Source organism: Streptomyces sp. NPDC050145 (assembly GCF_044460245.1).
In the GTDB taxonomy this organism is placed as follows: domain Bacteria; phylum Actinomycetota; class Actinomycetes; order Streptomycetales; family Streptomycetaceae; genus Streptomyces.
On sequence record NZ_JBITJS010000008.1, the window covers coordinates 337,908 to 394,023 of the forward strand.

Genomic DNA, 56,116 nt, shown 5'->3' on the forward strand with positions numbered 1-56,116 from the left:
CCGGTTCGTCGCCCGCGAGGCGCAGGGCCACGTACGCCTCGACGGTGGCGGACAGGTCGCCGGGCCCGCCGTGGAAGGTGGCCCAGGCGCCGTCCTCGCGCTGCTCGCCGCGGATGAAGAGGGCGGCGGCGTCAGTGGTGGCCTGGTCGCGGATGCCCAGGAACTGGCGCAGCAGCAGGTCCTCGGCGTCCATCGTCACGTTGGTGTCGAGGTCGCCCTTCCACCAGCCCTGCTCGTCCTGCCGGGCGAGCAGGAACTCGGTGGCACGCTGTATGGCTCGTCCGGCGGCGGCCCGTGCCCCGGCCGCGTCGGGCGTCGCCCCCGCGGGGGCGGTGGTGGCCGCGGTCGCCTCGGGAGCGGGTGCTCCGGTGCTTCCGTCGGTCGTCGCTGTCATGGCTATCCCTTCACGCAGTGGAGCTGAATGCTGGGTAACCGTCGGCCGATGCCCCGGTGGAACACCGGCCGGCGACTGCGAGCTATATGGAGCCGATGGCGATCATCTCTTCCGGACGACGACGAAGTCGGCGAGCACGGCGAACTGCGCGCGCACCGAGGCGGGCATCTGGACCGTGTCCAGGGCTTCGAGGGCGACGGCGTGCTGGCGCCGGGCCTCCTCGGCGGTCCACTCGCGCCCGCCGGCCTCCTCGATGAGGGCGGCGCGGGCGGCGAAGTCCGCCTCCGTGAAGGTGTCGAAGTCGACGTTCTTGGCGTCGGCGGCGAGGATCTCGCCGAGCCGCTCGGAGGCCGGACCGCCGGCGCCGAGCGCGGCGACGACGGGCAGCGACTTCTTGCGCTGACGCAGGTCGCTCCAGGTCTGCTTGCCGGTCGAGTCGGGGTCGCCCCAGATGCCGAGCAGGTCGTCGACGGCCTGGAAGGCGAGACCCAGGTGGTAGCCGTACTTCTCCAGGGCGTCGGCGGTGGCGTCATCGGCGCCGCCGAGGACCGCGCCGATGGAGGAGGCGCAGGCGAGGAGGGCGCCCGTCTTGTTGCCCTCCATCTCCAGGCACTCCTCGACGGTGACCCGCTCGCGGTGCTCGTAGCTGATGTCCTGTGCCTGGCCGTCGATCAGCGCGCGGCTCGCGGTGGTGAGGCGGCGGGTGGCGCGGCCCGCGTCGACGCTCTCCAGCTCGAGGAGCACCTCGTTGGCCAGCGCGAACAGGGCGTCGCCGACCAGGATCGCCTGGGCCGGGCCGTGCACCTTCCACACGGTGTCGCGGTGGCGGCGCTGCTCGTCGCCGTCCATCAGGTCGTCGTGCAGCAGTGAGAAGTTGTGGACCAGTTCCACGGCGACGGCGCCGGGGACGCCGACCTCGGGGGCGGCTCCGGCGGCCTGCGCCGAGAGCACGGCGAGCGCCGGGCGCACGGCCTTGCCTCCGTCCCCGTCGGACGGGTTGCCCGCGGCGTCGATCCACCCGAAGTGGTAGGCGGCGACGGTGTCCATGGGCGGGGCGAGGCGCTCGACGGCCGCCTTGAGCACCGGCGTGGCCAGCGTTCGGCCGCGCTCCAGAAGCGCGGTCACGTCCACCGCGTCGGCAGCCGCTTCGGCCGAGGGCACAGGTGGCACAGTCTCTCCTTGTTGTACGGGTGTCGGCGCTTGCGCCGTGGGAAGTTCGATGCTCACGCCGCCTCCCGGAACAGATGGCCGCGGGGGCGGTCGAGGGCGGCGAGGGCCACGTCGGCGGCGCTGACACCGCTGCGCACCGCGCCTTCCATGGTCGCGGGCCACCCGGTGGCGGTCCACGCGCCGGCCAGGTACAGGCCGGGGGCCTTGGTGCGGGCCGACGGCCGGAGTGCGCCGACGCCGGGCGTGGGCGCGAACGTGGCGGTCCGCTCCCGGGTCACGAAGAAGTCGTGGATCTTGGCACCGCGCGCGGCGGGCAGCAGCCGCTCCAGCTCGGGCAGGTAGCGCTCGCGCAGTACGGCGACGGGTTCGTCGATCTCGTCCTGGGCCGCGGACTGCGAGATCGCGAGGTACTGGCCCTCGGTGAGCCCGGAGGCCTCGGTGCGGTCGAACACCCACTGCACGGGCGAGCCGAGCGCGGTGAAGAAGGGCTGCTTGAGCACCTTGCGGCCGTAGACGACGTGCAGGTTGAGGATCGGGGCGGTGCCGATGTCGAGCAGCCGCTCCGGGGCGTCGAGCGCGCCCTCGGGCAGCAGGTCGTGGGCCTCGCGCTGGGGCACGGCGAGCACGACGGTGTCGGCGCTGAGGACCTCGCCCGAGGCGTCCGGTCCTTCGGCGACGTCGACCGCCCACCGTCCGTCCTGCGTGCGGGAGACGGAGCTGACGCGGGTCCGGAGCGCGATGCGCACGCCGGCGGCGTCGAGCGCCTTGCGGGCCAGGGTGTCGTGGAGTTCGCCGAGGGGCACGTGCGCCCAGCCGATGTCGGCGGCGCCGTTCTCGGACAGCAGCCCGGTCTTGAAGACCATCGCGGCGAGGCCGAGCGAGGACTGACCCGCCACCGCGTTCAGGGTCGCGACGCCGACGAGGTCCCAGAGCGCCTCGACGGCCCGCGGCGACTGGCCGTGCGCGGCGAGCCAGGACCCGAAGTCCTGGGTGTCGAGCGCCGGGTCCAGCGGGTCGAGGGCCTTGAGGGCGAGCGCGGCGCGGCCCACCTTGGCCCGCTCGGCCAGGGACAGGTGCGGGTACGTGGCGAGGCTCTTCGCGAGATGCAGCGGCACGGGCAGCCCGGAGCGGCGCAGCCGGCCGAGGCGGCCCCGGTCGGCGTCGAGCACGGGGACGTCGAGCCGGTCCTGCAGCGGTGCGAGCGCCGTGGCGTCGATGCGGTCGAGGAACCAGCGGTAGGCGGTGCAGCAGCGCAGGTACACGTGCTGTCCGTTGTCGACGGTGAGGTCGCCGCGCTTGAAGGAGAAGGCGAGCCCGCCGAGCCGGGGGCGCCCTTCGAGGAGCGTGACGTCCATGCCGCCGTCGGCGAGGGCCAGCGCGGCGGTGACTCCGGCGAGGCCGCCTCCGACGACGACCGCGCTCCGCCTCTGCGTCTCGCTCATGCGCCCTCCCCCTCGTGGCGAGCCGTCGCCTGGTGGGACGCCGGGCCGCGGTGGAGGGTTGCGCGCCGCTTGCGGGTGGCGCCGGGGGCCGGACGGGTGCCGGGTCGCGGAGTGCTCATCAGGCGCGCCCCCGCAGTGCGGCGCGCGAGACGGTTCTCGCGTCGAGTCCGGACAGGCCGCGCACGGCGACGTACGCCTTCTCCCGGCCGGGCAGGGAGACGCGGCCGCGCAGCACGCCCTCGGGGTCGCGCTCGATGCGGTCGAGCAGGCGGCGGTAGATGCCCGCCATCGCGGCGACGCAGGCGCCGGAGCGGCGGTCGAGCAGGGGCAGCAGCCGGTAGCCCTCGGCGAACAGGGCGCGGGCGCGCCGCACCTCGAAGTGGACGAGGCCCGCGAAGTCCGAGCCGGGCGGCGGGGTGGGCCCGTCGAACCCGGCGGAGCAGCCGAACTTGGCGAGGTCGTCGGCGGGCAGGTAGGTGCGCCCATCGGCGGCGTCCTCGCGCACGTCCCGGAGGATGTTGGTGAGCTGGAGCGCGAGACCGAGCGTGTCGGCGTACTCGGGCGCCCGCTCGGCGCCACGCGCCCCCGGTTCGGTGCCGAACACGCCGAGCGAGACCCGGCCGATGGCCCCGGCGACGCACCGGCAGTAGACCTTGAGGTCGTCCCAGGTCTCGTACGTCTGGCCGTTCAGGTCCATGACGACGCCGTCGATGAGCTCGTCGAGCCCGCCGAGCGGGATCGGGAAGCGGTCGGCGGCGTGCGCGAGCGCGACGGCCACCGGGTCGGTGTCGTCCTCGGCGACCTCGCCGTCGCGGATCCGGGCGAGCAGGGCCCGGGTCTCGTCGAGCCGGTGCGCCTTCACGTCGGGCGCCAGCGTGCCGTCGCCGATGTCGTCGACGCGGCGCGAGAACGCGTACACGGCGGACATGGCACGGCGCTTCGCGGACGGCAGCAGTCGGATGCCGTAGGCGAAGTTACGGGCCTGCTGGCCCGTGACGGTCTCGCAGTAGCTGTATGCGGCGAGCACCGGTGCCGACATCTGCTGGTCAGACTCCACGGCCTTGCTCACCCCTCTCCTCGCAGAGTCGCTCCCGCCTCGCGCAGCAGGCGGAGTCGATTGGGCCTGGGCGGTCCGGGAAGGACGTCGTACGAAGCGTCGGTGATCGCGTGCACCGCCGCCTTCCCCCCGGCCACGAACCCGGCCAGCAGCAGCTTCAGCCTGCCGGGGACGCTACCCACCAGGGGGGTGCCTTCATTCAGCAGCTCACGGGCGCGTTCCGCCTCGTACGCGACCAGGGCGCGCACCGATGCGCCGGCGCTCGGCGCCGCGAGATCCGCCTCCTGGACGCGGAACCGTCGCATGTCCTCGGCCGGCAGGTAGATCCGGTCGCGGCCGAGGTCCTCGGCGACGTCCTGCAGGTGCTCGACGATCTGCAGCCCGGTGCAGACGGCGTCGGACCTGCGGATGCGCTCGGGGGTCGCGGTGCCGGTGATGGCGAGCACGAGCCGGCCCACCGGGTTCGCGGACAGCTCGCAGTAGGCGAGCAGGTCGTCCCAGGTCTCGTAGCGGGTGACGAGCTGGTCCTGACGGTTGGCCCGCACGAGGCCGAGGAAGGGTTCGGGGGTGAGGGAGCGGCGCCGGACCGTGGGCTGCAGGGCGCGCAGCAGGGGGTGGCGCGGGGTCCCGTCGAAGACGCGCGCGAGGTCGGCCTCGAAGGCGTCGAGCAGCGGCAGCGGGTCGTGCGCCTTTTCGGGTGGCACGCCGAGGTACCGGGCGTCGGCGCCGCCGGGGTCGAGGTCTCCGTCGCCGATGTCGTCGACCAGGCGCGCGAAGCCGTAGACGGCCATCAGGTCGTCGCGCCAGGCGCGGGGCAGGAAGAAGGGGGCCACCGGAAAGTTCTCGTCGGCGGCCTTGGCGAGCGTGGCGTCCTGCGGGGCCTGCACGGCTTCCGGGCGCACGCGAGGGGATGCGGTCACCGGGTGCGGCCCGCTTCCGCGAGGACGGCGAGAGCCTCGTGGAGCTGGACAGTTTCCGTAGCCATTGCCGTCACATCTCCCGTTCTACACTGCGGACCCAATACATCCTATTTCGGACACGCCGCCCGGCCTCCCGCACGGCGAGCTCTCCCCCTCCGGTCCGGCGTGCCGCGTATTATCGCCCCACTTGCCGCGATTCGGCACCGGTACAGCTTACGTTGTACAACGCGACGTGCCACGCCGGGGCATACCGCGCATCACAACAACACACCGATCGGGGCCAAGATTCCTCCGGGGCAGGGAAGTTGACCCGGCCTTGACCCTGATCGTCACATAGTTGGTGACTGCAGACATTACGCAGGCCCCACCGGGTGAACACCGGTGGGGCCTGTGATGACGCGTACGACGGCGAGAGGGTTGAGAAGCTTCACTTACCGGTGAACTTCTCGTACTCCTTGAGCACCTCGTCCGTCGGGCCGTCCATCCGCAGCTCGCCGCGCTCCAGCCACAGGACGCGGTCGCAGGTGTCGCGGATGGACTTGTTGTTGTGGCTCACCAGGAAGACCGTTCCGGCCTCCTTGCGCAGCTCGCGGATGCGGGCCTCGGAGCGCTTCTGGAACTTGCGGTCACCCGTGGCCAGGGCCTCGTCGATCATGAGGACGTCGTGGTCCTTGGCCGCCGCGATGGAGAACCGCAGGCGCGCCGCCATGCCGGACGAGTAGGTCCGCATCGGCAGGGTGATGAAGTCGCCCTTCTCGTTGATGCCCGAGAAGTCGACGATCTCCTGGTAGCGGGCCTTGATCTGCTCCCGGGACATGCCCATCGCCAGACCGCCGAGGATCACGTTCCGCTCGCCCGTGAGGTCGTTCATCAAGGCCGCGTTCACGCCGAGCAGCGAGGGCTGGCCGTCGGTGTAGACCTTGCCCTTCTCCGCCGGGAGGAGGCCCGCGATGGCCCGCAGCAGGGTCGACTTGCCCGAGCCGTTGGAGCCGATCAGGCCGATCGCCTCGCCGCGGTAGGCGGTGAAGGAGACGCCGCGCACGGCGTGCACCTTGCGCACGCCCCGCTCCTCGCCCCGCTTCACGATGCGGCTCAGCGCCGCGGTGGCGCTGCCCTTGCCGGTCTTCGCGCCGTTGACGCGGTAGACGATGTGCAGCTCGTCCGCGATCACCGTGGGGATGCGGGCGTCCTGCACCTTCTCGAGATCAGCCACGGCCGTACCGCTCCTCTGCCTTCCAGAAGTAGACGAAGCCCACGACACCGAAGAGGACCGCCCAGCCGGCCGCGAACGCCCACACGTGCGGGGGCAGGTACGCGGACCCGTAGCCGTCCGCCCGCATGAACGCGTAGCGGATCAGGTCCATGTAGATGGAGGCCGGGTTCCACTGGAGGACGTCGCCGACCCAGGACGGGACGCCCTTCTTGCCCTCGAGCATCGCCGGGATGCTGAACATGACGCCCGACGCGTACATCCACGTACGCATCACGAACGGCATCAGCTGCGCCAGGTCCGGCGTCTTGGAGCCCGCCCGCGCGAAGATCAGCGCGAGGCCGGTGTTGAAGACGAACTGGAGGGCCAGCGCGGGCACCACCAGGAGCCAGGACCAGCCCGGGAAGATCCCGAAGCCCAGCATGATCAGAACCAGCACGATCATCGAGAACAGCAGCTGCTGGAGCTGCTGCAGCGCGAACGAGATCGGCAGTGAGGCCCGCGGGAAGTGCAGCGCCCGCACCAGGCCCAGGTTGCCGGAGATCGCCCGCACGCCCGCCATCACCGAGCTCTGCGTGAAGGTGAAGACGAAGACGCCGGTCACCAGGAAGGGCACGTAGATGTCGTGCGGGATGCCCTTACGGGCTCCGAGCAGCAGGCCGAAGATGAAGAAGTAGACCGCGGCGTTCAGCAGCGGGGTCGCCACCTGCCAGACCTGGCCGAGCTTGGCCTGGCTGTACTGGGCGGTCAGCTTCGCCTGCGAGAAGGCGAGGATGAAGTGCCGCCGGCCCCACAGCTGCCGTACGTACTCGTTCAGACCGGGGCGGGCCCCGCTCACGGACAAGCCGTACTTGGCGGCGAGCTCGGCAGGGGAGAGCCCGTCGTCGGGCGACGGGGCCGCGCTCACCGCGACACCGCCGTCATGCGTTGTCTCACTCACAAGGGGAAACTTTCGTCTTCAAAAGCGCAGCCTGGTGGGGCATGGGCGGGAGCCAGGGACCGGGTTCGGCCCGATGCTCTCAGACTCGAGCTTGTCAGATGACAGGAGGTCGTCCCAGTCGGGTCAGGCGCCACACCGTACGCCACTTCATGGGGCGCCGGGCGCCGCAGGGCGTCGTCCAGCCCTCCTTGAAACCGCCGAGCCAGGCCTTCAGCGCGGGGCCGGAGGGACGCCGGGCCAGCGTGAGCAGGAGCCACACGCCGAGGTACACGGGGACCAGGGGAGCGGGCAGGTTGCGGCGGGCGAGCCAGACCCGGTTGCGGGCCACCATGCGGTGGTAGACCGCGTGCCGGGACGGGGCCGTGGTGGGGTGGTGCAGCACCATGTCGGCGCGGTAGTCGATCAGCCACCCCGCGTCGAGGGCACGCCAGGCGAGGTCGGTCTCCTCGTGGGCGTAGAAGAACTCGTCCGGCAGTCCGCCGACCTCGGCGACGACCCGGGTGCGCAGGGCGTTGGCCCCGCCGAGGAAGGTCGTCACGCGCGAGGAGCGCATCGGGTCGGCGGCGCGCAGCCGCGGCACGTGCCGGCGCTGGGTCTCGCCGGTCTCCGGGTCCGCGATGCGGAAGCTGATGATGCCGAGCTCCGGGTCGGCGGCGAACGCCTCCCGGCACAGCTGGGCGGTGTCGGTCAGCGGCAGCAGGCCGTCGTCGTCGAGGAACAGCAGCACGTCGACGTCGGAGCCGGACGGGCCGAAGGCCTCGATGCCGACGTTGCGGCCGCCGGGGATGCCCAGGTTCTCGGGCAGCTCGACGGTCCGTACGCCCTCGGGGACGTCCGGGACCGGGGAGCCGTTGCCCACGACGACGACCTGGACCGGGTCGCCCTCCTGCTTGGCGACCGAGTCGAGCAGCGCGCGCAGCTCGGCCGGGCGGTTGCCCATGGTGATGACGACCGCGCCGACCTTGAGCGGCGCCGGTACGGCGCTCACTTGAGCCTGCTCGAGGCGAGGATGGACACGAGGTGCAGCAGGGTCTGCAGCACGGCGATGCCCGCGAGGACGGCCACCCCGAGGCGGGTGAAGAACAGGTCGCCCCGGATCTGGTCCACGACCGCGAGGACCAGGATGAGCAGCGTGGCCTCGATGCCCAGGATCAGACGGTGGAACTTCAGCGCGGCGGCGGCCCTGCGGGCCAGCGCCATGCCGGAGGAGCGCATCTCGGAGGCGGACTCCTTGACCTGCTCCTTGCCGCTCGCCGCACGGGCGAGGCCGACGAGGTCCGTCTCGGCCTTGATCATGATGGCGCCGAGCGCGGCGAGGGTGCCGAGGAAGGCCCACAGCCAGTCGATCCGGCCGCTCCCCCACAGGTCCGCGGCGCGCAGGCCGAAGCCGACCAGGACGGCCGCGTCGGTCAGGTACGCGCCGACGCGGTCCATCCAGACGCCCGCGAGCGAATACTGCTTGCGCCAGCGGGCGATCTCGCCGTCGACGCAGTCCAGCAGCAGGTACAGCTGGACCGCGACGACGCCGAGCACGGCGCCCCAGACGCCCGGGACGAGCAGCGCCGGGGCGGCGAGGACACCGCACACCGTCATCAGGTAGGTCACCTGGTTGGGCGTGACCTTGGTGTTCACCAGGTGGCGGTCCACACGCAGCGAGATCTCGCGCATGTAGAGCCGGCCCATCCAGTGCTCACCGCTGCGCCGGTCCTTCACCCCGGCCGGGTGGACGACCGGGCGCAGTTCAGCTACCGATGGTTTTTGCATAGTCGGCGTAGGCGTCCCTGATCTGGTCGGTGGACAGGTCGAGGTGTTCGAGGATCGTGTAGCGGCCCGGCCGGGTCTGCGGAGCGAACTCCACGACCTTGACGAACTCGTCCACGGTGAAGCCGATCTCCTCCGGCAGCACGGGCAGGCCGTGGCGGCGCAGCACCTCGGCCATGTACGCGGACTCCTCGCGGGCACCGCGCAGGTGCATCGCGAAGGCCGCGCCGAGGCCGCACTGCTCGCCGTGGCTGGCGGCGCGCTTGGGGTGGAGGAGGTCGAAGGCGTGGTTGATCTCGTGGCAGGCGCCGGACGCCGGCCGCGAGTCGCCCGAGATCGACATGGAGATCCCGGTCAGGACCAGACCCTCGGCGAGCACCTGCAGGAAGCCGTCGTCGCCGACGCCACCGGGGTGGCGCAGGACGGCTTCGCCTGCCTGGCGGGCCATGGCGGCCGCGAGGCCGTCTATGTCCTCGCCGCGCTCGCGGGCGGCCAGCTCCCAGTCCGCGACCGCGGAGATGTTGGACAGGGCGTCGCCGATGCCGGAGCGCACGAAGCGGACCGGGGCCTCACGGATGATGTCGAGGTCGATCACGACGGCGATCGGGTTGGGCACGCCGTAGCTGCCGCGGCCCGCGTCGTTGTCGAGGGTCGCGACGGGCGAGCACAGGCCGTCGTGCGACAGGTTCGTCGCGACGGCGACCAGCGGCAGACCGACCCGGGCCGCGGCGAACTTGCCGCAGTCGATGATCTTGCCGCCGCCGAGCCCGACGATCGCGTCGTAGCGGCCGGCCCGCTTCACGTTGTCGGCCAGCTGGATGGCGTCGTCGAGCGTGCCGCCGTCGACCTCGAACCAGTCGGCGTTGGGCAGCGACGGGGCCAGCCGGGTGCGCAGGGCCGCGCCCGAGCCACCGCTGATCGCGATGGCCAGGCGCCCCGTGGACGACGAGATCCTCTGGTCGGCGAGGACGCCGGCGAGGTCGTTGAGCGCCCCCGGCCGGATGTCGACGACGACCGGCGAGGGAATGAGCCTCGTCAGTACTGGCACGCGATCTCCCGGGCCTTGGCGAGGTCCTCGTGGTTGTCGATCTCGACCCACGGCACGTCGCCGATCGGAGCGACGTCGACCTTGAAGCCGCGGTTCACGAGCTCCTGGTAGCCGTCCTCGTAGTACAGCTGCGGGTCACGCTCGTACGTGGCCTTCAGGGCGTCGGCGAGCTCGTCGGCCGCCTCGCCCTCGATGAGGGTCACACCGATGTACTCGCCCGTGGCCTCGGCCGGCTCCATGAGCTTCGTGATCTTCTGGACGCCCTTGGCGGGGTCCACGACGACCTTCATCTCCTCGTCGCCCAGGTTCTTGACCGTGTCGAGCGCGAGGATGATCTTCTTGCCGTCGCCGCGGGCGGCGAGCAGGGTCTTCTCGACCGAGACCGGGTGCACGGTGTCGCCGTTGGCGAGGATCACCGAGTGCTTGATGGCGTCACGGCCGCACCACAGGGAGTAGGCGTTGTTCCACTTCTCCGCGATGTCGTTCTCGATGAGCGTCAGCTTCAGGCCGTACTTCGCCTCCAGCGCCGCCTGGCGCTCGTAGACGACCTCCTTGCGGTAGCCGACGATGATGCCGACCTCCGTGAGGCCGATCTCGGCGAAGTTCTTGAGGGTGAGGTCGAGGACGGAGAGCTCGTTCTCGGTCCCCTCGCCCACGACGGGCACCAGAGCCTTGGGGAGCGTCTCGGTGTAGGGGCGGAGCCGGCTGCCGGCGCCGGCGGCCAGGACGAGGCCGATCATGCGGGTTCTCCTTCATCGTGAACGGCGGGTGCCCCGCGGCGGGCGGAGGCGACCCAGAAGCGGATGCTCTCGGCGAGCACCACGAGTGCCACGAACACGGCGCAGGCCGTGAGCGCGACGGTGAAATCTGTGGCGGTGAGCAGCGCGGCCAGCACGGCGACCACCAGGGTCCGGCCTTCGTGCCCGCCGATCGTTCGGACCAGCCACCGGGGCGGCGCGCCGGTGCCGCCGCGGATGCGGTACACCGTGTCGTAGTGATGGTAGGCGACCGCCGCCACCAGTCCGAAAGCCGCGGGCAAGGCACCGTTCACGTCCGCGCGGGCCGCGAGGACCAGGATCGTGAGGTACTCGGAGGCCCGGAAAATCGGGGGGACGAGCCAGTCGAGGGCGCCCTTGAGGGGGCGGGCGACGGCGAGGCCCGACGTGACGCAGTACACGGCCGCGGCGACCACGGGCCAGACGCTGCCGAAGTCCGTGAGCGCGCTCACCGTGACGACCGCCACGCCGCCGATCGCGGCGACGACGGGCGCGGCGGCGCCGCGGCCGATCCGGGCGACGGCCTCGGCGAGCGGGCCGGAGTCGGCCAGGTCGGCGAGGGCCTCGGCGGCCCGGTCGGTGCGGTGGGCCCGGCGGGTCAGCGAGCGCAGGACGCGGCCCGCGGTGGTGTAGCAGGCGGCGAGGGCGCAGCCGACCAGGAGCATGTAGAAGGTGATGCGCGGGGTGGTGAGCGCGGTGAACAGGGCGATGAGCGCCCAGCGCTCGCCGATCGGCAGCACGATCATCCGGCGCACCCAGACCGTCCAGCCGACGCTGTCGAGCTTGTCGGAGAGGGCGGCGGTGGGGCTGGTGTTGGCGGTGGCGTCGTGGTTCGCCTCGTTGAAGGAGAAGTCGACGACGTGCCGGCAGGTCTGCAGGACCATGGCGCCGAGCGCGAGGGCCCACACGTCGTCGCCGGACGCGTTGGCCGCGCCGAGGGCGAGGCCCGCGTAGTAGGCGTACTCCTTGGCGCGGTCGAACGTGGCGTCGAGCCAGGCGCCCATCGTCGAGTACTGCAGCGAGTAGCGGGCGAGCTGCCCGTCGGTGCAGTCCAGGACGAAGGAGAAGAGGAGGAGCACGCCCGCGGCGACGAAGCCGGGGCGGGTGCCGGTGGCCGCGCAGCCCGCCGCGATCAGGGCGGTGAGCAGCGACGCGGTGGTGACCTGGTTCGGGGTCAGGCCGCGGCGTGCGCACCAGCGCGCGATGTAGCGGGAGTACGGGCTGATGCAGTACGTGGTGAAGAAGCCGTCCCGGGCCTTGACCGCGGTGCGCAGCCGGATCGCCTCGTCGTCGACGGCGGCGACGGCCTGACGGACCTCGTTGCGGGCCTGGGGGTCGGCGGGCACGGCGGCGACGAGCTCACCGAGCTCGGGCCGGTGCACGTCGGTGCCGTCGGCCTCGATGCCGTGCGCCAGGGCGTCGGGCGTGATGCCCGTCTCCTTCGCGGCCTGTTCGAGCGCCGGGCGGGCCGCGGCCTGCACGGTGACGGCGCCGGGGATCGCGGAGGCGGGGAAACGCGGGTCGGTGAGGCCGAGGCGCAGGGCGTGGACATGGCCCACGAAGCCCGCGTCGACGACCGCGACGCGCTGGTCGCCCGGGACGCCGGCCAGCGCCGCTGCGGCGTCGGCGGGGTCCGGGGCGAGCCGTACGTCGAAGCCGAGGGCCCGCAGATCGCCCTCCAGGGACGAGCCGGGCACCGGCTGACCGGTGACGATGGCGGTCGACAGACGAACTCACTCCTCGGTGCCGGCGCACGGGTGCACCGGTCTCGCGCACGATCGGGGGGCGCCCTGGGACACCTGCGCAGCAGGGTCGGCCGGGCGGCATGTCGGCAGAGGCTATCGGATGACGGGAAGCGGACGTTCACCGCCCGTTTACGGCCCGACAAGCCTCTGTCCCCTGCGGTCCGGGCGGGCGCCGCCGTCGTACGACGGGCCCCGGGCCGCGCGGTCATCATTGTCGATCAAGGCCCCGGGCCACAAACCCTGGGCCTACGCCGCCCCGCTTAGGGTGGTGCGTCATGACATGGCTGATCACCGGCGGAGCCGGATACATCGGGGCACACGTGGCACGGACGATGGCGGCTGCCGGCGAGCGCGTGGTCGTCGTGGACAACGTCACGTCGGGGGTGCCCGAGCGACTGCCCGCGGACGTGGTGCTGGTCCGGGGCTCGGCCCTGGACCAGGAGCTGGTGCGCCGGGTGTGCGACGGGTACGCGGTGACCGGGGTCGTGCACCTGGCCGCGCACAAGCAGGTCGGCGAGTCCGTGGCGCGCCCCGAGCTGTACTACCGGGACAACCTGGGCGGCCTCGCGACGCTCCTGGAGACGGTCGCGGACGCGGGCGTGCGCCGCTTCGTGTTCTCCTCGTCGGCCGCCGTGTACGGCAATCCGGACACCGGCGTCATACCCGAGTCGACGCCGTGCGCGCCGGTGAACCCGTACGGCGAGACGAAGCTCGCGGGCGAGTGGCTGGTGCGGGCGTCCGGGCAGGCGCACGGCATGGCGACGACGTGTCTGCGCTACTTCAACGTGGCGGGCGCGGCCGAGCCCGCGCTCGCGGACACCGGGGTCTTCAACGTGATCCCGATGGTGTTCGACCGGCTCACCCGCGGCGAGGCCCCGCGGATCTTCGGCGACGACTACCCGACGCCGGACGGCACCTGCATCCGGGACTACGTGCACGTGGCCGACCTTGCCGAGGCGCATCTGGCGGCGGCACGCCGGCTGACCCGCCCGGACGTGAGCGGCGATCTCACGGTGAACATCGGTACGGGGCACGGCGCCTCGGTGCGTGAGCTGATCGACATCATCGGGGAGGTCACCGGGATCGCCACGCCCGCGATCGTCGAGCCGCGCCGCCCCGGGGACGCGCCGCGCGCGGTCGGCGCCACCGAGCTGGCGGGCAAGGAGCTCGGCTGGACGGCCTCGCGCTCGGTCCGCGACATGATCGAGTCGGCCTGGGCCGGCTGGTGCCTCAGGCACCCCGAGGCCGCCGCGCGCTGCGCGCGATGATCGCCGCGACGCCCTGACCTGCACACATACCGTTCAGCGTTTTCGCAGGTCAGGGCACATGACAACGGTGTTCACCGCCATGTTTGCGGATACCCCCTCCCCGTAGTTGACTGGGGTGGCCGGCCCGTTCCGGGGCGGTGGGGGAGAGCCGAGCGGAGGGCGGTTTCGATGGGTGCCGGGCACAGCCACGACCACGGGCACGGACCGACGACGGGGACGGCCGCGGCCGCGCACCGGGGGCGGCTGCGGATCGCCCTCGGGATCACGCTCACCGTGATGGTGGTCGAGATCGTCGGCGGGGTCCTGGCCGACTCGCTGGCCCTGGTCGCGGACGCCGCCCACATGGCCACGGACGCGCTGGGCCTCGCGATGGCCCTGCTCGCCATCCACTTCGCGAACCGCCCGCCGACCGAGCAGCGCACGTTCGGCTACGCCCGCGCCGAGATCCTGGCCGCGCTCGCCAACTGCCTGCTGCTGCTCGGCGTCGGCGGCTACGTCCTGGTCGAGGCGGTCCAGCGGTTCGTCGAGCCGGCCGACACGGCGGGCGGCCTGACCATCGTGTTCGGCCTCATCGGTCTCGTGGCGAACATGATCTCGCTGTCGCTGCTGGTCAAGGGACAGCAGGAGAGCCTGAACGTCCGGGGCGCCTTCCTGGAGGTGGCCGCCGACGCGCTGGGTTCGCTCGCGGTGCTGATCTCGGCCGTGATCATCCTGACGACCGGCTGGCAGGCCGCGGACCCGATCGCCTCGCTGATCATCGGCCTCATGATCGTCCCGCGTACGGTGAAGCTGCTGCGCGAGACACTGAACGTGCTTCTGGAGTCGGCGCCGAAGGGTGTCGACATGGCGGACGTGCGGGCCCACATCCTCGCGCTGCCCGGCGTCGAGGACGTGCACGACCTGCACGCCTGGACCATCACCTCGGGCATGCCGGTGCTCTCCGCGCACGTCGTGGTCAGCCAGGACGTGCTGAGCACGATCGGGAACGAGAAGATGCTGCACGAGCTGCAGGGCTGTCTCGGCGACCACTTCGACGTGGAGCACTGCACGTTCCAGCTGGAGCCCACGGGGCACGCCGAGCACGAGGCGAAACTCTGCCACTGACCCGCCGGGGGCGTGGTAGCTTGGCGGCCGTTCTCGAAGGAGGTGGGTTGATGACTGTCGTCGCGGTGACCGCTGCCGTGCGCAGCGACAGGTGCATCCCCACTCTCCGGGCCACCGGCTGACCCCTTTCCGCGCTCTCGCGCGCCGTCGGCCGGGCCCCTTCACAAAGGTTTCCGTCTTGACCGACGACCAGAAGTCGACCGACGACCAGAGCGCGAACGCCGTTCGCGACTCCTTCTTCGCCCTGCACCACGGGCTGCCCCGGCAGGGCCCCGGCTCCGATGCCACCACCCTGCGGCTGCTCTCCTTCGCGGGCCCGCTGCCCGCCCGGCCGCGCATCCTCGACCTGGGCTGCGGTCCGGGCCGCTCCGCGCTCCTGCTCGCGGAGGTGACCGGGGGCGAGGTGACCGCCGTGGATCTGCACGAGCCGTTCCTCGACGAGCTGCGGGCGGCCGCCCGCGCGCGCGGGCTCGACGACCGGGTGCACGCGGTGGCCGCCGACATGGGCGACCTGCCGTACCCGGCGGGCTCGTTCGATCTGATCTGGGCCGAGAGCTCGGCGTACAGCATCGGCTTCGACACCGCCCTCGCGCGGTGGCGGCCGCTGCTCGCGCCGGGCGGCACGCTCGCCCTCACCGAGTGCGAGTGGACCTCCGACGCCCCCTCCCCCGAGGCACGCGCCTTCTGGGAGGAGCACTACAAACTGCGTACGACCGAGGAGAACCTGCGGGCCTGCACGGCCGCCGGGTACGCGGTGCTCGGCGTGCGCCATCAGCCCGAGTCCGACTGGGACGAGTACTACGAGCCGCTCGCCGCGCGGGCCGAGGCCGCCGATCCGTCCCGTCCCGGGATGGCCGGGGCGCTGGCGGGCACGCACGCGGAGCTGGCGATGCGGCGCGAGCACGGCGCCGAGTACGGGTACACGGGCTACACGCTGCGCCCCGTCGACGCGTGGCCGACCCGGCCGGAGATCCCGGCGGACCGGGAGGCCGTGCACGGCGTCAACGCGGCGGCGTTCCCCACCCCGGCCGAGGCCGATCTCGTGGACGCGCTGCGCGCCGACGCGTCGGCCTGGCTGGACGGTCTCTCCTGCGTCGCCCAGGCGCCGGACGGGTCGGTCGCCGCGTACGCGCTGATCACCCGCTGCACGGTGGGCGGGGCGCCGGCCGCCGCGCTGGCGCCGGTGGCCGTCCGGCCCGAGTACCAGCGCTCGGGGGCCGGGGCGGCCGTGGTCCGGGCGGTGCTCGACGCGGCCCGCGCGCGGGGTGAGCGGCTCGTGGTGGTGCTCGGACATCCGGAGTACTACCCGCGCTTCGGGTTCACGCCCGCTTCGGGGTTCGGTGTCCGGGCGTCCTTCGAGGTGCCGGACGAGGCGCTGATGGCGCTCGACCTCGGCGGTGGCGACGATTCCGCGCCGATCCCGCGGGGCAAGATCACCTACCCGACCGCGTTCGGCGTCTGATCCACGCCGGACGCGGTGTCCTGCCCGGCCGTGACGGCCGGGCGGGACATGCGGGGGTCTGTACGTGCGGGCACTGTTCGTCCCGTACGGCAGACTTGGGGTTCGAGGACCGAAGCTAAGGATGGGTATGCCGATCACACCTGCCACCGCGGCGCACAGCTCGTCGAACGGCACCGGAGAAGCGATCTTGCTGGAACTCGTGGACGAGGACGGCAGGACGATCGGCACGGCGGAGAAGCTCGCGGCCCATCAGCCGCCGGGTCAGCTGCACCGCGCGTTCTCCGTGTTCCTCTTCGACGAGCAGGGCCGGCTGCTGCTGCAGCAGCGCGCGCTGGGCAAGTACCACTCCCCCGGCGTGTGGTCGAACACGTGCTGCGGGCACCCGTACCCGGGCGAGGCACCGTTCGCGGCGGCGGCCCGGCGTACGTTCGAGGAGCTGGGGGTCTCGCCGTCGCTGATGGCGGAGGCGGGCACCGTGCGCTACAACCACCCTGACCCGGAGTCGGGCCTGGTGGAGCAGGAGTTCAACCACCTGTTCGTCGGCCTGGTGCAGGCGCCGCTCGCCCCGGATCCGGAGGAGGTCGGGGCGAGCGCGTTCGTGACCGCCGCCGAGCTGGCCGAGCGGCATGCGCGGGACCCGTTCTCGGCGTGGTTCATGACCGTGCTCGACGCGGCCCGGCCCGCGGTGCGCGAGCTGACGGGCCCGTCGGCGGGCTGGTAGCCGAGCTCAGTACGCCGCGGGCGGCTGGAGGGGCAGGGCGGCCCAGATGACCTTGCCCCCGCTCGCGGTGTGCTCGACGTCGCAGACGCCGCCCGCCTCGGCGGTGATCTCCCGCACGAGGAGCAGCCCGCGGCCGCCGGTCTGGCCGCTGGTGGCCTCCAGGGCGGTGGGCCGGTACGGGTGGTCGTCCTCGACGGAGACCCGCACCCACTCGGCACCCACCGCGACCTCGACGGCGAGCATCGGCGAGAGCAGGGCGGCGTGCCGCACCGCGTTCGTGACGAGCTCCGAGACGATCACGAGAAGTCCGTGGACCAGGTCGTCGGAGGCGGGTACGCCCTGCCGGGCGAGGAGTTCGCGGACCGCGCGGCGGGCCTGCGGCACCGAGGCGTCGACCGCCTGCGCGGTGAACCGCCAGATCCCTTCGTAGGGCAGGGGGGCCTCCAGGGCCGGGCCGGGCGGCGCCGCCCCGCCGCCCTGCGGCCCTGGACGGGAGTCCCGCCCCTGGTCGCTCATCGTCCGGTCGCCGCCCTTGCGCTCGATTGTCACCACCCCTCGAGTGTGGGAATCCCCTGGTCCGTACCGCTCGACTGACCATAAGTCGGCGACTATCGACGGAATTTGACCGTCGGCGAGTGTCCCGGTCAGGTCTGCGACCGGTCCTGCACCGGTTGTTCGCCTTTCGGAGGCTCTTCAGCTTGTTGTACGAGGCTGACGATGCGCCGGCCGCCCAGTCCCGTCGCCAGCAGGCCGAGCCCGTCGAAGAGCAGGGCGAGCGAGAAGAAGCAGCCCAGGACGTAGCGGCTGGAGTCCGGCCAGTTGCCGAGGACCAGGACGCCGAGCAGGATGCCGAAGGCGCCCTGCACGAGGGTCCAGCCGAACTGCGGCCCGCGCACGACGAGACCGCCGACGAGGCGGAAGACGCCGCCGGTGAGGAACAGCAGCGCGGCGAACATGGTGAGCGCCTCGGCCGTGCCCTCCGGATGCCGGATCACGACGACGCCGGCCGCCAGGTCGAGGGCGGCGACGACGCAGCCGAGCCAGAAGTAGTTCGTGCCACGGGCCTGGACCGCGTGCAGCAGGCCGACGAGGCCGCCGATGAGCAGCAGCCAGCCGAAGAGCAGCATCGAGGTGAGCGTGGCGAAGGCTGTGTAGGCGAGGCCGACGACGCCCGCGAGGACGAGCAGGCCGCCCAGGACGGCGATGGCGCCGAGACCGCGGCGCAGCTTCCTGCGTTCGCCCGCCGCCTCCTGTGTGGGTGGGTCCGCGGCGTGCGGACGGTCGTGACGGTCATGGTCGTGATGGTCGCTACGGGCCATCGGCGCCTCCTCCCGGCACCCCTCATCGATCGTACGTTCGCGGCCTGCGGATAGCATCCGGCCATGGTTCCCCCGACCGCACAGCGGCTCACGCACGAGGTCACGGACGGTGTCGCGACCGTCGTCATCGATCACCCCGCCAAGCGCAACGCCATGACCGACGCGATGTGGGCGGCGCTGCCCCCGCTGCTCGCGGAACTGGCCGCGGACCCGGCGGTGCGCGCGCTGGTGCTCACCGGCGCCGGTGACACCTTCTGCGCGGGCGCCGACATCTCCACGCTGGGGCAGGGCGCGGCGCCCGGGCTCGCGGTGGCGGCGGAGGACGCGCTCGCCGCGTTCCCCAAGCCGACGCTCGCCGTGGTGCGCGGGTACTGCGTGGGCGGGGGCTGCCAGTTGGCGGCGGCCTGCGATCTGCGGTTCGCGGCCGAGGGCGCGCTGTTCGGGGTGACGCCGGCCAAGCTGGGGATCGTCTATCCGGCGTCCTCCACGCGCCGGCTCGCGGACCTGGTGGGCCCGGCGGGCGCCAAGTACCTGCTGTTCTCCGGCGAGTTGATCGGCACCGAGCGGGCGCTGCGGACCGGGCTCGTCGACGAGGTGTGGCCACAGGAGGAACTCGACAAGCGGGTCGTCAAGTTCACGCGCGTGCTGGCCTCGCGCTCCCAGCTGACGCAGGCCGCGGCGAAGGAGTTCGCGGCGGGCCGCGCCGACCGGGAGCCGTACTGGGCGGAGCAGGCGCGGGGCAGCGGCGACACCGCCGAGGGTGTCGCCGCGTTCCTGGAGCGGCGTCCGGCCCGCTTCGAGTGGACCGCGAAGTCCTAGGCTCGGGCTAGCCGCGCGTGCTGCGGAAGCGCTCGACCAGGTGGGCCGGGGCCTTCTCCGGGGATCCGGCGTCGTAGGGCGGCTGGGGGTCGTACTCGGTCATGAGCTGGACGGCCTGCGCGGTCTCGTCGCCGGCGATCCGGCCGACGAGGGTGAGCCCCATGTCGATGCCGGAGGAGACGCCCGCGGCGGTGACGTACTTGCCGTCGAAGACGACCCGGCGGCCCGTGGAGCGGGCGCCGAGCTTGTTCAGTTCCTCCAGGGCGAGCCAGTGCGAGGTGGCCTCGCGGCCGTCGATCAGTCCGGCGGCGGCGAGCGCGAGGGAGCCGGTGCACACGGACGTGGTCCAGGTGGTGTGCGCGTCGGCCGCGCGCAGCCAGCCGAGCAGCGCCTCGTTCTCCGTCTGGTCGCTCTGGACCGGGCCGCCGGGGACCACGACGATGTCCGGGGCCGGAACCTCGTCGAAGGTCTTGTCGGCGACGAGCGCGAGCCGCCCCGAGTCGTCGCGGACCGGCCCGGTCCGCTCGGCGACGAAGACGACGTCGGCGCCGGGCAGGCCGCCGAGGGTCTGGTACGGGCCGATGGCGTCCAGGGCGGTGAAGCGCTCGTAGAGGGCGATGCCGATCTGCATCGGGTTCCTTTCGGTGGTGGGACGGTTCGGTTCAGGGACGCGCGCGGAACCGGAGGCGGTACTCCGCGGGCGGGGTGCCGAGGGTCCTGAGGAAGGCGCGCCGCATGGCCTCGGGCGTGCCGTAGCCGCTGGCCCGGGAGACCTCCTCGACACCGGCCGCGGTGTCCTCCAGCAGGCGGCGGGCGTGCTCGACGCGGACGCGGTCCACGTAGCGGCCCGGGGTCAGCCCGGTCTCGGCGCGGAAGGCGCGGGCGAAGTGGCGCGGTGAGAGGCGGGCGCGGGCGGCGAGGGCGTCCACGGACAGGTCCTCGCCCGGGTGCTCGGTGACCCACTGCTGGACCTCGCGCAGCGGTTCGCGGCGGGCGGTCTGGGCGGCGAGCTGGGCGCTGAACTGGGCCTGGTTGCCGGGACGGCGCAGGAAGACGACGAGCGCCCGGGCGATCGCGAGCGCCGTGTCCCGGCCGTGGTCCTCCTCGACGAGGGCGAGCGCGAGGTCGATGCCCGCGGTGACTCCGGCGGAGGTCGCGACCTTGCCGTCGCGTACGTAGATGGGGTCCGGGTCGACCTCGACCTCGGGGTGCTCGCGGGCGAGCCGGGCGCAGTAGGCCCAGTGCGTGGTGGCCCGGCGGCCGTCGAGCAGGCCCGCCTCGGCGAGCAGGATCGCGCCGGTGCAGACCGAGACGATCCGCTCGGCGCGCGGGGCGTGCTCGCGCAGCCAGCGGACGAGCCGGGGGTCGGGGTCGCGGGTGGCGTGGCCGCCGGGGACGAGCAGGGTGTGCGGGACGGGCGCGCCGTCGAGCGCGAGGTCGGGCACGAGGGTCAGGCCGCTGGAGGTCCGCACGGGCGCCCCGTCGAGCGACGCGGTGCGCACGCGGTACCCGGCCTCGGGTCCCACGCCGGCGAAGACCTCGACGGGGCCGGTGACGTCGAGGCTCTGGACCTGGTCGTAGAGCGTGACCAGGACGGTGCGCGTCGGCGGGACCGGAGGGCGTGGCGGCATGGATGTCATTCTTCGGGGGCGGCGGGGACGGCCGCAATGACGAGCAGCCCACCTTTCCGGCCATCGTTTCCGTGCCCGCACTGGCATCACGTACCGACCGGTCAGTAACGTACGGGCATGACTTCCGAAGACGCCCTGCGGGCCGCCCGCCGCTGTCACAACGTGCTGAACCCCTTCCACTCGACGCACTACTTCTCGCCCGACCTCGCCGAGGAGCTCGCCGCGGTGGGTGTCACCGACCGCGGCGCCACCTATTTCGCGGCCCGCGCCGCCGCCATGGGAGCCGTCGGCCCCGGCCCCGTGACGGCCGCCTTCTACAACTTCAACCACGAACTCGTGGCCCGGCACCTGCCCGCGGTCTGGAGCCTCGCCTCCCCCGAGACCGTCCTCGCCGCACGCGAGCGCGCCGTCGACTCGACCCTGCGCCGGCTGCTCGGCGCGGACGTGCTCGCCTCCCCGGAGATGGCCGAGGCCGCCGAGCTCGCCCTGCGCGCCACCGAGGCCTGCACGCGGCACGCCCGCCCCCTGTACGCGGCCCACGCCGACCTGCCGGTGCCGGACGCGCCGCACCTCGCGTACTGGCACGCGACGACGCTGCTGCGCGAGCACCGCGGCGACGGTCACCTGGCGGTCCTGCTCGGCGCCGACCTCGACCCGCTCGAGGCGCTCGTCAGCCATGTCGCCACCGGCAAGGGCATGGCCCCCAAGTGGCTGCTCGTCACGCGCGGGTGGAGCCGCGACGACTTCGACGCGGCGGCCAGCCGGCTGCGCGCGCGGGGCCTGCTGACCGACGACGCGGAGCTCACGCTGACCGAGGCGGGCACCGCGCTGCGAGCCGACATCGAGGCCCGCACCGACCGGCTGGACCGCGCACCCTACGAGCACCTCGGCGCCGCGGGCGTGGCCCGGCTGACCGAGCTGGCGTCCGGCTTCACCGGGACGGCGCTGGGCAACGGCGCGTTCCCCGCCGACCTCATCGGCAAGGCCGCCTGACCTCCGCCGCGACCCGGCCGGGTCGCGCCCTGATCCTCCGTTGACGGTGCCACCTGCCACAATTGCGGCGCAACGTCAGTCGACATAGGCGGTACGGGATCGTGGCGACACCCACTGTTGGGTCCATCGAAGGCAGGATTGCCGAGGAACTCGGCGTCCGGGAGCGGCAGGTGAAGGCTGCCGTCGACCTCCTTGACGGCGGTTCGACGGTGCCCTTCATCGCCCGCTACCGCAAGGAGGCGACGGAGTCCCTCGACGACGCCCAGCTGCGCACCCTGGAGGAGCGGCTGCGGTATCTGCGCGAGCTGGAGGAGCGCCGCACCGCCGTGCTCGACTCCGTGCGCGAGCAGGGCAAGCTGACCGAGGAGCTGGAGGCGCGGATCCGCGCCGCCGACACCAAGGCGCGCCTGGAGGACATCTACCTCCCGTTCAAGCCGAAGCGCCGCACCAAGGCGCAGATCGCGCGCGAGGCCGGGCTCGAGCCGCTGGCGCAGGGGCTGCTCGGCGACCCGTCGGTGGATCCGCTCGCCGCCGCCGCCGCGTTCGTCGACGCCGACAAGGGCGTCGCCGATCCGCAGGCGGCGCTGGACGGCGCCCGCTCGATCCTCACCGAGCGCTTCTCCGAGGACGCCGACCTCATCGGCGAGCTGCGCGAGCGCATGTGGACGCGGGGCCGGCTCGCGGCGAAGGTGAAGTCGGGCAAGGAGGAGGCGGGGGCCAAGTTCTCCGACTACTTCGACTTCGCGGAGCCCTTCAAGGAGCTGCCCTCGCACCGCGTCCTGGCGATGCTGCGCGGCGAGAAGGAGGACGTGCTCGAGCTCGTCCTGGAGCCGGAGCAGCCGGCCGACGACGGGGCGCCCTCCTCGTACGAGCCGATCGTCGCCGACCGGTTCGGGATCCGGAACCAGGGGCGGCCCGGCGACAAGTGGCTGGCCGACACGGTCCGTTGGGCCTGGCGCACGCGCATCCTGGTGCACCTCGGGATCGACCTGCGGCTGCGGCTGCGCACGGCCGCCGAGGACGAGGCCGTCAAGGTCTTCGCGGCGAACCTGCGGGACCTGCTGCTCGCCGCCCCGGCGGGCACGCGCGCGACGCTGGGCCTCGACCCCGGCTTCCGTACCGGCGTCAAGGTGGCCGTCGTCGACGCGACCGGCAAGGTCGTCGCGACGGACGTCATCCACCCGCACGTCCCGGCGAACCGGTGGGACGACGCGATCGCCAAGCTGGCCAAGCTGTCCAAGGAGCACGCGGTCGACCTGATCGCGATCGGGAACGGGACGGCGTCCCGCGAGACCGACAAGCTCGCCGGTGAACTCATCACCAAGCACCCCGAGTTGAAGCTCACCAAGGTGATGGTGAGCGAGGCGGGCGCCTCCGTGTACTCGGCCTCCGCGTTCGCCTCGCAGGAGCTGCCCGACATGGACGTGTCGCTGCGCGGCGCGGTCTCGATCGCGCGCCGGCTCCAGGACCCGCTGGCCGAGCTCGTGAAGATCGACCCGAAGTCGATCGGTGTCGGCCAGTACCAGCACGACCTGAGCGAGGTGAAGCTCTCGCGTTCGCTGGACGCCGTGGTCGAGGACTGTGTGAACGGCGTGGGCGTGGACGTGAACACGGCGTCGGCCCCGCTCCTCGCGCGCGTGTCCGGCATCAGCGCCGGCCTCTCGGAGAACATCGTGTCGCACCGCGACGCCAACGGGCCGTTCACCAGCCGCAAGGGCCTCAAGGACGTCGCCCGGCTCGGCCCGAAGGCGTACGAGCAGTGCGCGGGCTTCCTGCGGATCCGGGGCGGGGACGACCCGCTGGACGCGTCGTCCGTGCACCCGGAGGCGTACCCGGTGGTGCGGCGGATGGCCAAGTCGACGGGTGGCGCGGTCGGTTCGCTGGTCGGCGACACGGGGACGCTGCGCTCGCTGCGGGCGGCGGACTTCGTGGACGACACGTTCGGTCTGCCGACCGTGACGGACATCCTGAAGGAGCTGGAGAAGCCGGGGCGCGACCCGCGGCCCGCCTTCAAGACGGCCACCTTCAAGGAAGGCGTCGAGAAGATCTCCGACCTGGAGCCGGGGATGGTCCTCGAGGGTGTCGTCACGAACGTGGCGGCGTTCGGCGCGTTCATCGACATCGGTGTGCACCAGGACGGGCTCGCGCACGTGTCGGCGCTGTCCCGGACGTACGTGAAGGACCCGCGCGACGTCGTGAAGCCCGGGGACATCGTGAAGGTGAAGGTGCTCGAGATCGACGTGCCGCGCAAGCGGATCTCGTTGACCTTGCGCCTGGACGACGAGAAGGCCTCCGGCGGGGGCGGGAACGGGGGCTCGGGGCGGAGTGAGCGCGGCGGGGACCGTCGGCCGCCTCAGCAGAAGTCCCGGCGTTCTTCCGGTGCGGGTGCCGCGGGCTCCGCGGGTGGCGGGCGTCAGGGTGCCGGCGCGGCGGGCGGCGGACGTCAGGGTGGCAAGCCCGCGCCCTCGAACTCGGCGATGGCCGACGCCCTGCGCAAGGCGGGGCTGGCCTAAGCGCCGCAGGGGTTGATCGCGGTGGGGAGCTGCGGGCCGGTTCACGGCTGGTCGCGCAGTTCCCCGCGCCCCTTTCGGGGCTTGTCCCGCCCGGAGACTCGCGCACAGCGCGGCAGGGCCTGTCGCGCCGCTGCCAGGGCGCGCTTTCGCTGCGCCGTGTGCAGTAGTGCGGGCTGCCTCGTGGTCTGGAGGCCGTGACGCTGGAGGCGAATCTCGTGCACGCCGTCTCCAGGAGAGCCGATGCCCCCTCACCCGCGCCCCCGCAGTTCCCTCAGAGCCGCCACCGTCGTCGCCGCCTGTCTCGCCCTGCTCGCTCCGGGGGCCGCCGAGGCCGTGGGGCACAAGGATGGGCATCCGCGTGATCCGCTGCAGCGGCAGCTGGAGGAGCTGGTGCGGGCGCCGGGCGGGCCGCCCGGGATCATCGCCGTGCTCGGCGACGGGCACCGGCGCCGGGTCGTGCGGGCCGGGGTCGCGGATCTGGACACCGGGCGCGCGCCGCGGGCCGGAGAGCCGATGCGGATCGCCAGTACCGCGAAGGCGTTCAGCGGGGCCGTCGCCCTGTACCTCGTCGAGCACCGCCTGCTGAAGCTCGACGACACCCTGCGCAAGCGGCTGCCCACGCTGCCCCGGGCCTGGGGCAAGGTGACGCTGCGGCAGCTGCTGAACCACACGAGCGGCCTGCCCGACTACTCCCAGACCCAGGCGTTCGCGGACACCCTGCGCGCCGACCCCCATCACCGTTTCGACTCCCGCCGGCTGCTCGACTACGCCGCCGACCAGCCGCTGCGCTTCCGGCCGGGCTCCCGGTACCAGTACTCCAACTCCGACAACATCGCCGTGGCGCTGATGGCGGAGGCGGTCACCCATGTCCCGTACGAGCGGCTGCTCGCCGAGATCGTGTACAGGCCGCTCGGGCTGCACCGGACCAGCCTGCCGCAGGGATTCCGGATGCCGGAGCCGTATCTGCACGGGTACGACGTCAGCCCGCCCGAGCCGACGGAGGACGTGAGTGAGCTGATCGGGATGTCCGGGGTGTGGGCGTCCGGCGGCATCGTCTCCACGCCCTCCGACATGAGCCGCTTCATCGGCGCGTACGCCGGAGGCCGCCTGTACGGGCCCGGGCGGGACGTCGTGCGGGAGCAGCGGCGCTGGGTGCCCGGCGGGGCGTCCGAGCCCGCGGGGCCGGGGCGCAACGACGCCGGGCTCGCCCTCTTCCGGTACACGACCCGGTGCGGGGTCGTGCTCGGGCACACCGGCAACACCGCGGGCTACACCCAGCTGATCGCGGCCACGCCGGACGGGCGCAAGTCGCTGACCTTCTCCGTGAACACGCAGATCAACGAGCGCTCGAAGCCGGAGCTCCTGAAGCGGCTGCGGGCCGTGCAGGAGAACTTCGTCTGCGCCCTCCTGCGCGGGAAGAGCTGAGGCGTCCGCTCTAGCGCTCGGTCACCTTGCCGTCGGCGACTTCGAGGCGGCGCCCGACGTGCACCGCGTCGAGCATCCGCCGGTCGTGGGTGACCAGGAGCAGGGTGCCCTCGTAGGAGTCCAGGGCCGATTCCAGCTGCTCGATGGCCGGCAGGTCGAGGTGGTTGGTGGGCTCGTCCAGGACCAGGAGGTTGACGCCCCGACCCTGGAGGAGGGCGAGGGCCGCACGGGTGCGTTCGCCGGGTGAGAGGGTCTCGGCGGGGCGCAGCACGTGCTCCGCCTTCAGGCCGAACTTGGCGAGCAGGGTGCGCACGTCGGCCGGCGCCGTGTCGGGCACGGCGGCACAGAACGCGTCGAGCAGCGTCTCGGGGCCGTGGAACAGGGCGCGGGCCTGGTCGACCTCGCCGACGACGACGCCCGGGCCGAGCGCGGCGTGGCCGGAGTCGAGCGGCGCGCGGCCCAGCAGGGCGGCGAGGAGGGTCGACTTGCCCGCGCCGTTCGCCCCGGTGATCGCGACGCGGTCGGCCCAGTCGATCTGGAGGGTGACCGGGCCGAGACGGAAGTCGCCGCGCGCCAGTTCGGCGTCGCGCAGGGAGGCGACCACGGCGCCGGAGCGCGGGGCGGCCGCGATCTCCATGCGCAGCTCCCACTCCTTGCGGGGCTCGTCGACGACGTCGAGGCGCTCGATCATGCGCTGCGTCTGGCGGGCCTTGGCGGCCTGCTTCTCGCTGGACTCGCTGCGGAACTTGCGGCCGATCTTGTCGTTGTCGCTCGCCTTGCGCCGCGCGTTCTTGACGCCCTTGTCCATCCAGGAGCGCTGCATCTGGGCCCGGCCCTCCAGAGCGGACCGCTTGTCGGCGTACTCCTCGTACTCGTCGCGGGCGTGCCGGCGGGCGACGTCGCGCTCCTCCAGGTAGGCCTCGTAGCCGCCCCCGTAGAGGTTGATCTGCTGCTGGGCGAGGTCGAGTTCGAGGACCTTGGTGACGGTGCGGGTGAGGAACTCGCGGTCGTGGCTGACGACGACGGTTCCGGCGCGCAGGCCGCGTACGAAGCTCTCCAGGCGCTCGAGGCCGTCGAGGTCGAGGTCGTTGGTCGGCTCGTCCAGGAGGAAGATGTCGTAGCGGGAGAGCAGCAGCGAGGCGAGGCCCGCGCGGGCGGCCTGGCCGCCGGAGAGCGAGGTCATGGCCTGGTCGAGGCCGACGCTCAGGCCGAGCTGGCCGGCGACCTCCTCGGCGCGCTCGTCGAGGTCGGCGCCGCCGAGGTCCAGCCAGCGCTCCAGGCTCGTCGCGTAGGCGTCGTCGGCGCCGGGCGCGCCGTCGACCAGGGCCTGGGTGGCCTCGTCCATGACGCGCTGGGCCTCGGCGACGCCGGTGCGGCGGGCGAGGAACTCCCGGATCGTCTCGCCGGGGCGGCGCTCCGGCTCCTGCGGCAGGTGGCCGACGGTCGCGCCGGGCGGGGAGAGCCGCAGCTCGCCCTCCTCCGGGGTGCCGAGGCCCGCGAGGAGGCGCAACAGGGTGGACTTGCCCGCGCCGTTGGCGCCGACGAGGCCGATCACGTCGCCGGGGGCGACGACGAGGTCGAGCCCGGTGAACAGGGAGCGGTCACCGTGGCCGGCGGCGAGGTTCTTGGCTACGAGAGTGGCAGTCATCAGGCCGCCGATCCTAAGGCCTGTCCCACCTGCGCCGATCAGCGTGTCATCGGTGCCACCAGGACACTGCCCGTGGTGCGGGCCACGAGGAAGGCCTCTCCCTTGGTCGCGCGGGCGTCGAGCGGGATGCGGTGCCGGCCGGGGCCGAGGACGTCGTCGAAGACGTCGAGGGTGTGGGTGCGGTACAGGCGGTCGAGGCGGTAGGCGGTGATCCGGACCCGGCAGGTGGAGGTGACCTCGAGTCCCGCGGCGCCGTCGGCGGCGACGAGTCCGGTGAGCCGGCGCCGCGTCTCGGGGCCGCGGTCGAGCGCGGCCTCGATCTGGGCGACGAGCAGCGGGATGATCGGCGCGAGTCCGTCCACGTACGCGATGTCGACGCCGGCCTGCTCGAACTGGCGCCGGACGGCCGTGCGCTGGGTCTCCCCGACCGCGCGGCCGAACGCGACGGCGCCGTAGGTGCGCAGTTCCTCGGCGGGGACGCCCGAGGCGTCGTGGACGATCTCGGCGCCGATGCCGATGGTGCGCAGAGCGGCGGCGAGCTTGGCGAGGACGGCGACGCGGGCGCCGATGAGCAGGACGCGGCGGCGGGCAGGCGGTTCGGCGGCCTCGGCGAGCAGCCGTCCGAGCGCGGTGCGGTACTCGGCGCCGCGGAAGCGGAACGGCCCTATGCCGTGGTAGCCGTTGAGCTCCAGGTCGGCGTGTTCGTCGGTCTGCCAGGCGAAGTCGCGCCAGACGACGTCGTCGGTGCCGTCACCGGCCGGTTCGATGGCGGCGGTGACGGCGCCGCACTCCAGTCCCTCGCACTCGGGGCAGCCGTAGATGACGTAGCGGCCCCCGGCGAGCGGGGCCTCGGCCTCCAGGAGCAGGCTCCTGACATGGCCGGTGAAGATGGCGGGCGGGATGTCGGCGGCCAGCGGGGAGACCGCGTCGAGGTCGGAGAGCTGGAACAGCAGCGGGCGCCCGTCGACGATGAAGTCCACGAAGTCCCGGTGGACCTGGAAGTCACCGTTGGCGAGGACTCCACCGGCGCGCATCGCCGGTGCCAGGCCGAAGGTCGCGTACTCGGCAGACATGGCTGGAGTATTCCCACCTGATGCCTGATGTGAGCACGGCATGACACATTCCGCTACGGTCCCGGCGTGAACAGTGACGTGAGCGGCGAAGTGATCGTGGTCGGCGGCGGTGTGATCGGGATGTCCACCGCGCTGACGCTGGCGGAGCGCGGGCGGCGGGTGCGGCTCTGGTCCCGGGACCCGGTGGACCGCACGACCTCGGCGGTGGCGGGCGCCCTGTGGTGGCCGTACCGGATCGATCCGGTGGAGCGGGTGGGGCCGTGGTCGCTGCGGTCGCTGCGCCGGTACGAGGAGTGGGCGGCGCGGCCGGACGAGACGGGCGTGCGGATGGTCGAGGGCGTGCACGCGGGCACCCGGCTGGCCGGGCTCGGCACCTGGGCGGCCGCGGTGACGGGGCTGCGGGACACCTCACGGGGGCTCGCGGCGCGGCTGCCGCTGCTCGACATGCCGGTGCATCTGCGCCTGTTGCGGGAGGAGGCCGAGCGGGCCGGGGTGGTCATGGAGGCGCGCACGGTGACGTCCCTCGACGAGGCGCTGGCGGCGGCCCCGGCGGTCGTGAACTGCACGGGGCTCGGGGCGCGCGAGCTGGTGCCGGACCTGTCGGTGCGGCCGGTGCGCGGTCAGCTGGTCGTCGTACGGAACCCGGGGGTGCGCCACTGGTACGTGTCGGCGGACGAGGGTTCGGACGCGACGACGTACTTCTTCCCGCAGCCGGGCGGGCTGATCCTGGGCGGCACGGCCGAGGAGGACGACTGGTCGCTCGAGCCGGATCCGGCGGTCGCGGCGGCGATCGTCAGGCGCTGCGCGGCCGTGCGGCCGGAGATCGCCGCGATGCGGGTGCTGGGCCACCGGGTGGGGCTGCGCCCGGCGCGTCCGACGGTGCGCATCGAGCGGGAGGTCACCGCCACGGGCCGGGTCCTGGTGCACAACTACGGGCACGGGGGCGCCGGTGTGACGGTGGCGTGGGGTTGTGCGGAGGAGGCGGCGGGGCTCGTCGAGGGCGTGGCCGGGCTGGACGCCTGACGGGCCCCGGCGCCTCCTGCGGGAGGGCTCAGTCCTTGGCGAGCGGGGTGTCGCCCTCCTCCTCGGGGCGCGGTTCCTCGCCGGGTTCGCGGTGGAGGTGCTTGCCGATCGGGTCGCCCTCGGTCTCCAGGCTGTCGCCGGGGCCGATCCGGATCTCGAACTCGCCGCCGTACTTCTCGTGTCCGGCGACGACGGCGGCCTCGACGACCTCGATGCCCATGTTGCCGCGGACGATGAGCGGGTCCTGGCGCAGGTCGCGCATGAGGGACACGCACATGCCGATCATGACGAGGGTGAACGGGGCCGCGACGAGGATCGTGAGGTTCTGCAGGCCGGTGAGGGCGTTGCCCGAGCCGTTGCCGATGAGCAGCATGACGGCGGCGACGGCGCCGGTGACCACGCCCCAGAAGATGACGACGAAGCGGCCGGGTTCCAGGGCTCCCTTCTGCGACAGGGTGCCCATGACGATGGAGGCGGCGTCGGCGCCGGAGACGAAGAAGATCCCGACGAGGATCATGACGAGCAGGCTGGTGGCGGTGGGGATCGGGTACTCGTGGAGCACGCCGAAGAGCTGGGCCTCCGGGGTGTCCGCGCCGCCGAGCTCGCCGCGCTCCTTCAGCTTCATCGAGGTGCCGCCGAAGATCGCGAACCAGACCAGGCTGACCGTGGACGGGACCAGGATGACGCCGCCGACGAACTGACGGATGGTGCGGCCGCGGCTGATGCGGGCGATGAACATGCCGACGAAGGGCGTCCAGGAGATCCACCAGGCCCAGTAGAAGACCGTCCAGCTGCCCAGCCAGTCGGCGACGCCCTTGCCGCTGGAGGCCTCGGTGCGGCCGACGAGCTGGGGCAGGTCACCGAGGTAGGCGCCCAGCGAGGTCGGGATCAGGTCGAGCACGATGATGGTCGGCCCGGCGATGAACACGAAGACGGCGAGGATGAGCGCGAGCACCATGTTGATGTTCGACAGCCACTGGATGCCCTTCTCCACACCGGAGATGGCGGAGGCGACGAACGCGACGGTGAGCACGGCGATGATGGTCACGAGGAGGCCGGTGCTGACCTTGTCCATCCAGTTCAGGACCTCGAAGCCGGAGCCGATCTGGAGCGCGCCGAGGCCGAGCGAGGCCGCGGAGCCGAACAGGGTGGCGAAGATGGCGAGGATGTCGATGACCCGGCCCCAGGCGCCGTGCGCCCGCTCCTCGCCGATCAGCGGCACGAAGACGGAGGAGATGGTCTGCCGCCTGCGGCGGCGGAACGTGCTGTAGGCGATGGCGAGTCCGACGACCGCGTAGATCGCCCACGGGTGCAGCGTCCAGTGGAAGAGCGTGGTCGCCATGGCCGTCTCCATGGCCTCGGCGGCGTCGGCCGGATCGGTGCCCGGCGGCGGCGTCGTGAAGTGCGCGAGCGGCTCGCTGACGCCGTAGAACATGAGGCCGATGCCCATGCCGGCGCTGAACATCATCGCGACCCAGGAGACCGTGCGGAACTCGGGCTCCTCCCCCTCGGCACCCAGGTGGATCTTGCCGTAGCGGCTGATCGCGAGCCACAGGGCGAACACGACGAAGCCGCTCGCGGCGAGCATGAACGCCCAGCCGCCGTTGTGGATCAGGCCGTTGAGCAGCCGGGTCGAGACGCTCTCGAGGTTGTCGGTGGCGACGGATCCCCAGACCACGAAGGCCAGGGTGAGCACGGCGGTGACGCCGAAGACGATCCGGTCGGTGGCCGGGCTCCGGCCACCGACCGGCCCCTGTTCGGGGAGGGGCACGCCCGTGGGTGGATTCTGAGGTTTTGTCACCCTTTAGGGCCTACCACAAACGGCGCGTCCAACACCTCTTCAGCACGCTGTGTCGGGGGTCCCTTCGGTCAGGTGGTACGTGGCGCGGGCATCGAGCAGCAGCGCGACCAGGGCCCGTTCCGACTGCCGGAGCGGCACGAGGACGCCGCTACCCGATTTCCGTACGGAGATGCCGTGCAGCGCCAGTTCGTCCCCGACCTCGGCGTACTGGTCCGCGGTGAGCCGGTATCCGCAGGGCGGGTCCTGGAGGGTCTCGGCGGGTTCGGCCGGGTCGTTGTCGGCGCCGCCCACGTAGACGGGTCCGGTGTCGCGCAGCCCGGCCACGCGGGCGGCGCCGGTCGCCGTCTCGATCTGGCCGCGCCGTTCCCGGGCGAAGTCGAACAGGCCGCCGAGCGCCGCGAGCTGGGAGTCGCGGCGGCGCCGGTTGTTGAGCGCGGGGTCGGCCTCCTCCTCGGGGGTGCCGGGGTCGACGCGGCTCTCGATGAGCAGGCCGACCGCGTGCTTGAGCCCGGAGAGGTTGCGCAGGATGCGCTCCTGGCCGTCCCCCGCGGTCTGCTTGACCGGTTCTCCGGTGACGGGGTCGGTCCAGATGCCGTACGTGCCCGTGGAGTGCCCGGCGGCTTCCGCGGCGGGCCGCACGTACTGACCCGAGAGGGTGCGGGCCTCGTCGTGGACGGCCGCGTCCGTGTTGAGGTTGCGCGGCCAGAGGTCGAAGAGGTCCTTGTCGTAGTACTCGGGGGTGGCCCCGTACTCGTGCAGGTCGTAGATGACGTCCGGCTTGCGGTCGCGGATGACGGCGGCCATCGCGCGGCCCTCGGCGGTCTGCAGGGCGACGTGGTCGCGGTTGATGTCGACGCCGTCGGAGTTGCCCCGGGTGTTCGCGGCGCGGCCGTCGGGGTTGGCGGTCGGCACGACGAGGAGGGTGGTGCGGGACAGGAAGGCGCGGGTGGCCGGGTCCTTGTCGTAGGCGAGGTCGCGCACCTTGGTGAGGCAGGCCTCGCGGCCCGAGGGCTCGTTGCCGTGCTGACTGCAGATCAGCAGCACGGTGTTGGTGGTGGTGCGCTCCCCGACGCGGACGAGCTGGAGCGGCCGGCCCTGCTTCGTGGTGCCGATCCGGGAGACGGAGACGCGGTCGGAGGCCTGGTCGAGGTCGGCGAGGAGGCGCTGCTCCTCGGGCTGGCTGGTCCAGCGGGCCCCGTTCGTCTCCTCGAAGCCGGTGCGGGGCGGGTGGGCGGTGGCCTGGGCCGGGGCGGTCACCACGAGGGGTGCGGCGAGCGCGGTCGCGGTACAGGCGGCCAGGGCCAGTCTGCTGAGTCTCATCGGTTGCTGCCTCCCGGGACGGGGCGGCCGGGCCGGAAGGTGCTGGGCCCGTCGGCCGCGGAGGGTTGGGGGGTGGCGACGGTGGGTCCCGCGGTGGCGTCGGCGAACGCGCCGGCGCCGCCGACGACGGGCACGCGGGCCGCGGTGCGGGACAGGTCGAGCGTGAGCGTGGGCCGGGTCGAGGGAGGGTCGATGAGGTCCTTGTCGGTGCCGGCGACGATCAGCGCGAGCCGGTGGCCCTTCGGCACGACGTGGTCGCTCGCGGCGAGGGAGATCGTGAGCGTGTACGGCGTGCCGGGCTTGAGCTGCCGGCCCTTCGCCGGGTCCGCGTAGGTGCCGAGGTCGGCCCAGCCGCGACTGAACACGGTCGCGCCGACGTCGGCGGTCGCGGCCCGGGTGGCGAGGAAGCAGGAGCTGTCGCCGGGCGCGCTCGGGCCCCAGCAGGTGCGGTCGGTGAGCGTGTCGATGCCCTCGCCGGAGCCGGTGAAGTCGCGGATCGTGGCGGGGCCGAGGTCGACGAGCACGGCGCTGAGGTGCGCGGTCGGGGTCGACGGGGTGGCGGTGACGGTGACCTTCGAGGAGCCGGACAGGCGCAGGTCCTCGCCGAGCGGGCGGCTGAGGAAGCCGGCCTTGTCCGGGGTGCCGGTCTCCAGGTCCGCCGCCCAGTCGGTCTCGGAGCGGGACGGGTCGTCGGTGAACTTCGCGGTACCGGTGCCCGGTTCGAGGCTCAGGGTGCCGACGCCGGGGGCTTCGCCGGTGCCGGGGCGCAGGGCGGTGGTGCGGGTCGCGGCCGGCGGCCAGACACGGTCGGTGGTCCAGCGGTCGGGGGCGCGCTCGATGTCGGCCACGGGCTCGCGGTCGATGCCGTTGTCGTAGCCGAGCAGTTCGTGGTCGAACCAGCGGTGCAGGGTGTCGACCCACTGGGCGCGCCGGAAGTCGAACGGGTCGACGTGTCCGGTCTGGGCGAGCCAGATCTTGCGCTCGACGCCGTTCTTCGCGAGGGCCTCCCACCACTGGCCGAAGTGCTTGGCGCGGACGTTGAGGTCCTGCATGCCGTGCACGACGAAGACGCTGGCCCTCACCTTGGCGGCGTCCTTGACGTAGTCGCGCTCCTGCCACAGGGATGTCCAGTCGCCGCTGCGGGGCGCTTCGTCGACAAGTCGCTTCTGCACGGCGGCGCAGCGGGTGCGCGCCTCGGGGCTCTCGACGTAGTCGGACAGCCACTCGGGGCCCGAGTCGTAGAGCGGGGCGCCCTGCTGGAAGTAGTAGTCGTACCAGGAGGAGATGCCGCCGATCGGGACGATGGTCTCCAGGCCCTCGACGCCGGTCGCGGCGACGCCGTTGGCGATCGTGCCGTCGTAGCTCTTGCCGATCATGCCGGTGCGGCCGTTGCTCCAGTCCGCGCGGGCGCGCTCGCCGCCGGTGCGGGTGGTGTATCCCGTGGCGCGGCCGTTCAGCCAGTCGACGACGGCCTTGGCGGACTGGATGTCGGAGCGGCCGCCGACGTCGACACAGCCGTCGGAGCGATTCGTTCCGGCGAGGTCGACGCCGATCACCGCGTAGCCGCGCGGCACGAAGTAGTTGTCGTAGAAGAGCGGCATCTGCACGACGTTCCCGTCGGCGTCGTAGGTCTTCTTCTGGCTCTCGTTGCCGCGCCCGCAGCAGGAGTAGTACGGGCTGGCGTCCATGATCACGGGGATGCGGCGGCCCTGGGCCGCGGGTTCACGGGGGCGGACGATGTCGACGGCGACCCGGTCCGTCCTCCCGTCCCCGTCCCCGTCGAGCCGGGTGTCGACCCAGACGGACTCACGGATCGCGGTGTCGTACGCGTAGACGGGCCGGGACTCTCGGGAGCCGTCGGCGGCGGCGCGGGCGGCGCCCGGCACGAGCAGCACGGCGAGCAGGGCGGCGGTGACCGCGGCGGCGAAGGTGCTCCAGAGGCGGTGCGTGCGTCTGGCAGGTATCGGCATGGCGCGGAAGGTACACGGGTCAACTGCTGTGCGACAGAGGGCCGTACGTGCCGATGTCAGGTCCGTGGGGCGTCCAGGCGCATGTCGGCCGAATGGCGATCGTGTGACAGGAGGGGCCATGGACATGACCTGGGGCAAGGGTGCTGAATAGGCTCGCGGACGAGCTCAACCCCATGTCCGTCCCTACGACTTGGAGCCTTTGTGTACCGCAGACTCATCGTCCCCGGCGCGATCGCGGCCTCCCTCCTGCTGGCGATCCCGGCATCGGCCGCCGACTTCGAGCCCGGGGCCTCGGGCATCGGCGACCCCTACTACCCGACGTACGGGAACGGCGGCTATGACGTCTCCCACTACGACCTGCGTCTGAAGTACCAGCCGAAGACGGACCTGCTGGAGGGCACGGCGACGATCATCGCCACCTCCACGCAGGACCTGTCGCGGTTCGACCTCGACCTCGGGCTCGATGTCAGCGAGGTCCGGGTGAACGGCAAGAAGGCGGCGTTCGCCAAGTCCGGCGAACAGGAGCTGGAGGTGACGCCGGTGACCGGGCTGCCGAAGGGCACCTCGTTCTCCGTCGTCGTCAAGTACGCGGGCAAGCCGACGGAGCTGAAGCTGTGGGGCTTCACGTCCCCGCAGCGCACCCCGGACGGCGCCGTCTTCTCCAACGAGCCGGAGTCGGCGGCCTGGTGGTTCCCGTCCAACGACCACCCGCTCGACAAGGCCACCTACGACATCTCGGTCGCCGTACCGGACGGCACCCAGGCCATCTCCAACGGCACGCTCCAGTCGCAGTCCTCCAAGCTCGGCTGGACCCGCTTCAACTGGCGCTCCAGCCACCCGCAGGCCACGTACCTGGCGACGCTCGCGGTCGGCAAGTTCGACATCACCACCGACAAGACCGCGGACGGCCTGCCGGTCCTCAACGCCTACAGCAAGGACCTCGGCGCGAACGAGGGCGCCGCGAAGGCCAGCGTCGAGCGGACCGTCGAGGTCGCCGAGTGGCTGGAATCGATCTACGGCAAGTACCCCTTCGAGGCGCTCGGCGGCTACGTCCCCAACGTCCCGTCCGGCTTCGCCCTGGAGACCCAGACCCGGCCGTTCTACTCCCCCAAGCAGTTCGCGAACGGGGCGAACGTGTCCGTCGTCGTCCATGAGCTGGCCCACCAGTGGTACGGCGACAGCGTCTCCGTGAAGAACTGGAAGGACATCTGGATCAACGAGGGCTTCGCCCGCTACAGCCAGTGGCTCTGGTCGGAGAAGGAGGGCGAGGGCACGGCGCAGGAGCTCGCGGACTACGTGTACGCGCAGCACCCCGCGGACGACGCGTTCTGGACGGTCAAGCCCGGGGACCCCGGCGCGGAGAACCAGTTCGCCGGGGCCGTGTACGACCGGGGGGCGCTGGCGCTCCAGGCGCTGCGCAACCAGGTCGGCGAGAAGAAGTTCTTCGCCATTCTGAAGGGGTGGCCGCAGCAGCACGCGTACGGGAACGCGGAGGTCTCCGACTTCGTGGCGTATGCGGAGTCCGTCTCCGGGAAGAAGCTCGGCCCGCTGTTCGACACGTGGCTGTATCAGCCGGTGAAGCCGGCCGCTCCGGCGCTGAGCGCTGCCGCGCCGGTGCGGGAGCCGAAGTCCTTCAAGCGGATCGCGGCGACGAACTCGATCCACGACGTGCACTGATCCGTCTGCCGGGTTGCTGTTTGTGTGGTGTCTGCGGAGGCGTGGGGGCTGGTCGCGCAGTTCCCCGCGCCCCTGAAGGCGAACGGCTTCGCCGTTCAGCCTCCATCGGCCCGCAGGCGAAGTTCCGACCTCGCCTCGCGGGCCACGCTCAGGTAGCGGAGGCGTTCCGGGAGGTGGGGGACGGTCAGGCGGACCAGGGCCGCGAAGCGGCGGAGCCGGCGCTCGTCGCGGGGCGACCACGACAGGCCCAGAGCGACCCGCGCCTCCGGCGGCAGCAACCCGACCGACAGAAACCGCAGCCCCCGCACGAGCAGCGGCCGCACCAGGGGCCAGACGAGCCGCGCGGCGCCCGGCGGCGCGGGCAGGGCGCGGCGCGCGGACGTCAGCTCGGAGACCACGGCGTTCGGCGCGATCTCCAGGGCCAGCGTCCGGTGGTAGTACGGCCAGAACTCAGTGGTGGTCTGCGGCATGTCCCGGTCCCTGATGCCGAGGATCCGCCCGACCATCAGCCACTCCGCGTAGAACCGCTCGTCCTCCTCCGCGGTGAAGGGTCGGGCGAAGTAGCGGCGGGCGTACCGCGCGACGGGGTACCCGGTGGCGTGGACCCAGGCGTAGTACGCGGGGGTCAGCGCGTGATAGCGCCGGCCGCTCGGGTCCGTGCCCCGCACCGTGCGATGGACGCGCCGCAGCCGGCGGCCCTCCTCGACGGCCGCCTCTCCCCCGTACACCCACAGCAGCACGGAGTTCAGTGAGCGTGCGCCGCGCCCCCAGGGGTCGGTGCGGAAGACGGAGTGTTCGTCGACTCCGGCGCCGACGGCGGGGTGGGCGACCTGGAGGACGAACGCGGCGGGCAGCGCGAGCAGCGAGCGGATGTCACCGGCGGTCTCCCAGAGGATGCCGCCGGGCGGCGGCGGGGACGGGTCCTGGCCGGTGAGGCGATCCGGTTCCTGCTGCGTCATGGTGTGTCCCGTGGGGCGGCCGCGTACGGGGGTGGCGTGTGATCCAGTATGCGCCGGACGGCCCCGGCTAGGTCTCGCCGCCGTAGCGTTTGGCCAGGTCGGAGGCGAGTTCGGAGACGCGGGTGCACAGGTCGCCGACGGCGGCGGAGTGGTCGGTGGCGAGGGTGGGGGCGGGGCGGGCCGGGACGATCCGGGCGCGCAGGCCGCCGGGCCCGGCCGGTGGGGCCGCCGCTCCGTCCCGCCGGGGGCGCAGCCGCGCGGAGGTGACGAGGGCCGTCGCGAGCGCGACCGCGAGTACGGCGAGTCGTCCCGCCTTGACCTGGACACGCCACGGAACCATCGCCATGGCTGCTTCCTACCCGCAGGGCGGGACGTGATGTCACCCGTCGTGGTCGTACACGGTCACGGGGATCCGGTGGCGCACGAGGCGCCCAGTGATCAGAGGTTCGACGAGGTGCCACTCGCCGCCCGCGAGCCCGCAGCCGATGCGGGGGGCGGTGGACCTGTTCGGCGCCCGCCGCGGGGCTGAGTCTCTCGTCGCCGGGTGCCGCCCGGTGGGGGCCGGCCGCGCAGTTCCCCGCGCCCCTGAAATGCATGCCCTTCGGGCGCATTTCCCCGATGAGATCGCGCACGAAGTGCGCATCTCAGGGGCGCGGGGAACTGCGCGAGAAGCCCCACCGGGCCGCACCCGGCAATGGACGGGTCAGGCCACCCACTGGGGCCGGCCGAACGCGGCGGTGGCGTCACCCCGGACATACGTGATCTCCGACATGACGCCACCGTAGGCCGGGGCGCTGACAACGGGCGGGTCAGTCGCCCTGGGCCACCTTGGTCAGCTCCTCGGTCGCCGTGCGCTCGACGCGGCGGCGGACGCCGAACCAGCCGAGGACGAGCATCGCCGCGATGATCGGGATGAGGTACAGCGTCTTGCGGCCGACCTCCGGGTCCTTCCACATGAGGCCGAGCACGGCCAGCAGGAAGGCGATCGTCACGTACTCGGTGACGCCGCTGAAGGGCAGCTTGAAGTTCGGCCGCTGGACCAGACCCTGCTTGGCCCGCCGGACGAAGGCGAGGTGGCAGATCATGATGATGACCCAGGTGCTGATGATGCCGAGCGAGGCGACGTTCAGCACGATCTCGAAGGCCTGGCCGGGCACGACGCTGTTCAGGATCACGCCGAGGACGCCGACGCCCGCGGTGAGCAGGATGCCGCCGTAGGGCACCTGGCTCTTGTTCATGCGGGCCGTGAACTTGGGCGCGGAGCCGGCCATCGCCATGGAGCGCAGGATGCGGCCGGTGGAGTACAGGCCGGAGTTCAGCGACGACAGGGCGGCGGTGAGGACCACGAGGTTCATCACGTCACCGGCGGCGGGGACGCCGATCCGGGAGAGGACCGTGACGAACGGGCTCTCGTCGGCGGAGTACACGACACCGGGCAGGAGCAGCGCGAGCAGGACGACCGAGCCCACGTAGAAGAGGCCGACGCGCCACATGATCGAGTTCACCGCGCGGGGCACGACCTTGTGCGGCTCGGCGGTCTCGCCCGCGGCGACACCGACCAGCTCCAGGGACGCGTAGGCGAAGACGACGCCCTGCATGACGAGGACGACGGGCATCAGGCCGTGCGGCATGAAGCCGCCGTTCTCCGTGATGACGCTCAGGCCGGGGGTCTGGCCGCCCACGTCGTGCTGGGTGACCAGCAGGAAGATGCCGATGAACATGAAGGCGACCAGTGCCGCGACCTTGACGATCGCGAACCAGAACTCCATCTCGCCGAAGATCTTCACGGAGATCATGTTGAGGACGAGGACCACCGCGAGGGCGATCAGCGCGAGCGCCCACTGCGGGATGCTCGTGAAGAAGCTCCAGTAGTGCGTGTACAGGGCGATCGCCGTGATGTCGGCGATGCCGGTGGTCGACCAGTTGACGAAGTACATCCAACCGGCGACGTAGGCGCCCTTCTCACCCAGGAACTCACGGGCGTACGAGACGAACGAGCCGGAGGAGGGCCGGTAGATGACCAGCTCACCGAGGGCGCGGACGACGAAGAAGGCGAAGATGCCGCACACGAGGTACGCGACGGCGAGGGCGGGGCCCGCCGAGTGGAGGCGGCCGCCGGCCCCGAGGAAGAGTCCGGTGCCGATCGCGCCACCGATCGCGATCATGTTGACGTGGCGGGCCTTGAGGTCCTTGCTGTAACCGGCGTCGCCCGCATCGGCGGGCGCCTGGGACGCATCTGTGCGGGATGCGTCCATAGCCGTGGTGACGGCGTCCTTGCTCACGTGGGGGTGTCCACTCTGTGGTGCCCGGCGACGTGGGGGCCGCCGGGGTCCGGATGTGCTCCGGTCCGCGACACCCCTGACAGCGCGCGGACCGACGGTGCACCTTCCCCCACGCATCCCGGAACACGCGGTGGCGGAGATCACATAGCGGCGCTTCTCACATGGCGGGATGCCTCTATGCAGAGACTCGAGCGCGGGTGTATGGCCGCCGAAGCACCTGCCCACGGGCTTTCACACCGTAGGTGTGTCAGCAATACTGTAGAACCCGATCGCACGCGTACGAGGACGAGGATGACGACGGACATCGAGGACGCCGGGACGGTGTCGGGCCCGACGCTGACCGTCGACGAACTGGCGGCCCGCGCGGGCGTGACGGTCCGCACCGTCCGCTTCTACAGCACCAAGGGGCTGCTCCCGCCGCCGGTCATCGGGCCGCGCCGGGTCGGGCACTACGGGCAGGACCATCTCTCCCGCCTCGCGCTGATCGAGGAGCTCCAGCACCAGGGCATGACCCTGGCCGCGATCGAGCGGTACGTGGAGCAGCTGCCGGCGGATCTGAGCGCGCACGACCTGGCGATCCACCGGGCCGTCGTGGCGAGCTGGGCGCCGGACACGGCGGAGGAGATGAGCCTCGCGGACCTGGAGCGCCGGGCCGGGCGTCCGCTGTCCGGCGCCGATCTGGACCGACTGTCGGCGATGGGCATCGTCGGCTACGAGGACGAGGCGGACGCGTACCGGGTGGACGTGGCGCTGCTGCGGCTCGGTGTGCAGCTGCTCGACGTGCCGATCGCGCACGAGACGATCCTGGCCTCGCGAACCGTGCTGCTCGATCACGCGCGGGAGGCGGCGCACGAGCTGTCGCGGCTGTTCCGGGACGAGGTGTGGGGCCCCTACCGGGAGCGGGAGTCGGACCCCGAGCACGTCGCGGCGATGAAGTCGCTGTCGGCCCACATGCAGCCGATGGTGATGCAGGCGCTGGTGACCGCGTTCCAGCGCTCCCTGAGCGAGGAACTGCGGGAGGCGTTCCGCTCGGGCTCGGAGAGCTGAGCGGAACGCCTCCCGGGTACGGCGCGGTGGGTCAGTCGGAGAAGGTCTCGCCCTTCTCCGCCTTCTCGACGAGCAGCGCGGGCGGCAGGAACCGGTCGCCGTAGCGCTCCGCCAGCTCGCGCGAGCGGGCCACGAAACCGGGCAGGCCGCCCTCGTACCCGTTGATGTACTGCAGGACGCCGCCGGTCCAGCCGGGGAAGCCGATGCCGAAGATCGAGCCGATGTTGGCGTCGGCGACGGAGGTCAGGACGCCCTCCTCGATCAGCTTCACCGTGTCGAGGGCCTCGCTGAAGAGCATGCGCTCCTGCATGTCCTCGAACGGGATCGTGTGGCCCTGCTTGGTGAAGTGCTCGCGCAGGCCCGGCCAGAGACCGGCGCGCTTGCCGTCCTCGCCGTACTCGTAGAAGCCCGCGCCGCCGCTGCGGCCGGTGCGGCCGAACTCGTCGACCATGCGGTCGATGACGGCCTCGGCGGGGTGGGTGTCCCAGGTCCCGCCGGCCTCGGTGATCGCGGCCTTCGTCTCGTTGCGGATCTTGCGCGGCAGGGTGAGGGTCAGCTCGTCCATGAGGGAGAGCACCTTCGCCGGGTAGCCGGCCTGGCCCGCGGCCTGCTCGACGGAGGCGGGCTCGATGCCCTCGCCGACCATCGCGATGCCCTCGTTCATGAAGTGGCCGATGACGCGCGAGGTGAAGAAGCCGCGCGAGTCGTTGACGACGATCGGCGTCTTGTTGATCTGCCGGACGAGGTCGAAGGCGCGGGCCAGCGCCTCGTCGCCGGTGCGCTCGCCCTTGATGATCTCGACGAGCGGCATCTTGTCGACCGGCGAGAAGAAGTGCAGTCCGATGAAGTCGGCCTGGCGCTCGACGCCCTCGGCGAGGGCGGTGATGGGCAGCGTCGAGGTGTTGGAGCACAGCAGCGCGTCCGGCTCGACGAGGTGCTGGATCTCCTGGAACACCTTGTGCTTGAGCGACGGGTCCTCGAAGACGGCCTCGATGACGGCGTCGCAGCCCGCGACGCCCTGCGGGTCGGCGGTGGGCGTGATGCGGGCGAGCAGCGCGTCGGCCCTCTCCCGCGTGGTGCGGCCGCGCGCGACGGCCTTCTCGCAGAGCTTCTCCGAGTAGGCCTTGCCCTTGGCGGCGGACTCGGCGGAGACGTCCTTGAGGACGACCTCGATACCCGCGCGGGCGCAGGAGTAGGCGATGCCGGCGCCCATCATGCCGGCGCCGAGGACGGCGACCTTGCGGACCTTGCGGGGCTCGATGCCCTGGGGCCGGTTGGCGCCCGAGTTGACGGCCTGGAGGTCGAAGAAGAACGCCTGGATCATGTTCTTCGCGGTCTGGCCGGTGACCAGCTCGGTGAAGTAGCGGGCCTCGATGGTCAGGGCGGTCTCGAAGTCGACCTGGGAGCCCTCGACGGCGGCCGCGAGGATGTTGCGCGGGGCCGGGTAGGGGGCGCCGTTGAGCTGCTTCTTCAGGTTGGCCGGGAAGGCCGGGAGGTTCGCCGCGAACTTGGGGTTGGCGGGGGTGCCGCCCGGGATGCGGTAGCCCGGCTTGTCCCAGGGCTGCTGCGACTCGGGGTTGGCGTCGATGAAGGCGCGGGCCTTCTCCAGCATCTCCTCGCGGGTGGCGGCGACCTCGTGGACCAGGCCGTTGTCCAGCGCGCGCTTCGGCGTGTACTGGGTGCCCTGGAGGAGGATCTTGAGGAGGGCGTCGGCGATGCCCATGAGGCGGACGGTGCGGGTGACGCCGCCGCCGGCCGGGAGCAGGCCGAGCGTGACCTCGGGCAGACCAATCTTCGAGCCCGGGGCGTCGAGGGCGACGCGGTGGTGGCTGGCGAGGGCGATCTCGTAACCGCCGCCCAGGGCCGCGCCGTTGATCGCGGCGACGACCGGCTTGCCGAGGGTCTCGATGCGGCGCAGGGAGTTCTTGATGCCGGTGCCGGTCTCGAAGACGGCCTGGGCGTCCTCGGGGCCCGCCTTCATCATGTCCTTGAGGTCACCGCCCGCGAAGAAGGTCTTCTTGGCGGAGGTGTAGATGATGCCCCGGATGGAGTCCTTCTCGGCCTCGGCGCGGTCGGCGATCGCGGCGATCGAGTCCTTGAACGCCTGGTTCATGGTGTTCGCGGACTGGTTCGGGTCGTCGAGGACGAGGGTGACGATGCCGGTGTCGTCCTGTTCCCAGCGGATGGTGGAGCTGGCGGTCATGTCGTGTCTCCGTGAAGTCAGGTGCGGGTCGCTTTTTGGCGGCTACGGGGAGGGGTGGCCAGGTCTCGTTCGCCGGGTGCGGGTGGGTGGGGCTTCTCGCGCAGTTCCCCGCGCCCCTGAGATGCGCACTTCGTGCGCGATCTCATCGGGCGGTGCCCCGTCGGGAAATGCGGCGCGAAGCGCCATGCATTTCAGGGGCGCGGGGAACTGCGCGACCAGCCCCCACCGGCCGGTGGCCGACGACGAGACCGGCGGAGCTACGGCGCTAGATCCGCTCCACGATCGTGGCGATGCCCATCCCGCCCCCGACACACAGAGTCGCCAGCCCGTACCGGAGGTCCCGCCGCTCCAGCTCGTCCACCAGCGTGCCGAGGATCATGCCCCCGGTCGCCCCCAGCGGATGCCCCAGGGCGATGGCCCCACCGTTCACGTTCACCTTGTCCAGCGAGAGCCCCATGTCCCGCACGAAGCGGAGCACCACCGCCGCGAACGCCTCGTTGATCTCGACGAGGTCGATGTCGTCGATGGTCAGCCCGGCCTTGGCGAGCGCCTTGCGCGTGGCCGGCGCGGGCCCGGTGAGCATGATGGTGGGCTCGGAGCCGGACACGGCGGCCGCGACGATCCGGGCCCGCGGCGCCAGCCCGTACCGCTCGCCGACCTCGCGCGAGCCGACGGCGACGAGGGAGGCGCCGTCGACGATGCCCGAGGAATTGCCCGCGTGGTGGACGTGGTCGATCTTCTCGACCCAGTGGTACTTCTGCAGCGCCACCGCGTCGAAACCGCCGAGGTCGCCGATGTCCTTGAACGACGGCTTCAGCCGGGCCAGCGAGTCCGCGGTCGTGCCGGGGCGCAGGAACTCGTCGTGGTCGAGCACGGTGAGCCCGCTGCGGTCCTTGACCGGCACGACGGACCGCTCGAAGCGGCCGTCCTTGACCGCGGCGGCGGCCCGCTCCTGGGAGAGCGCCGCGTACTCGTCGACGTCGCGCCGCGAGAAGCCCTCGATGGTGGCGATGAGGTCGGCGCCGATGCCCTGCGGCACGAAGCCGGTGTCGAAGTTGGTCATCGGGTCGGCGAACCAGGCGCCGCCGTCGGAGGCCATCGGCACACGCGACATGGACTCGACACCACCGGCGAGGACGAGGTCCTCCCAGCCGGAGCGGACCTTCATGGCGGCCAGGTTCACGGCTTCCAGGCCCGAGGCGCAGAAGCGGTTCTCCTGGACGCCCGCGACGGTGTCGGGCAGGCCGGCCGCGATGGCGGCGATGCGGGCGATGTCGGAGCCCTGGTCGCCGACCGGGCCGACGACGCCGAGGACGATGTCGTCGATCGCGGCGGGGTCGAGGTCGGGGAAGCGGGCGCGGATCTCGTGGATGAGCCCGACGACCAGGTCGATCGGCTTGGTGCCGTGCAGCGAGCCGTTGGGCTTGCCCTTGCCGCGCGGGGTGCGGATCGCGTCGTAGACGTACGCGTCTGTGGTCACGGAGGTGCCTTTCGGGGCTGTGGAACTGTTCAGGGCTTCGGAGGCTTCGAAGGCGTGCGGGAGGTCAGGCGAGCAGGGAGCGGCCGATGATCTCCTTCATGATCTCGGTGGTGCCGCCGTAGATGGTCTGGATGCGTCCGTCGGTGAAGGCCTTCGCGACGCGGTACTCGGTCATGTAGCCGTATCCGCCGTGCAGTTGGAGGCAGCGGTCGGCGACGCGCTTCTGCAGTTCGGTGGCCCACCACTTCGCCATGGAGGCGTGCACGGCGTCGAGCGTTCCGGCGTCGTGGTCCTCGATGCAGCGGTCGAGGAAGGTGCGGGTGACGGCGCACTCGGTGGCCATCTCGGCTATCTCGAACCGGATGTGCTGCTTGGTGGCGAGCGGCCGGCCGAAGGCCTCGCGCTCCTTGACGTACGTCGTGGTGATCTCCAGGAGGTGCTCGGCGGCGGCGATCGCGGCGACGGCGATGCCCATGCGCTCCTGCGCGAGGTTCGTCATCAGGTGGATGAACGCGCCGTCGAGCTCGCCGAGCAGATTCTCCTTCGGGACGCGGACGTCGTCGAAGAAGAGCTCGGCCGTGTCCTGGGACTTCTGGCCGATCTTGTCGAGGTTGCGGCCGCGCTCGAAGCCCTCGATGCCGCGCTCGACGACGAGCAGGGACAGGCCGTGGGCGCCGCCGTCCTGCGTGGTCTTGGCGACGACGATGACGAGGTCGGCGAGGATCCCGTTGGAGATGAAGGTCTTGGAGCCGTTGAGCAGCCAGTGGTCGCCCTTGTCCTCCGCGGAGGTGCGGATGCCCTGGAGGTCGGATCCGGCGCCGGGCTCGGTCATGGCGATCGCGGTGATCAGCGAGCCGTCGCAGAAGCCGGGCAGCCAGCGCCGCTTCTGCTCGTCGGTGGCGAGGGAGGTGAGGTACGGGCCGATGATGTCGTTGTGCAGGCCGACCGCGAGGCCGGGGACTCCGGCGCGGGTGAACTCCTCGGCGAGGACGGCGCTGTAGCGGAAGTCCTCGTTCCCGCCGCCGCCGTACTCCTCCGGGACGGCGAGGCCCAGCAGGCCCTGCCGTCCGGCGGCGCGCCAGACCTCGCGCGAGACGATGCCGTCCTGCTCCCACTGCTCGTAGTGCGGGGTGACCTCCTTGGCGAGGAAGGTGCGGACGGTCTCGCGGAACGCCTCGTGGTCGGGGCTGTACAGGCGTCGCTCCATGCCGGTGCTCAACTGCCTTCCGTTGTCGTCTGGTCCAGTGCCGGTACGCCCCAGTCGCGGGCCACGTCGGCGGTGTCGGCGCCCGGCCGGGCGGGGCCCGAGCGGATGTCGGTGGGGGTGCAGGAGAAGCGCGGCGCGGGGGCCGGCTGGGTGATGCCGCCGTGCTCGACGAAGGTGGCGCGGGCGGCGAGGTGCGGGTGGGCGGGCGCCTCGCGCAGGGAGAGCACGGGCGCCACGCAGGCGTCGGAGCTCTCGAAGACGGCGGTCCACTCCTCGCGCGTCCGTTCCTTGAAGCGCGCGGCGACCGCGTCGCGCAGCTCGCCCCAGCGGGCGATGTCCTTGCGGGCGGGTGCGGTCTCCTCGAGGTCCATGAGCCGGACGAACTCGTCGTAGAACTGCTGCTCCAGGGCGCCGACCGCCATGTACTGGCCGTCGGCGGTCTCGTAGGTGCCGTAGAAGGGGCAGCCGCCGTCGAGGAGGTTGCTGCCGCGGCGGTCCTGCCAGCCGCCCGCCGCGAGCATGCCGTGGATCATCGAGGAGAGGTGGGAGGTGCCGTCGACGATCGCGGCGTCGACGACCTGGCCGGGGCCGCCCGCGCGCGCGTGGTGCAGCGCGGCGAGGATGCCGACGACCAGGTAGAGGGAGCCGCCCGCGTAGTCGCCGACCAGGTTGGCGGGCACGGTCGGGGCCTGGTCGGGCTCGCCGATCATGCCGAGGGTGCCGGTGAGGGCGATGTACGCGATGTCGTGTCCCGCGCGCTGGGCGAGCGGGCCGTCCTGGCCCCAGCCGGTCATGCGGCCGTAGACGAGCCGCGCGTTGCGGCCGTGGCAGGCCTCGGGGCCCACGCCGAGGCGCTCGGCGACGCCGGGCCGGTAGCCCTCGATCAGGATGTCGGCGCGCTCGACGAGGTCCAGGACGCGGTCGGCGCCGTCCGGGGCCTTCAGGTCGATGATCACGGAGCGCTTGTTGCGGTTCGTGATGTCGAACGCCGGGTCGATCGCGAGGCCTCCGCCGCCGGGACGGTCGACGCGGACCACGTCGGCGCCCAGGTCGGCGAGGAGCATCGCCGCGAAGGGGCCCGGCCCGATCCCGGCGAGCTCGACCACCCGCACCCCGGCGAGCGGCCCGCTCCCGCCCGCTCCGGGCTGTCCGCCTGTCACTGTCATTCCGCCACGCCCCTGGGCTCGCTTGTGACACAACTGATGTAACACCAGTGATGCTATGAACGACCCCGGCCCGGCACAAGCCCTCAAGAGCAAGCGCTTAGACATTTTCCGAGAGGCCCTAAGGGAAAGCTTGTGCGCGGCGCGCGCTAGCCTCGGCCACCGACAACGGCGCGGACGCGGGACAAGGGGTGTCATGAACAGGCCTGAAGAACCGGGCAGGACGTACGACGTGGTGCTGTTCGGGGCCACCGGCTTCGTGGGGGTGCTCACCGCCGAGTACCTCGCCGCGCACGCCCCGGAGGGCCTGCGCTGGGCGATCGCCGGCCGCGACACCGCGAAGCTGGATCGGCTGCGCGAGCGCCTCACCGGGATCGACCCGGCGTGCGCGGTGCTGCCGCTGGAGCGCGCGGACTCCGCCGACCCGGCCTCCCTGCGCGAGCTGGCCTCCCGCACCCGCGTGGTGGCCTCGACCGTCGGCCCGTACCTGGAGTACGGGGAGGGGCTCGTCGCCGCGTGCGCGGAAGCGGGCACCGACTACGTGGACCTCACCGGTGAGCCGGAGTTCGTCGACCTCATGTACGTGCGGCACGACGCCCGCGCGCGCGAGACGGGCGCCCGCCTGGTCCACAGCTGCGGCTTCGACTCGGTCCCGCACGATCTGGGCGCGTACTTCACGGTGCAGCAGCTGCCCGAGGGCGTGCCGCTGCGCGTCGACGGGTTCGTGCGCTCCAACGCCCAGTTCTCGGGCGGCACGTTCGCCTCCGCGCTGAACCAGTTCGCGCGGGCCCGGCAGATGCTGGCCGCGCACCAGGACCGGCGCCGGCACCAGCCCCGCCTGGTGGGCCGTACCGCGTACGCGCCCACGGGCACCCCGCGCTTCGCGCCCGAGGTCGGCGCCTGGGCCGTGCCGCTGCCGACGATCGACCCGCAGGTGGTGCAGCGTTCGGCGCGCGCCCTGGAGCGCTACGGCCCCGACTTCCGCTACCGGCACTACGCCGCCGTGAAGTCGCTGCCGGTCGCCGTCGGCGGGGTCGCCGCGGTGAGCGCGGTGTTCGCGGCGGCCCAGGTGCCGCCCGCGCGGCGCTGGCTGGGCGGGCGGCTGCGCCCCGGGGACGGTCCGGACGAGGCGCGCCGCGCGAAAAGCTGGTTCTCGGTGCGGTTCGTCGGCGAGGGCGGCGGGCAGCGCGTGTTCACCGAGGTGTCGGGCGGCGACCCGGGCTACGGCGAGACCGCGAAGATGCTGGCCGAGTCGGCGATGTGCCTCGCCATGGACGAACTGCCCGCGACAGCGGGCCAGGTGACGACCGTTCAGGCGATGGGCGACGCGCTGATCGGGCGACTGCGGGCGGCCGGGCTCACCTTCCGGGTCGCGGCCCGGCGGTGACGTCGCGCAGGGCGTCCCGGCACAGCCGGTCCGCCCTGCGCGTGGTCTCCGGGATCCGGAACTCCGGGGTGAGCGCGAGGACATGGGCGCAGGCGTTGTCCAGCGTCACGCGGTGCCCGACGGAGACGTAGACCGGCTTGACGCCGGCCCGGGTCCTCAGGGCGCGGCCCACCTCGTCGGCGCCGTCGAGGAGCGGGGCCGCGGCGCCCCGCTCCGGGCCGACCTCGCCGTGCGCGAACACGAACGGCTTCTTGGCGACTCCCACCGTGGGCAGCCCGGTGAGCACACCGAGATGGCTGGCGAGGCCGAAGCGGCGCGGGTGGGCGAGCCCGTAGCCGTCGCACACCACGAGGCCGGGGTCCGCGTCCAGCGCCGCCAGGGCGCCGAGGACGGCCGGGATCTCGCGGAACGCCAACAGACCCGGCACGTAGGGGAAGGCGACGCGTCCGACGGCCGTCGCCTCCTCCACGACGCCGAGGGTCGCCGCGTCGAGGACGACCGCGGCGGCGGCCACGACGCCGCGCTCGTCGTCGTAGGCGACGTCGATGCCGGTGACCGTGCCGGTGCCGGGCGGGGGCCCGGTCTCGTCGCGCACGACGCGGCCGCGCAGCGCGTCCTGCACGGCCCGCGCCGCCGCCTCGTCCTCCGGCCAGCCCTCAGGGATCCCCGTGATCGTCCGCATGCCCTCACCTTAGACAGCCGGACAACGGACCCCGCGCGGGCGGCAGTAGGGTGGCGATCATGTTCGTTCTCGAGTTGACGTACACCGAACCGGCCGACCGCGTCGACGCGTTGCTGCCCGCCCACGTCGCGTGGCTGGACGCGCAGTACGCGGCCGGCACCTTCCTCGCCTCGGGCCGCAAGAACCCGCGTGACGGCGGCGTCATCCTGGCCACCGGGTCGGACCGGGAGGCGATCGAGTCGCTCACCCGGACCGACCCGTTCGTGACCGGCGGCGTGTGCGCGTACCGGGTGACGGAGTTCTACGCGACGAAGACGGCCCCCGAACTGGCGGACCACCGCGACGAGTTGCCCGCCGACGCGTAGCCGCACCCGGCACCCGCACGTGGCGCCGGCCGGCTACCGGCCCGAGCGCGCCACCCGGCCCTTCTCGCCCGACGCCCAGCAGGCGCCGTCGCGGGTGCAGTCCACCGTGTCGTACGAACCCGTGTCGACGGTGCGCCAGGTGCGGCCGCCGTCGGTCGTGAGGTCGGTGCCGGTCGGGCCGACGGCCAGAGCCGCGTGCCGGCTGTGCGGGAGCCAGGCGACTCCGGAGCGGTAGGCGGGCGGCGGCTCGGCCGACGGGGTCCAGGAGCGGCCCGCGTCGCCGGTGACCGCGGCGGCCCGCGGGGACGCCTGGTCGGCGCGGTAGTCGCCGCCGACGGCGATGCCGTGCGCGCGGTCGCGGAAGGCGAGCCCGAAGACGCCGCGGGCCGGGTCGCCCGCCGGGATCGGCGTCTCGTGCGCGGTCCAGGTCAGGCCGCGGTCGCCGGAGTGCAGGACGCGGGCGGTCGCGCCGCCGCCGGTCGCGAGCCACACGTCGGAGCGGCCGGCCGAGACGAGGCACTGCCCGGACGCGGCGAAGCCCGCCTCCCCCGGCTGCGCGGCCGGCATCCCGGCGCTGGGCAGCACCTTCCAGGAGCGGCCGCCGTCCCCGGTCGACAGGATCCGGTACCTGCCGTCGACGGGGTCGCTCATGGCGAGCCCGTTGCGGTGGTCGAAGAAGGTGACGCAGTCGTAGAAGGCCTTCGGGTCCGGGTTGCGGAAGGCCTCCGTCCAGGTCGCGCCGCCGTCGTCGGTGCGGAAGATCCGGGAGTCCTCCCCCTCCCCGATGGCCAGGGCCACGGCGCGGCGCGCGTCGAAGGCCTCGATGTCGCGCAGTTCGAGGCCGCTCGCGCCGGGCGGCGACACGTTCCGCCAGTGGGCCCCGCCGTCGGTGGTGCGCAGCACGGTGCCGCGCGAGCCGGCGACCCAGGCGGTGGACCGGCTCACGGCGGAAAGACCGCGGAAGCGGGCGTCGGTGCCGGTGTCCGTGAGCCGCCAGGCGCCGGGCGCGTCGGGGGCCGCGTCCGCCGCGGGGGCGGGGGCCGCGCCGAGCGCGACGGCGCCGAGGACGGCCGCCGCGAGCACCGCCGTCCCCGTCGTTCCCCTGCTCCGTGTGCGCGCCCTCTCCCCGGTGCGCAGGAACCTCAGTACTCTCGTTGCCCTCGATCTCCCCATGGCGCGCGAAGCTAGTGCAGCACCTCGGTGGCGTCCAGAGGGCCTCTCGCGCCTCAGGAGAAACAGCGGGTGTGCGGGCGGCAGGAACCGGTGACCGAGGTCACTCGTTTTTCGTCCGGATTCCTGTGCACGGATCGGCCCGTTCCACCGTCTATTCCAGTGAGGCCGTCCGAGCGTCGCCGGCCTCCGTCCAGCCTTCACAAGGGAGCAGGCGTTGTCCTTCGTCATCGAGCAAGCCGTTGAGGCCCGTCTCGTCGCCGCCGCGCCGCGCATGGCGAGCATCCCCGCGACGCTGCACTACGACATCCACGACCCGTTCGCGGTGCGCATGTCGTTCCCGGCGTCGGCGACGCTGGAGGGTGTCGAGGTCTGCTGGACGTTCTCGCGCGAGCTGCTCGCGGCGGGGGTGCTGGACGCGGTGGGCGCCGGTGACGTGCGGGTGCGCCCGTACGGCTACGACCGCACGGAGCTGGAGTTCCACGCGGCGGAGGGCACGGCGATCGTGCACATCCGCACCGGTGAGCTGCGGCGCTTCCTGGCGGACACGGACGCGCTGGTGCCCGTGGGCGAGGAGTCGGCGTTCGTGGACGTGGACGGGGACCTGGCGGAGCTGCTCCGCGACGCACGCTGACACGCCGCGCCCCTGACAATCAGGGGACGGCATGCCAGGATGCGGTGAACAGCCGTTCGGGGGCGGCTGGTTCGGGGGTGTCGTCATGCGTACAGGCCGCCACGGGGCGTTACTCCTCGGGCTCGGAACCGTCGTCGTCCTGGCCGGTGCCGCGTCGGCCCTGCATCCCACCTACGGAATCCTGCACTCGGGCCGCGGCCTCTTCGGCCGCACCGGCCTGCTCGCCCTCGGCATCATCGTCGCCTGGGTCGTGGTGTGTTCCTTCGCTCTGGAGCGGGTGCGCGAGCGAGTCGGGGCGGACCGCCGCGACCTGCCGCCGCGCGAGGAACGGCTGCGCCGACTCGTCGGGCTGTTCCTGCGCTTCGCACCCGTCGCCCTCGGCCTCGCCGCCCTGGCCCTGCACCGCTTCGGCCGCACCAACCGGTCCGCGGACGAGGTGGTGCCCGGTCCGACGGTTCCTCACATTCCGGGCGAGTCCCGCACCGCATCGCCCACACCCCCCGCATCGCCCCCTTCACCCGGCCACTCCTCGGCCCTGCCGCTGACCTTCCTGCTGACCATGCTGGGCACGGCCGCGCTGGTCGTCCTCATCGTGTATGTCCTGCGGCGCCTGCGGGCGTCCGGGCCCGTGCCGCCCCCACTCCCCGCGCCCGCGGCCGACGCGGACCGGGAGCTGCTGCTGACGGCGGTGGGCTCCGGGCGTCGGGCCCTGGCGGAGGGCGACGACGCCCGAGCTGCCGTGATCGCCTGCTACGCCGCGATGGAGGAGGCCCTCTCCGCGTCCGGTGTCGGCCGGCGCGCCTCCGACAGCCCCGCCGACCTGCTCGCGCGAGCGACCGGCGCGGGACTCCTCACGGGCCCGTCCGCGCATCGGCTCGCCGCGCTGTTCCGCGAGGCCCGCTACTCCTCGCACCCGATGGACGACACCCGGCGCGCCGCCGCGGTGGCCGCACTGGAAGAGATCGCCGCGGTCCTCGGAGAACGGGCGGCGGCCCCATGACCGTGCGCCGTCACAGGACCGTGTCCGCCGCCCCACCACACCACGAGCACGAGCACGAGCCGTTGTCCGTGCGCCGGCTGCTCGCGCTGTGCGCCGCGGTGTCCGGGTCGGCGGTCCTCGTCGTCCTGCTCGTCGACGGCCTTGCCGCAGCTGGGGCCTTCGTCTGCGTCCTCGTGACGGCCGCACTCGCCGGCGCCCGGTACGTCCTCGGCGCGCAGTCCCTCGACCCCCGGCTCCGCGACGAGGTACGGCTGCTGCGCAGTCGCTCCCCCGGCATGGGCGAGTGGCGGCGGCACGTCCGCGGCGCGACCGGTCCCGACGGCGCCCTGTACTACCGCACGACGCTCCGGCCCCAGCTGCGCCGCCTGTTCGCCGCCGCGCTGGCCGAGCACCACCACGTCTCGCTCGATCACCAGCCGGAACGCGCAGCCGCCCTGATCGGCCCCGAGCTGTGGCCCTGGCTGGGCGCCGACCCGCCGCCCGCCGACGGGCATCCCGGCGGCGTTCCCCCGGACGTACTGCACCGGCTCACCGACCGACTCGAGGCGCTCGGCGCACCCCGGACCCGTACCGGTTCCCGTACCCGCGAGAAAGAGGCGAAGTGACCGGCTCCACCACCGCTCCCCCGGCCCTGACCGCGACCCAGGTCGCCGAGGGTGCCACCGCCGTGCTGCGTGAAATCGGACGCGCCGTGGTCGGCAAGTCCGAGGCGCTCGAGCTCGTGATGCTCGGCGTACTGGCCTCCGGCCACGTCCTGATCGAGGACCTGCCCGGGCTCGGCAAGACCCTGCTCGCACGCTCCTTCGCGACCACGCTCGGACTGGACTTCCGCCGCATCCAGTTCACCCCCGACCTGCTGCCCTCGGACGTCACCGGGACGTCCCTGTACGACCGGCGATCGGGCGACATGGTGTTCCACCCCGGGCCGGTCTTCACGCATCTGCTGCTGGCCGACGAGATCAATCGGACACCGCCCAAGACACAGGCGGCGCTCCTGGAGGCGATGGCCGAGTCGCAGGTCACGGTGGACGGGGAGACCCGGGCGCTGGCGAACCCGTTCCTCGTGATCGCGACCGCCAACCCCGTGGAGTACGAGGGCACCTACTCGCTTCCCGAGGCGCAGCTCGACCGGTTCCAACTGCGCGTCCGCATGGGGTATCTCGACTCCGCGGACGAGCGGGCGATGCTGCGGGCACGGGTCGACCGGGCCGCGCAGGAGGCCACGCTCGACAGGGTCGTGGGCCCCGCGGACGTCCTGGCGTGGCGGGCGACGGTGGAGCGCGTCGAGATCGACGACGATCTGCTGGAGTACGCGGTGGCGCTCGTCGCGGCGACGCGGGAACACCCGGACATCAGCATGGGCGCCTCCCCACGGGGTGGGCTGGCTCTGGTGCAGCTCGCACGCTCCCGTGCCGTGCTCGAGGGGCGGGACTTCGTGATCCCGGAGGACATCAAGCGGCTGGCCGTGCCCGCGCTCGCCCATCGGGTGTCGCTGCGGCCGGAGCTGTGGGTGCGCGAGGTGTCGACGGACGACCTGGTGCGGGAGATCGTCGGCCAGGAGGCCTCGCCGTCGACCCGCCGCACGGCCGCCGTGTCCGCATGACCCCGCCCCCGCCCCGCCGTAGCCCGGCGGTGGAACGGGCCGTGGAGGGCAGGACCGTGCCGACGGTCCCACCGCCGGCCCCACCCGCCGGGCCCCGGCCGAGCGAGCGGGCGCTGCGCCTGCTCACGGTGGCCGTCCTCGCGCTCGGCGCCGGCCTGCTCACCGGCCGGCCCTGGCTGCTGGGGCTCGCCGCCGCCCCCTTGCTGCTGCTGGTTCTCGGGCTGCCCCGGCGGTACGCGACACGCGTCGAGGCGACCGTGGCCGTGGAGCCGCGCCGCTGCTTCGAGGGCGACACGGTCACCGTCCGCGTCTCGGTCGCCCACGACGGCGGTGAGATCCGGCTCGACCCCGGGGTCACGGCAGGTGCCGGACTGCGCCTCGACGAGGTCGTCACGGACCGGCACACCGTCACCCTGCGGTACACGGCGCTGTACTGGGGACGCTGGACCCCGGGCCCGGTCGACGTGGACGTGTACGACACCGGGGTCACCGTGCGGCGCAGTGTGCGGGTGGAGGCGCCGGAGGTGTCGGTGTTCCCGGACGCCGCGCAGGCCCGGTTCACGCCGATCCCGGTGCGGCTGCCGCCCCGTATCGGCGAGCACGCCTCCCCGCAGCACGGCGAGGGCGTGGAGGTCGTCGGGGTCCGGCCCTGGGAGCCGGGCGAGCGGCAGCGACGCATCCACTGGCCCTCGACGACCCGGCGCGACGCGGTGCAGCTGCACCGGTTCGCGGCGGAGCGGGCGGCGGACACGGTGCTGCTCGTCGACGCGTTCGGGGACGTCGTGGATCCGAGGACCGGGAACTCGTCGCTGGACGAGACGGTGCGGGCGGCGGCCGGACTCGCCCGCGCGTATCTGCGGACGCACGACCGGGTCGGGGTCGTGTCGACGGGCGGCACGACGCGCTGGCTGCGACCGGCGAGCGGGGACGCGGCGTTCTACCGCATCGTCGAGAGCGTCCTCGACGTCCGCAAGGACCACCGCTTCGGTTCCCCCGGCCTCGGACAGATCCCGCCGCCGGCTCTCCCCGAGGGCGCTCTGGTCTACGTACTCACCCCGCTGAGCGACGGGCGGATCCTCACCGTGCTGCGCAACCTGCGGCTGCGGGGCCGCCGCCCCGTCGTCGTGGAGATCCCGAGTGGTGATCCGGCTGTCGAACCGGGCGACGTGGAGGGCGAGTTGGGCCTGCGGCTGTGGCGGGCGGACCGTGACGCGATGAGGTCCGCCCTGCGGGCCGGCGGGGTTCCGGTCCTTCGTCACGAGGTGGGCGAGCCGCTGGATCTGGCGCTGGCGCCGCTCAGGGTGGTCCGGGCGGGAGGCCGTTCATGGTGAGCCGGGCAGGGGTCACGCGCGCCGACCTGGCGTACTGGGCCCGTTCCGTGCCGGTCCGGGTGCTCGGCGCCGGCCTCGTCGTGGCGGCGTACCGCCCGTGGACGCGCGTGCACGGGCCCGCCGACGCACTGCTGTTCGGCTGCGCGGTGCTGTTCGCCCTGTGGGCGGCCCCGCCGTCGGACAGCCACCGCCCCACGATGCCGTCGGGCCGCTGGTCCCGGCGGCTGTCCTTCCATCGCACCACGGTCCTGCCGTGCGCGGTGGTCCTGCTCGCCGCCCTCGGCACGCCGCGCATCGTCGAGGCGGCGGCCACGGCGGCGCTCCTGACGGTCTACCTGGCGGCGAGCGACGTCCGCGTGCTCCGGGTGGCCCGCCCCCCGGTGCGCGCGTGGCTGGAGCCGGCCGGGGCGCTGGCCGGCTCGGCGGTCGTGGTGACGGCGAGCGCCGCCTCTGCGACGGGCTCGGCGTGGGCACGCCCCGTGGTGGCGCTGGCGCTGGCGGTGGGCTTGGCGGCGCTGCTGACCGGGACGGTCCGCCGGGCTGCGGGACGGCAGACCGGCGGGGAAGCCGGCGGCACTTGATCCGTTGCCCCCGTCCACGGGTCCCCTTACCGTGTACGACGGTTCTGTTGCCGTCGATCGGAGAAGGACGTTGCTCGTCTGAGGTCCTGAGACACCGCGCATGTCACGCAGTGCACGCGTACCCCGGACATCCGGGCGTACGGCTGCCGTGCCGGCATGTCGTCGTGTGAGACCTCGGCGATCCGAGCCGTCCGTCCTCTCCACCGCAACAGGCCCTTTTTTGTGGGCCCCTCGCCCGCGGTGTCTCGAACGCTTCGCATGTCCATCGTTCGTTCCGAGCACCCGCGAGGCCCGTATGTCCATGTCCTCCCCTTCCCACGGCTCCGCTCCCGCGTCGATCGCCTGCACCGCCCTGTCCTACGCCTGGCCGGACGGCACCCCCGTCCTCGACGGGCTCCAGGTCGCCTTCGGCCCCGGGCGCACCGGCCTGATCGGCGTCAACGGGTCCGGAAAGTCGACCCTGTTGAAGCTCATCACCGGCGAGCTCACCCCCTCGGACGGCACCGTGCGGGTCGCCGGCGAGATCGGCTACCTGCCGCAGAACGTCACCCTCGACACCGGGCGGCGGGTCGACGAGGTGCTCGGCATCGCCGCCACCCGCGCCGCGCTGCACGCGATCGAGGCCGGCGACCCGAGCGAGGAGCACTACACCGTGGTCGGCGACGACTGGGACGTGGAGGAGCGGGCCACCGCGACACTCTCGCAGCTCGGCCTCGGCCACATCGGACTGGACCGCACCGTCGGCGAGGTCTCCGGCGGCGAGTCCGTCCTGCTGCGGCTCGCCGCACTGCT

Annotated in this window: 50 protein-coding genes and 1 pseudogene (1 of these 51 running past the window's edge); 20 read left to right on the forward strand and 31 right to left on the reverse strand. The window is 72.7% G+C overall.

Annotated features, from left to right (window positions below):
- From shc to ACIBTU_RS18685, 12 genes are all read right to left on the reverse strand, one after another.
- On the reverse strand, nt 1–394 hold the 5' end (the start) of the coding sequence (gene shc / locus ACIBTU_RS18630) for a squalene--hopene cyclase (protein ID WP_399127323.1). The gene continues 1,613 nt to the left of window position 1, outside the view; the window shows 394 of its 2,007 coding nt (coding positions 1–394); it begins with the start codon at nt 392–394; its stop codon lies beyond the left edge, outside the window.
- A gap of 102 nt (nt 395–496) precedes the next feature.
- Nucleotides 497–1,564, reverse strand: a complete 1,068-nt coding sequence (locus ACIBTU_RS18635; protein ID WP_399127324.1) for a polyprenyl synthetase family protein — start codon at nt 1,562–1,564, stop codon at nt 497–499.
- 53 nt (nt 1,565–1,617) lie between these two features.
- Entirely contained in the window at nt 1,618–3,006 is a 1,389-nt protein-coding gene (gene hpnE, locus ACIBTU_RS18640) for a hydroxysqualene dehydroxylase HpnE (RefSeq protein ID WP_399127325.1), read from the reverse strand.
- A 118-nt stretch (nt 3,007–3,124) separates the two neighbouring features.
- Nucleotides 3,125–4,075, reverse strand: coding sequence for a presqualene diphosphate synthase HpnD (hpnD, locus tag ACIBTU_RS18645; protein ID WP_399127326.1), 951 nt, complete (start codon nt 4,073–4,075; stop codon nt 3,125–3,127).
- Complete coding sequence (gene hpnC, locus ACIBTU_RS18650; RefSeq protein ID WP_399127327.1) at nt 4,072–4,983, reverse strand: squalene synthase HpnC; 912 nt, start codon at nt 4,981–4,983, stop codon at nt 4,072–4,074. The genes hpnD and hpnC overlap by 4 nt, the downstream gene beginning before the upstream one ends.
- Before the next feature lie 427 nt (nt 4,984–5,410).
- Nucleotides 5,411–6,196, reverse strand: a complete 786-nt coding sequence (locus ACIBTU_RS18655) for an ABC transporter ATP-binding protein (RefSeq protein WP_399127328.1) — start codon at nt 6,194–6,196, stop codon at nt 5,411–5,413.
- Complete coding sequence (locus tag ACIBTU_RS18660) at nt 6,189–7,133, reverse strand: ABC transporter permease (RefSeq protein ID WP_399127329.1); 945 nt, start codon at nt 7,131–7,133, stop codon at nt 6,189–6,191. Before ACIBTU_RS18660 ends, ACIBTU_RS18655 begins: the two co-directional genes overlap by 8 nt.
- A gap of 94 nt (nt 7,134–7,227) precedes the next feature.
- Complete coding sequence (locus ACIBTU_RS18665; RefSeq protein ID WP_399127387.1) at nt 7,228–8,073, reverse strand: glycosyltransferase family 2 protein; 846 nt, start codon at nt 8,071–8,073, stop codon at nt 7,228–7,230.
- A gap of 44 nt (nt 8,074–8,117) precedes the next feature.
- The gene (locus tag ACIBTU_RS18670) at nt 8,118–8,897 is read right to left on the reverse strand and encodes a CDP-alcohol phosphatidyltransferase family protein (protein ID WP_399127330.1); all 780 of its coding nucleotides are present in this window, start codon (nt 8,895–8,897) and stop codon (nt 8,118–8,120) included.
- Nucleotides 8,875–9,942 (reverse strand): iron-containing alcohol dehydrogenase family protein, encoded by a 1,068-nt coding sequence (locus ACIBTU_RS18675; protein WP_399127331.1) that lies wholly within the window; start codon nt 9,940–9,942, stop codon nt 8,875–8,877. Before ACIBTU_RS18675 ends, ACIBTU_RS18670 begins: the two co-directional genes overlap by 23 nt.
- Nucleotides 9,930–10,682: a sugar phosphate nucleotidyltransferase gene (locus ACIBTU_RS18680; protein ID WP_399127332.1), complete on the reverse strand. Its 753-nt coding sequence runs from the start codon at nt 10,680–10,682 to the stop codon at nt 9,930–9,932. Before ACIBTU_RS18680 ends, ACIBTU_RS18675 begins: the two co-directional genes overlap by 13 nt.
- Nucleotides 10,679–12,445, reverse strand: coding sequence for a DUF5941 domain-containing protein (locus ACIBTU_RS18685; RefSeq protein WP_399127388.1), 1,767 nt, complete (start codon nt 12,443–12,445; stop codon nt 10,679–10,681). The genes ACIBTU_RS18680 and ACIBTU_RS18685 overlap by 4 nt, the downstream gene beginning before the upstream one ends.
- Nucleotides 12,446–12,738: 293 nt before the next feature.
- Here ACIBTU_RS18685 and galE point away from each other — a divergent pair, with 293 nt between their 5' ends.
- The 4 genes from galE (at nt 12,739) to idi (ending at nt 17,018) form a co-directional block, all read left to right on the forward strand.
- Complete coding sequence (gene galE, locus ACIBTU_RS18690; RefSeq protein WP_399127333.1) at nt 12,739–13,731, forward strand: UDP-glucose 4-epimerase GalE; 993 nt, start codon at nt 12,739–12,741, stop codon at nt 13,729–13,731.
- A 168-nt stretch (nt 13,732–13,899) separates the two neighbouring features.
- Nucleotides 13,900–14,835 (forward strand): cation diffusion facilitator family transporter, encoded by a 936-nt coding sequence (locus tag ACIBTU_RS18695; protein ID WP_399127334.1) that lies wholly within the window; start codon nt 13,900–13,902, stop codon nt 14,833–14,835.
- A gap of 178 nt (nt 14,836–15,013) precedes the next feature.
- Nucleotides 15,014–16,297 (forward strand): GNAT family N-acetyltransferase, encoded by a 1,284-nt coding sequence (locus ACIBTU_RS18700; protein WP_399127335.1) that lies wholly within the window; start codon nt 15,014–15,016, stop codon nt 16,295–16,297.
- A 127-nt stretch (nt 16,298–16,424) separates the two neighbouring features.
- Nucleotides 16,425–17,018, forward strand: coding sequence for an isopentenyl-diphosphate Delta-isomerase (gene idi, locus ACIBTU_RS18705; RefSeq protein ID WP_399127336.1), 594 nt, complete (start codon nt 16,425–16,427; stop codon nt 17,016–17,018).
- Nucleotides 17,019–17,024: 6 nt separating this feature from the next.
- Here idi and ACIBTU_RS18710 read toward each other — a convergent pair whose 3' ends face one another.
- Both ACIBTU_RS18710 and ACIBTU_RS18715 read right to left on the reverse strand, forming a co-directional pair.
- On the reverse strand, nt 17,025–17,534 hold the full coding sequence (locus ACIBTU_RS18710) for an ATP-binding protein (protein WP_399127389.1): 510 nt from the start codon (nt 17,532–17,534) through the stop codon (nt 17,025–17,027).
- A gap of 128 nt (nt 17,535–17,662) precedes the next feature.
- Nucleotides 17,663–18,337: an HdeD family acid-resistance protein gene (locus ACIBTU_RS18715; protein WP_399127337.1), complete on the reverse strand. Its 675-nt coding sequence runs from the start codon at nt 18,335–18,337 to the stop codon at nt 17,663–17,665.
- 63 nt (nt 18,338–18,400) lie between these two features.
- Between ACIBTU_RS18715 and ACIBTU_RS18720 the strand changes: the two genes are divergently transcribed.
- Nucleotides 18,401–19,156, forward strand: a complete 756-nt coding sequence (locus tag ACIBTU_RS18720; protein WP_399127338.1) for an enoyl-CoA hydratase/isomerase family protein — start codon at nt 18,401–18,403, stop codon at nt 19,154–19,156.
- Nucleotides 19,157–19,163: 7 nt separating this feature from the next.
- Here ACIBTU_RS18720 and ACIBTU_RS18725 read toward each other — a convergent pair whose 3' ends face one another.
- Nucleotides 19,164–19,787 (reverse strand): DJ-1/PfpI family protein, encoded by a 624-nt coding sequence (locus ACIBTU_RS18725; protein WP_399127339.1) that lies wholly within the window; start codon nt 19,785–19,787, stop codon nt 19,164–19,166.
- A gap of 31 nt (nt 19,788–19,818) precedes the next feature.
- Nucleotides 19,819–20,787 (reverse strand): GlxA family transcriptional regulator, encoded by a 969-nt coding sequence (locus ACIBTU_RS18730; RefSeq protein WP_399127340.1) that lies wholly within the window; start codon nt 20,785–20,787, stop codon nt 19,819–19,821.
- 117 nt (nt 20,788–20,904) lie between these two features.
- Here ACIBTU_RS18730 and ACIBTU_RS18735 point away from each other — a divergent pair, with 117 nt between their 5' ends.
- From ACIBTU_RS18735 to ACIBTU_RS18745, 3 genes are all read left to right on the forward strand, one after another.
- A complete protein-coding gene (locus ACIBTU_RS18735; protein ID WP_399127341.1) occupies nt 20,905–21,780 on the forward strand; it encodes a hypothetical protein in 876 nt (291 codons plus the stop codon).
- Nucleotides 21,781–21,881: 101 nt separating this feature from the next.
- The gene (locus ACIBTU_RS18740; RefSeq protein WP_399127342.1) at nt 21,882–24,293 is read left to right on the forward strand and encodes a Tex family protein; all 2,412 of its coding nucleotides are present in this window, start codon (nt 21,882–21,884) and stop codon (nt 24,291–24,293) included.
- Nucleotides 24,294–24,533: 240 nt separating this feature from the next.
- Entirely contained in the window at nt 24,534–25,718 is a 1,185-nt protein-coding gene (locus ACIBTU_RS18745; RefSeq protein ID WP_399127343.1) for a serine hydrolase domain-containing protein, read from the forward strand.
- 10 nt (nt 25,719–25,728) lie between these two features.
- On the opposite strand, the gene ACIBTU_RS18750 is transcribed toward ACIBTU_RS18745, so the two are convergent.
- Nucleotides 25,729–27,366: an ABC-F family ATP-binding cassette domain-containing protein gene (locus tag ACIBTU_RS18750; protein WP_399127344.1), complete on the reverse strand. Its 1,638-nt coding sequence runs from the start codon at nt 27,364–27,366 to the stop codon at nt 25,729–25,731.
- 38 nt (nt 27,367–27,404) lie between these two features.
- Nucleotides 27,405–28,439: an oxidoreductase gene (locus ACIBTU_RS18755; RefSeq protein WP_399127345.1), complete on the reverse strand. Its 1,035-nt coding sequence runs from the start codon at nt 28,437–28,439 to the stop codon at nt 27,405–27,407.
- Nucleotides 28,440–28,505: 66 nt separating this feature from the next.
- On the opposite strand from ACIBTU_RS18755, the gene ACIBTU_RS18760 reads away from it, so the two are divergent.
- Nucleotides 28,506–29,462 carry an FAD-dependent oxidoreductase gene (locus tag ACIBTU_RS18760; RefSeq protein ID WP_399127346.1) on the forward strand — a complete coding sequence of 319 codons (957 nt, stop codon included), beginning with the start codon at nt 28,506–28,508 and terminating at the stop codon, nt 29,460–29,462.
- A 28-nt stretch (nt 29,463–29,490) separates the two neighbouring features.
- Here the strand turns inward: ACIBTU_RS18760 and ACIBTU_RS18765 are convergent, their stop codons facing one another.
- The 3 genes from ACIBTU_RS18765 to ACIBTU_RS18775 form a co-directional block, all read right to left on the reverse strand.
- The gene (locus tag ACIBTU_RS18765) at nt 29,491–31,233 is read right to left on the reverse strand and encodes a BCCT family transporter (RefSeq protein WP_399127347.1); all 1,743 of its coding nucleotides are present in this window, start codon (nt 31,231–31,233) and stop codon (nt 29,491–29,493) included.
- A gap of 69 nt (nt 31,234–31,302) precedes the next feature.
- Nucleotides 31,303–32,583 carry a M14 family metallocarboxypeptidase gene (locus ACIBTU_RS18770; RefSeq protein ID WP_399127348.1) on the reverse strand — a complete coding sequence of 427 codons (1,281 nt, stop codon included), beginning with the start codon at nt 32,581–32,583 and terminating at the stop codon, nt 31,303–31,305.
- Nucleotides 32,580–34,553, reverse strand: coding sequence for a Xaa-Pro dipeptidyl-peptidase (locus ACIBTU_RS18775; RefSeq protein WP_399127349.1), 1,974 nt, complete (start codon nt 34,551–34,553; stop codon nt 32,580–32,582). Before ACIBTU_RS18775 ends, ACIBTU_RS18770 begins: the two co-directional genes overlap by 4 nt.
- Nucleotides 34,554–34,754: 201 nt before the next feature.
- Between ACIBTU_RS18775 and ACIBTU_RS18780 the strand changes: the two genes are divergently transcribed.
- Nucleotides 34,755–36,230, forward strand: a complete 1,476-nt coding sequence (locus ACIBTU_RS18780; RefSeq protein ID WP_399127350.1) for a M1 family metallopeptidase — start codon at nt 34,755–34,757, stop codon at nt 36,228–36,230.
- A gap of 95 nt (nt 36,231–36,325) precedes the next feature.
- Here ACIBTU_RS18780 and ACIBTU_RS18785 read toward each other — a convergent pair whose 3' ends face one another.
- From ACIBTU_RS18785 to ACIBTU_RS18800, 4 genes and pseudogenes are all read right to left on the reverse strand, one after another.
- A complete protein-coding gene (locus ACIBTU_RS18785; protein ID WP_399127351.1) occupies nt 36,326–37,189 on the reverse strand; it encodes an oxygenase MpaB family protein in 864 nt (287 codons plus the stop codon).
- A 67-nt stretch (nt 37,190–37,256) separates the two neighbouring features.
- Entirely contained in the window at nt 37,257–37,535 is a 279-nt protein-coding gene (locus ACIBTU_RS18790) for a hypothetical protein (protein WP_399127352.1), read from the reverse strand.
- Nucleotides 37,536–37,568: 33 nt separating this feature from the next.
- A pseudogene (locus tag ACIBTU_RS18795) lies at nt 37,569–37,682 on the reverse strand (Appr-1-p processing protein); the annotation flags it as partial.
- A gap of 316 nt (nt 37,683–37,998) precedes the next feature.
- The gene (locus ACIBTU_RS18800; RefSeq protein WP_399127353.1) at nt 37,999–39,471 is read right to left on the reverse strand and encodes an amino acid permease; all 1,473 of its coding nucleotides are present in this window, start codon (nt 39,469–39,471) and stop codon (nt 37,999–38,001) included.
- 291 nt (nt 39,472–39,762) lie between these two features.
- Here ACIBTU_RS18800 and ACIBTU_RS18805 point away from each other — a divergent pair, with 291 nt between their 5' ends.
- On the forward strand, nt 39,763–40,518 hold the full coding sequence (locus ACIBTU_RS18805) for a MerR family transcriptional regulator (protein ID WP_399127354.1): 756 nt from the start codon (nt 39,763–39,765) through the stop codon (nt 40,516–40,518).
- Nucleotides 40,519–40,549: 31 nt separating this feature from the next.
- Here ACIBTU_RS18805 and ACIBTU_RS18810 read toward each other — a convergent pair whose 3' ends face one another.
- The 4 genes from ACIBTU_RS18810 to ACIBTU_RS18825 form a co-directional block, all read right to left on the reverse strand.
- A complete protein-coding gene (locus ACIBTU_RS18810) occupies nt 40,550–42,721 on the reverse strand; it encodes a 3-hydroxyacyl-CoA dehydrogenase NAD-binding domain-containing protein (protein WP_399127355.1) in 2,172 nt (723 codons plus the stop codon).
- 265 nt (nt 42,722–42,986) lie between these two features.
- Nucleotides 42,987–44,201: an acetyl-CoA C-acetyltransferase gene (locus ACIBTU_RS18815; protein WP_399127356.1), complete on the reverse strand. Its 1,215-nt coding sequence runs from the start codon at nt 44,199–44,201 to the stop codon at nt 42,987–42,989.
- 64 nt (nt 44,202–44,265) lie between these two features.
- Complete coding sequence (locus tag ACIBTU_RS18820) at nt 44,266–45,408, reverse strand: acyl-CoA dehydrogenase family protein (RefSeq protein ID WP_399127357.1); 1,143 nt, start codon at nt 45,406–45,408, stop codon at nt 44,266–44,268.
- A gap of 8 nt (nt 45,409–45,416) precedes the next feature.
- Nucleotides 45,417–46,574 carry a CaiB/BaiF CoA transferase family protein gene (locus tag ACIBTU_RS18825; protein ID WP_399127358.1) on the reverse strand — a complete coding sequence of 386 codons (1,158 nt, stop codon included), beginning with the start codon at nt 46,572–46,574 and terminating at the stop codon, nt 45,417–45,419.
- Between the two features lie 193 nt (nt 46,575–46,767).
- On the opposite strand from ACIBTU_RS18825, the gene ACIBTU_RS18830 reads away from it, so the two are divergent.
- Entirely contained in the window at nt 46,768–47,958 is a 1,191-nt protein-coding gene (locus ACIBTU_RS18830) for a saccharopine dehydrogenase family protein (protein ID WP_399127359.1), read from the forward strand.
- Here the strand turns inward: ACIBTU_RS18830 and ACIBTU_RS18835 are convergent.
- On the reverse strand, nt 47,930–48,640 hold the full coding sequence (locus ACIBTU_RS18835) for an endonuclease V (protein ID WP_399127360.1): 711 nt from the start codon (nt 48,638–48,640) through the stop codon (nt 47,930–47,932). The two genes, ACIBTU_RS18830 and ACIBTU_RS18835, sit on opposite strands and share 29 nt — an antisense overlap.
- A gap of 59 nt (nt 48,641–48,699) precedes the next feature.
- On the opposite strand from ACIBTU_RS18835, the gene ACIBTU_RS18840 reads away from it, so the two are divergent.
- Complete coding sequence (locus ACIBTU_RS18840) at nt 48,700–49,005, forward strand: YciI family protein (RefSeq protein WP_399127361.1); 306 nt, start codon at nt 48,700–48,702, stop codon at nt 49,003–49,005.
- Between the two features lie 33 nt (nt 49,006–49,038).
- Here the strand turns inward: ACIBTU_RS18840 and ACIBTU_RS18845 are convergent, their stop codons facing one another.
- A complete protein-coding gene (locus ACIBTU_RS18845; RefSeq protein WP_399127362.1) occupies nt 49,039–50,178 on the reverse strand; it encodes a WD40/YVTN/BNR-like repeat-containing protein in 1,140 nt (379 codons plus the stop codon).
- A 214-nt stretch (nt 50,179–50,392) separates the two neighbouring features.
- Between ACIBTU_RS18845 and ACIBTU_RS18850 the strand changes: the two genes are divergently transcribed.
- The 7 genes from ACIBTU_RS18850 to ACIBTU_RS18880 all read left to right on the forward strand — a co-directional run.
- Nucleotides 50,393–50,809 carry an SsgA family sporulation/cell division regulator gene (locus ACIBTU_RS18850; protein ID WP_399127363.1) on the forward strand — a complete coding sequence of 139 codons (417 nt, stop codon included), beginning with the start codon at nt 50,393–50,395 and terminating at the stop codon, nt 50,807–50,809.
- A gap of 85 nt (nt 50,810–50,894) precedes the next feature.
- Nucleotides 50,895–51,809, forward strand: a complete 915-nt coding sequence (locus ACIBTU_RS18855; protein WP_399127364.1) for a DUF4129 domain-containing protein — start codon at nt 50,895–50,897, stop codon at nt 51,807–51,809.
- Nucleotides 51,806–52,414: a hypothetical protein gene (locus ACIBTU_RS18860; protein ID WP_399127365.1), complete on the forward strand. Its 609-nt coding sequence runs from the start codon at nt 51,806–51,808 to the stop codon at nt 52,412–52,414. The genes ACIBTU_RS18855 and ACIBTU_RS18860 overlap by 4 nt, the downstream gene beginning before the upstream one ends.
- Nucleotides 52,411–53,412, forward strand: coding sequence for an AAA family ATPase (locus ACIBTU_RS18865; protein ID WP_399127366.1), 1,002 nt, complete (start codon nt 52,411–52,413; stop codon nt 53,410–53,412). Before ACIBTU_RS18860 ends, ACIBTU_RS18865 begins: the two co-directional genes overlap by 4 nt.
- A 41-nt stretch (nt 53,413–53,453) precedes the next feature.
- The gene (locus ACIBTU_RS18870) at nt 53,454–54,743 is read left to right on the forward strand and encodes a DUF58 domain-containing protein (protein WP_399127367.1); all 1,290 of its coding nucleotides are present in this window, start codon (nt 53,454–53,456) and stop codon (nt 54,741–54,743) included.
- Complete coding sequence (locus ACIBTU_RS18875; RefSeq protein WP_399127368.1) at nt 54,737–55,324, forward strand: hypothetical protein; 588 nt, start codon at nt 54,737–54,739, stop codon at nt 55,322–55,324. Before ACIBTU_RS18870 ends, ACIBTU_RS18875 begins: the two co-directional genes overlap by 7 nt.
- Nucleotides 55,325–55,625: 301 nt before the next feature.
- The coding region (locus ACIBTU_RS18880; protein WP_399127369.1) for an ATP-binding cassette domain-containing protein at nt 55,626–56,116 on the forward strand (491 nt) is incomplete at its 3' end.

Excerpts from the sequence above, each read along its gene's own strand:
- hpnE (WP_399127325.1), bottom strand. The coding sequence starts at position 3,006 with ATGAGCGAGACGCAGAGGCGGAGCGCGGTCGTCGTCGGAGGCGGCCTC.
- ACIBTU_RS18665 (WP_399127387.1), bottom strand. The coding sequence starts at position 8,073 with ATGGGCAACCGCCCGGCCGAGCTGCGCGCGCTGCTCGACTCGGTCGCC.
- ACIBTU_RS18670 (WP_399127330.1), bottom strand. The coding sequence starts at position 8,897 with ATGCAAAAACCATCGGTAGCTGAACTGCGCCCGGTCGTCCACCCGGCC.
- ACIBTU_RS18680 (WP_399127332.1), bottom strand. The coding sequence starts at position 10,682 with ATGATCGGCCTCGTCCTGGCCGCCGGCGCCGGCAGCCGGCTCCGCCCC.
- galE (WP_399127333.1), top strand. The coding sequence starts at position 12,739 with ATGACATGGCTGATCACCGGCGGAGCCGGATACATCGGGGCACACGTG.
- ACIBTU_RS18695 (WP_399127334.1), top strand. The coding sequence starts at position 13,900 with ATGGGTGCCGGGCACAGCCACGACCACGGGCACGGACCGACGACGGGG.
- idi (WP_399127336.1), top strand. The coding sequence starts at position 16,425 with ATGCCGATCACACCTGCCACCGCGGCGCACAGCTCGTCGAACGGCACC.
- ACIBTU_RS18710 (WP_399127389.1), bottom strand. The coding sequence starts at position 17,534 with ATGAGCGACCAGGGGCGGGACTCCCGTCCAGGGCCGCAGGGCGGCGGG.
- ACIBTU_RS18715 (WP_399127337.1), bottom strand. The coding sequence starts at position 18,337 with ATGGCCCGTAGCGACCATCACGACCATGACCGTCACGACCGTCCGCAC.
- ACIBTU_RS18720 (WP_399127338.1), top strand. The coding sequence starts at position 18,401 with ATGGTTCCCCCGACCGCACAGCGGCTCACGCACGAGGTCACGGACGGT.
- ACIBTU_RS18725 (WP_399127339.1), bottom strand. The coding sequence starts at position 19,787 with ATGCAGATCGGCATCGCCCTCTACGAGCGCTTCACCGCCCTGGACGCC.
- ACIBTU_RS18730 (WP_399127340.1), bottom strand. The coding sequence starts at position 20,787 with ATGCCGCCACGCCCTCCGGTCCCGCCGACGCGCACCGTCCTGGTCACG.
- ACIBTU_RS18735 (WP_399127341.1), top strand. The coding sequence starts at position 20,905 with ATGACTTCCGAAGACGCCCTGCGGGCCGCCCGCCGCTGTCACAACGTG.
- ACIBTU_RS18745 (WP_399127343.1), top strand. The coding sequence starts at position 24,534 with ATGCCCCCTCACCCGCGCCCCCGCAGTTCCCTCAGAGCCGCCACCGTC.
- ACIBTU_RS18750 (WP_399127344.1), bottom strand. The coding sequence starts at position 27,366 with ATGACTGCCACTCTCGTAGCCAAGAACCTCGCCGCCGGCCACGGTGAC.
- ACIBTU_RS18755 (WP_399127345.1), bottom strand. The coding sequence starts at position 28,439 with ATGTCTGCCGAGTACGCGACCTTCGGCCTGGCACCGGCGATGCGCGCC.
- ACIBTU_RS18770 (WP_399127348.1), bottom strand. The coding sequence starts at position 32,583 with ATGAGACTCAGCAGACTGGCCCTGGCCGCCTGTACCGCGACCGCGCTC.
- ACIBTU_RS18775 (WP_399127349.1), bottom strand. The coding sequence starts at position 34,553 with ATGCCGATACCTGCCAGACGCACGCACCGCCTCTGGAGCACCTTCGCC.
- ACIBTU_RS18785 (WP_399127351.1), bottom strand. The coding sequence starts at position 37,189 with ATGACGCAGCAGGAACCGGATCGCCTCACCGGCCAGGACCCGTCCCCG.
- ACIBTU_RS18790 (WP_399127352.1), bottom strand. The coding sequence starts at position 37,535 with ATGGCGATGGTTCCGTGGCGTGTCCAGGTCAAGGCGGGACGACTCGCC.
- ACIBTU_RS18805 (WP_399127354.1), top strand. The coding sequence starts at position 39,763 with ATGACGACGGACATCGAGGACGCCGGGACGGTGTCGGGCCCGACGCTG.
- ACIBTU_RS18810 (WP_399127355.1), bottom strand. The coding sequence starts at position 42,721 with ATGACCGCCAGCTCCACCATCCGCTGGGAACAGGACGACACCGGCATC.
- ACIBTU_RS18820 (WP_399127357.1), bottom strand. The coding sequence starts at position 45,408 with ATGGAGCGACGCCTGTACAGCCCCGACCACGAGGCGTTCCGCGAGACC.
- ACIBTU_RS18825 (WP_399127358.1), bottom strand. The coding sequence starts at position 46,574 with ATGACAGTGACAGGCGGACAGCCCGGAGCGGGCGGGAGCGGGCCGCTC.
- ACIBTU_RS18830 (WP_399127359.1), top strand. The coding sequence starts at position 46,768 with ATGAACAGGCCTGAAGAACCGGGCAGGACGTACGACGTGGTGCTGTTC.
- ACIBTU_RS18835 (WP_399127360.1), bottom strand. The coding sequence starts at position 48,640 with ATGCGGACGATCACGGGGATCCCTGAGGGCTGGCCGGAGGACGAGGCG.
- ACIBTU_RS18840 (WP_399127361.1), top strand. The coding sequence starts at position 48,700 with ATGTTCGTTCTCGAGTTGACGTACACCGAACCGGCCGACCGCGTCGAC.
- ACIBTU_RS18845 (WP_399127362.1), bottom strand. The coding sequence starts at position 50,178 with ATGGGGAGATCGAGGGCAACGAGAGTACTGAGGTTCCTGCGCACCGGG.
- ACIBTU_RS18855 (WP_399127364.1), top strand. The coding sequence starts at position 50,895 with ATGCGTACAGGCCGCCACGGGGCGTTACTCCTCGGGCTCGGAACCGTC.
- ACIBTU_RS18860 (WP_399127365.1), top strand. The coding sequence starts at position 51,806 with ATGACCGTGCGCCGTCACAGGACCGTGTCCGCCGCCCCACCACACCAC.
- ACIBTU_RS18875 (WP_399127368.1), top strand. The coding sequence starts at position 54,737 with ATGGTGAGCCGGGCAGGGGTCACGCGCGCCGACCTGGCGTACTGGGCC.